Below are 49,807 nucleotides of genomic sequence, written 5' to 3' on the forward strand. Positions count from 1 at the left end.
AACGACTGCAGTGAGCCAGTCGTCATTACTTGGACTTACCTCTGATCAAGCCGCTCAGCCTGATACTACCGATACACCAACAAGTGCCTCTTTACTTTCAAACGTGGGCAGCGCTACCGATTCAGTAACTCAAGCTGATGCAGCGAGTGCGCTTACAAACCAATTAGCAATTACTAATACGGCTGCAAACTCAGTGAGCTCTGCACTGCAAGTAGGTGATGCAATTAATACCAGTAATGAAGTTGTAAGCAGTGTTCAGCAATCTTTAATTGCCAGCGTGCAAGATAGTACGGTTAGCAGTTTACAAAGTACGGTACAGCAAAGTGTTAGCGGGCAGGTGAGTGCAGCGGTCACTGATCAAATTAGTAACGATGTAGCACTTAGCACCGCAAGTGAAGTAGTTACCAACATTACTAACGATTTAGACTTAGGTCTTTAATACGCCCTAAGCGTGTTTGCACAAATGCCGAATAGGGAAACCTATTCGGCCTGTTGGAGAATAAATATGAAAGCAGTTATAACCGCCACATTGTGTGTTTTTAGTGCCCAAGCGGTGCTTGCACAAACCAACCACGTTAAAACACCTGAGCAAAATAAACCCTTTAAAAGTAGCTTTGAGCTAAATGCAGATGCAGAAGTTGGGGTATTAAGCAATTCAGCGCTCTCTGTTCAGGAGCTTGACGATATTTCGTCGCAAAGCGACAGCGGCATAAAAACCGCAGCCGGTGTTAATGCAAAATGGCAATTAACCAAAGGCGCTAAATTAACTTCAAGCTACCGGTTTGAACAGCAAGACTACGATGAATTTGATCAATACGATTTAGACCTTCATCAATATGGTTTAGATGGCAGCTACAGCTTTAATAGCCATGAGGTAGGGGTTCGTTACGATGGCACAAAAGCAAATGTAGATGGCGAACCATTTTTACATTTTAATCAAGCCAGCGCTTACTATGGCCATTTTTTAAACCCGCATACGTATTTACGTATGAGCATAAAAAACAAAGCTAAACGTTTTGCTACTGCAAAAGCACGTAATGCTGATGGCGTAGGTGCCGATGTAGCGCTTTATCATTTTATAAATAATGGGCAAACCATGCTAATGGCAGCGCTAAGTGCCGATAAAGAAAACGCCGACGACAACCAGTACGACTTTAACGGCTACGGCTTTACTACAAAAGTTACGCACAAATTTACGGCCTTTAATGTGGCTAATAAAGTGGGCGCAGGGTGGCGTTATCAAAATAAAGATTACGACGAGCAAACAACGGATGACTTTTTTGAGCAAATACCGTCGCGAGATGAGCACCGAAATGTAGTTAATGCGTTTTATAACGTAGCTGTGTTTGAGCACGTAACACTAATAGCCGAGGCTGAATATGGCGATTACCAATCAAAGCTTAGTAGCAATACCTATACTCAGTCGGTTTTATCGGCGTCAGTTAAAGTGCACTTTTAGGTGGGTAAATGGCGCCATAACCAAAGGTGGTGTCTTTGCCTTGCTCGCCTAAATCGACGGCCAGCGATGTAAGCTCGTTAAGTGCTTTGGTTTTATTATTACCATGCTTTAATAATAAACAACTTAATGCCGCGCTTACATGCGGCGCCGCCATTGACGTACCCGACTCCCTACCAAATTTTCCATTGCCTTGGCTTGTAACAACATTTACACCAAGGGCTGTAAAGTCTATGTAATCGCCTTTATTTGACCATCTATAAATGTGGTTTTTTGAATCGATAGCACTTACCGCTATCACGCTTTTATACGCACCTGGGTATAACGGCTGCGACGCCGGCCCTTGATTACCCGCAGCAGCTACAATTAATACGTTTTGTTTTATTGCTGCAGTAATACTTGCTTCTAAAATTGCGTTATTTGGCCCCGTTAGGCTCATATTTATTACGGGTATTTTATTACTAACTAGCCAGTTAAGTGCTTCTACTATGGCAAATAAAGTAGCCCCTTGTGCATATTCAGATTGCCTATAAAACACCTCGGCACTGTAAAGCTTGGCACTGCCTAAAAGCGGGTTAAGTTTTGCGCCTTTACCTGTAATTAGCCCTGCAATGGCGGTGCCGTGTAAATTTGGCGAGCTTAACCCTTTAGGTAAAAAGCTTTGCGTGGTGATATTGGCGCCTCTAAAAGCACTGTGTTTGGTATTAATAGCGCTGTCGATCATGCCAATTTTTACGCTTTGTGTGCAGTAAGGAGCAACAGGCTTATTTTGTGTTACTTTCACGCTAGGCTCGCCTGTTTGCGCTTGGTAAATGTGGTTTCGGTCAAGTATTGCAGACTCATCTAAGTTAAGCGCTTTTAATAACTCACTTTTAGAATTAACACCTTGGGGTACGTTAAAGCGCACTAAGCTCATGTTAAGTGCGTTGTAATTTTTTACCGATACAATGGTTACATTTTGCTGCTTTAGGGTATTAAGTTGTTGGCTATTTGCCATTAATAACCATTGGCGCTCTATTGCTCTAAAGCCGTTTTCAAGCTCTACTTCAACAAATGCAGTGTTTTGGCTATTTATATTAATGTTAAGCATATTAGGTAAGCTGCTAATAGGCTCACTTATTTGCGCTTTTAGTTCATCAATCGATATTTGTGGAACAGGCACCGGAAGCGGCAGGCGTTGTGCTCGCTCTATAGTTTGCTCAATACGCTGCTCTATTGGGCTTAGCTGCCCAAGCACCTGATCGACTCTTACTATGTTGGCTGAACTCGTTGCGCTAAATATGCAAAGCGAGGCGGCTATTATGTGTTTAACGCGTGTGTTTTTAATATTCATAGTGGGTTACTTCTATTAAATTTATTATGCTGGTTAGTTAACGTTTAACACATAGAAATATTTCATTATTTAAATTATTTTGATTATTTGGGAATAAATGTTTTTTTGAATCGTCTTCTTTATAAAAGGGGTAAAAATCAATGAACGAAATATTAAAAGCCTTATTGCCCATGCTTAGGCGTTTTGCCTATTCGCTAACGGGTAGTAAAGCAGATGCAGACGATGTAGTGCAAATAACAATTGAAAAACTATTAGTAAAAGGCATTCCGGATGACGTTGAGCCTGCTAAGTGGGCATTTAAAATTTGCCGTAATGTGTGGATAGACGAATACCGCTCACGCAAGGTAAGGCAAAATAAGGCTCAGGCCGATATTTTACCAGAGCCAATATCAAGTAATGAGCACCAAACACTCGAAAACAAACAAATGCTTAAAAATGTAAATACAGCACTTGGGCAATTACCCGAAGAGCAACGCGCCATAGTATCGCTGGTGGCACTGCAGGGCATGGCCTATAAAGAAGTAGCACATACGCTAGATATACCTATAGGCAGTGTAATGAGTAAATTATCGCGCGCACGCAGTACACTTTATAACTTAATAAAACCCGACTTTAAAAAGGAGCAAGTATGAACATTAACGACGAAACTCTTAGCGCCTTTTTAGACTCAGAGCTAAGCGAGGACGAAATGGAGCAAGTGCGTAAAGCCCTTGAAACCGATGATGCGCTAGTAATGCGACTTGCAGAATTTAGCGAAGTAGACATGCTAGTAAAGGAGCACGCAATAAGTATTGACGACGCACCACTTAGTGACTCGTTAGCTAAAACGGTTGCAAAGCTTGATACAACAACGACAAAAAACACGTTAAATAGCAATGTAGTAACGTTAAGGCCTTGGCAAAAGGTTAAGCAGTCGGCTAATAAAAGTTTAGCAATAGCTGCAAGCGTTGCCGTGGTATTTGGTATTGCAATGACGAGCTATTTACAACCCAATGAGTCGCAAAATTTAGTAGCCAGCAATACCGCCTCAGCCCTTAACACACAACTAAGTAGTGGTGTGTTTGAGCAAAGTGATGGCTCAGTATTTAGTGCGCAGCTTAGTTTTAAAAATCAGCAAGGTGAGCTTTGTAGGCAGTATGCACTAAGCTCAAATAATACAACGCAAACAAGCATTGCTTGTAAAACGCAAAGCGGTTGGCAAATTAAAGCGCAAACAGCCACGCAGCAAAGTAACAATGGCGCGCAATATCAAACGGCGTCTAATAACAGTGAGTTAGATGCTGTTATAGGTAGCATGATCAGCGGCGCACCACTAGATAGAGCGCAAGAACAGCAAGCAATTAGCGCAAAGTGGCAGTTAAACAAATAATAATGTGTATAAAACGTGGTGAACTATGAAAACATCTATTTTAATTATCAGTATTTTACTTATGGCGGGCTGTGCATCTAAACCGGATTACCGCGCCGCGAATAATGGATCGCAAGGTTATAGCGAGCAAAAAATTAGCGACGATCAATACCGAGTCGAGTTTAAAAGCGTATCAAACAACGTAGCCGATGCCGGTGACTATGCATTATTACGCGCGGCTGAGCTTACACAAGCGCAAGGCTACGACTGGTTTGTTGTAACTAATAAAGAAACCTTTGTTGAGTCTAAATCGCAAGCTCCTGCGTCATCTATTAGTGCATCACAAAGCCAGCAATATGAGCGAAGCTGTGGTTTATTAACTTGCGAAACACGCGCTAGCCCAACAAGCAGCGTAGGCGTACAGTTAAGCAACAATGATAAACGCAAAGAAGTGCACACCCTGATTGATATTAAAATGGGCAAAGGCATTAAACCAAGCGAAAACAGTTTTAGCGCCCAAGACTTAATTGAAAATTTAAGCAAAAAGGCGCAAAAGTAAGCGTTTGGTAAAAGCGCTTGATATAAGCACTTAGCTTGTTTTAGCTAAGTGCTTTTTTCGTGGTAAAAAACCAGTAACCAACATAGTACCCACAATGACAAATAATGCGCCGAGTAACGTATTTGGCCCAATTTGCTCATCTAAAATTAAATGTCCCCAAAATATGCCAAATAATGGAATTAAAAATGTAACCGTGAGTGCTGAGGTTGGGCCAATATCGTCGATTAATTTAAAAAATAAAATATAAGCAAGTGCAGTACACATTACTCCTAATACAAGTACACCTAGCATAACGTTGGTGCTTGGTATTTCTCGTATTGGCATAAATAAGATAAGCGGCAATACCATAAAGCTTGAAGCCCACATTGAGCCATGGGCGTTATCGAATGGGGCCAGTTTAGGCGCGTTTTTAGTGTAATGCGATGCAATGGCATAGCAAAGTGATGCGCTTAATGCCGCTACTATGGCCAAAATTGATTGGCTATTTAATACAAAATGATTTTGCCCAACGAGTATTGCAACGCCTATTAAGCCAAGTAGTAAACCAAGCACCATACTTTTATTGGGCTTTGTTTTCGTCCATAAAATTCCAACTACAACACCCCATATTGGTGTTGTAGAATTTAAAATTGAGAGTGTGGATGCGCTAATAGTTTGAGCTGCGTAAGCAAAAAATAAAAACGGAAGAGCAGAATTAAACGCGCCTATAATAAAAAAGTGTTTTTTATGTTGGATAAACGCTAAGCGGCGTTTTAAATACAAAGCAACAATAAATAAAGTAACTGCAGCAAAGCCTACTCTTAGCTCAATTAATACCGCAGGCCCCAAGCTATTTGCTGCCATTCGCATAAATAAAAAAGAAGCGCCCCAAATAGCGGCCAGAAAAAATAATCGCAGTAAGCTTGCTAAGGTCATGATAGTATTTTAATTATGCTGATTGGTTTTTAGAATAACAGGGTTTATAAAAAGAGTAAGCCATATTCGGAACTGGCATATAAAAATAATAAATTAAGGATAAGAATGAAAACGTTCTCAGTAGTTTCTATGGTATTTATCACTTTTTTGGGTGGATGTAATTCAAGCTCAATCAACCTTTACAGTGATACCACCATGAAAAAGAATGAATACAATGGTATTAAAGCGTATCGAAAAGGACAGTTTGAGGCCGCTTTCAATTATTTAAAAGAGCCTGCTGGGCTAGGCTATAAAAGCGCACAATACACGTTGGCGTTTATGTTTTTGAAAGGCCAATACTTGGAGCAATCTACTAAACTAGGGATGGGCTGGCTAGGCGTTGCAAAAGAAGCGGGGGTTGAAAATTGGTCTGCGCAATACGATGTATTTTACAGTGCAGCGACTACGCAGCAAAAACAACAAATAGACGAAACAGTTGCGTTGTATATAACGCAATTTGGCGTTAAAGCACAAAATATGACCTGTCGTCGTTCAACTTCGCCTAGACGTACATTTGGTGAAGTTAAAATTGATTGCACTAAGCACGAAGGTAGCGTTACCGAGCACGACATACAAATAATAGAATAGAGTTATGGCTTTTCTAGCTTTTTTTCAAAGTCGCTTTTTACAATATCGAGTGCTTTTAAGACCTCTTCTGGAGCAACATCGTGTTGCTCTAGTATCATAATTAAATCTACTGCAAGTTTAATATGTGTAGGGGCTTGATCAAGTGGGCTTGTCATTTAATTCTTTCTTTTTTGATATTTGGCTAATGGCGACATTTATTGCTGTTTGCACACGTTGTTCCATATGTATGCGTTCTGATTGCGGTAAATAAAACGCCATATCTACATCGTAGCGAATATATCGTGGCGGGAGCTGATTTAGTACCGTACAACAAAAGTCAGCCATTACATCTTCATCATATTTTTCATCAAGTTTAAGTTTGATGATTTCTTCAACTACAATCTTTTCGTAATAGTTGTGTATGTCTTCGTGTAATCGCATATTCCCACCGCTTTAAAATAATCCGTTTAACTGAGTCTATACTAAGGCTTACTATAAATCGATAGCGGCTTTAAATAGTTGTTTATGAACATTAATTAGTGAACTCAAATTACGCTGATAACCGCCACCTAAAGCGCACATTAGTGGGGTTTGATGTTGCTTACAGAAGTTGAGAACAAACAAGTCGCGCTCATATACGCCATTGAGCGATATATTAAACAAGCCTAACTCGTCTTTAGTGTAAATATCAGCGCCTGCATTATACAAAATAATATCAGGGTTATGTATGCGCACGCAAAAATCGAGTGCTTGCTTTAATGTAGCAAGGTACTCATCGTCGGCTGTTTTAGCGGGCAATGCAAAATCGTAAGTGGACTCTTGCTTATTACGAGGAAAATTTTGCTCACAATGAATTGAGCAGGTAATAATTTGGTTATGGTTTTGAGTGATTTGTGCTGTGCCATCGCCTTGGTGTACGTCGCAATCAAAAATTAAAACAGTGTCGGCTTGCTCTGTATTTATTAAATGTGCTGCTGCAATAGCTAAATCATTAAAAATACAAAAGCCACTGCCAAAATCACTATGAGAATGATGATAACCACCGCTTAAATTGAAGGTTAGATCGTGACTAAAAGCCGCTTCAGCAGCTTGAATACTCCCGCCAATAGATAAAAGAGTACGCTCTACAAGTTGTTGCGAATAGGGAAATCCCATCTTTTTAATTGCTTTATCGCTTAGTATTCCATTTAAAAAGTCATCTATATAACGTTGGCTATGACATAGCGAAAGTTGAGATTTAGTTGCTTTTATAGGCTCTTGAAAGTGAATAGCCGAAACACCTAGATTTTCTATTTCGCTTTTAAGTAACTTATACTTTTGAATAGGGAATCGATGACGTTCTGGGAGTATAAGGTCTGAATACAATGGATGATAATAAAGCTGCATAGTAAAGTTCGGCTTAACGCAGCTGCTGTTTTTCTACTTGTTGTATTTTGTCCTCGGTGGCAGAAATTGCTTTTCTGCAGCGGCCTAATCGAGCATGTGTGCTTAATATTTCAAGGTTAAGCTTTTGTGCTTTAGCTGGCGAGGCTTTATCCATTTGCATTTTACGCTCTTCAATCATGAGCACTAAACGGCGTTCAAACTCATGGTTTTGTTTTAATTCGTCGTAAAGCTCGTGCGATGATTGCATTATTTTTTGTACCGCTTGCTTATAAACGGTTTGCTTAGGGCGTGGTTTATAATGGCTTTTGTTTTCTTTAACCCAAATAGGCGTTGATTTAATAACGTTGAATACAGCTTGTACCTGAGCTCCTATACGTTCAAGCGCGTAGGTATAAGCATGGCGATGCTCACTTGGCGGTAACCTTGACACTTCATCTTCTATTTCTATTACGTAATCGACTAGGTTCATGCTTTTTGTACTAAAAACTGCGCGGTCAAACAAGCTAGGTTGCGCTTGCATGTAACGATTTTTAGAAAAAAGTTTAGCTTTATCAAATTGCTCAGCTTGTTGTTTTAGCGTTGCAACTTGTTGACGTAGTTTATCTAAAGCCATTGAATGCATATTAAAAGTAAGCCTCGTAAATTAGTTTTAATGCTAAAAGTATAACCATAGTATTAAATACAGGGCGAATAAATTTACTACCAAAACGTATTGCTGAATGTGCTCCAAACCATGCGCCTAGCATAATAAAAAAGCCCATTGTTATGCCAAGTAAAAAGTTTACATGTCCGAGTGCTACAAAGGTGATGAGCGATATAAAATTAGAAACAAAGTTCATTGAACGCGCTAAACCACAATTGAGTAGCAAGTTCATTTTATAAAGCATGCCATTAGAAGCGGTCCAAAATGTCCCCGTACCTGGGCCTGCTAAACCATCAAAAAAGCCTAATGCTAAACCCTGTAGCCATTGTTTTATTTTCATCGCTTTGTTTAGTTTAGGGAGTTCATCGCCTTCGGTAGTACTTAAATTACCAAATAAGCTATAAGCGGCAACTAAAATAATAATAATGGGGAGTAGTTTGTTTAAAAAATCGATACTTAAATGATCAACAATAAGAGTGCCTATCAATGCACCTATTGCAGTAGCAATAATGGAGGCAGCCCAAAACTTTGGACTAAATAAGTTCTTTTTATAGTATGTATAGCTTGCCGTTAACGAGCCAAAACTTGCTGCTAGTTTATTGGTTCCTAGTGTTAAATGCGGAGGTAAGCCAGCTGTTAGTAAAGCGGGCACAGTTAACATGCCACCGCCACCGGCGATAGCGTCTATAAAACCTGCGGCAAGTGCAACAGCACATAAAACAGCCCAAGTTGTTGGATCGAGTGCGAGTTCAAACATTAATAATCTATTTGTCTTTTAAAAGGTGGTAGAGTGTCGAGCATGGCTTTACCGTATCGCTTAGTAACTAAGCGCCTATCGAGAATAGTAATACAGCCTTCATCACTCTCTTTTCGCAGCAGTCTACCACAGCTTTGTACCAATTTCTTTGCGGCGTCTGGTACGGTAATCGTTAAAAACGGGTTACCGCCTTTGCTTTGTACAAATTCTGCTTGCGCTTCTTCTATTGGCGAAGTAGGTACAGCAAACGGAATTTTGGTAATTATTAAGTTCTCTAAATATTTACCAGGTAAATCAAGACCTTCCGAAAGGCTCTGCGTTCCAAATAAAATACTGCCTTTGCCTTCGTCTACATTTTTGGTGTGTAATTTAAGCAACGCTTCTCGCGACATCTCACCTTGTACTAATAAGTTAAAACCTTTTGTTCTAAGAAACTTTGTTACGTGGTCCATTTGCCAGTAAGAAGCGAATAGTACAAGGTTCGCTTTTTTATCATCTAGGTACTCTGGTAATGTTTTAGCTAGGTGATCACTAAAGTCTTTATCGGTTGGTTCTACTTTAGATACCGGAATACGTAAAGTGGCTTGTTTGGGGTAATCAAAAGGAGAAGGTACTTTAATAAATTTAACGCCTTCTTCTTTAGCAAGTCCTGTTTCGTAAGCAAAGTGATCGAACGAGCCGAGTGCACTTAATGTAGCAGAGCACAAAACAGCGCCCGCGCATTCTCGCCACAATTTATCTTTTAAGTAATAACCGACCTCGATAGGGCAGTCGCTTAATAAGTGGTCGTGATGGCTTTTGTATTCAAGGCGTTTTATCCACCGTGCATGAGGAGCACCTTCGCCTTTTTTTGCGTAACTAAACCATAGTTTGTTTAGTTGTTCTAACCGGTTTATGTATTGACCGCTTTCGCCTAGTATTGGGTCGGCAACGTGAGGTTTTATGTCGCCATCACTTACATCTTGGGTAAGGGTGTCGTGCATTTTGTTTAAACAGCGCAGCGCATCTTGCGTGGCTTCGCTTATGTCTTTTGCTTTACTGTGCAATGATTGTGGAATTTCACCGTGTTCAAAGCGATAAGTATCGTCTTTTGAGTATTCAAAATCGGCATTATCAAGAATGTCGCGCACTACTTTTAAATCTTTATTCGCGTCATTAATGCTGTCGCAAAGTTTAAAGTTTTGCCCAATAGCTCTTTGCCCCACTAAAACCTTCGCCATTTTCCCGCTAAACTTGGTGAGCTTATCAAGCCATTCTATCGTGCCTTTAATTGTTGCTGCGGCCGATGAAAAATCGCGTGTTATATGTGCTAAATGATGCGCTTCATCAATAACGTAAATGGTGTTGTCGGGCTCTGGTAAAATTTTACCACCGCCTAAGTCTAAATCGGCAAGTAATAAAGAGTGATTAATTACCAGTACATCCATTTGCATTAATTGATTACGCGCAAGCTGAAACGGGCACGTTTGATGGGCCTTCATTTGGCGTTGGCATGAATGTTTATCGCACGCTATTAAGTTCCACACTCTATCGGGTACGGTATCAGCCCAGCTGTCTCTATCGCCTTGCCATTTTTTATTCACATAGGCGTTATATAGCTCATTCAAACACTTGGTTTCCATTGCGCTCAATGGTGAAGTAAGCGTTGGCATAAAGTCCATTTGTGTTTGGCTATCGCCGTTTACAGCATTATGTAATTTGTGGGCACAAATATAACGATGGCGACCTTTTACTAAATCAAATTTAAAGTCGAGGCCTGAATGCTTTTTAAAAAATGGGAGTTCTTTTGCTATTAATTGTTCTTGCAGTGCAACGGTTGCGGTAGAAATAACTAGCTTCTTTTTTTGCGCTAAGGCAAGCGGTAATGCGCCTAAACAATAGGCAAGAGACTTACCGGTACCGGTGCCTGCTTCAATTACGCAAATGCGCTGCTTTTTATGGTATTCGCCAGCAAGCGTTTTTGCTATTTCGGCTACAAGGTAGTTTTGACTGCTACGAGGGCGATAATCGTTTAGGTTGCTAGCCACATGCTGGTGTACTTGCCTAATTGTTTTTTTTAGTGAGTCAGAAAGCATGGGATGATTTACCTAAAGTATGTATATAATTACAGTGCTATGGATTTTAGAGTTATAAGAGTGTAACTACAAGAAGTGATGAGATTAATTTAGCAAATAAAGTATCTGAGTGTTTATTTAGGTTGAATGTATGGCTTTAAAGCATTTTGAATTAAGTAAAAACTTACATATATATGAATAAGGTTTAGTAATAATGTACTTAACAGCCGGTTTTATTGTTTCTTCTCATGCTTATGATACTGCTAACGGCATCTGCTACGAAGCGTGGTTTTGCAGTGATAAAGGGCCTATAAAAACTATATCAGTTAACGAAAATGCGCTGTTTTTTATCAAAAGTAAAGATGCTGAAATAGCGCATGAAATATTAGCAGCTGAGTCACTTATCTTTAATATTAAAAGTCTTGGGTTAAAAAACTTTCAGCAAGAAGATATGTCGGCCTGCTACTTCAAATCACTTAAACATTTTTATTCTGCTGCTAAAGCTTTAAAGCAACGTGGAGTTGTATTATTTGAAGAAGATATTCGACCAATAGAGCGCTACCTAATGGAGCGCTTTATAAAAGGAGGTGCTTGGATAACGGGTAATGTTTTTTATCAAAATGGTTATACATTAGTAACAGAGGCAAAATTAAAAGCAAATGATGAGTATTCCCCAGCTCTTAATAAACTCTCGTTAGACATTGAATGTAACGAAAGTGGCGTTTTGTTTTCTGTTGGACTTGTGGGCTGTAATTTAGACTGTGTTTTAATGATTGGCGAGCCAGATAGAGAAGCTGAAAACCTAGAGTTCGATATTATTTGGTGTGTAGATGAGGCTGAGCTGTTAAGGGGGGTCGAGCATTTTATTAAGCTTAGCGATCCTGATGTCATAATTGGCTGGAATGTAATTGAGTTCGATTTTTCGGTTATTCATGAAAGAGCGGAAGCACTAGGCATTAAGTTATTACTGGGTAGGGGAGATCAACCTTTATATGTTCGTAAAGGACACTTTACTCGAGTATCGATCCCTGGGCGATGTGTGGTTGATGGAATAGACACTTTAAAAAATGGTACATATAGTTTTGAGAGCTTTTCTTTAGCTAATGTTTCAAATCAAGTGTTGGGTGAGTCCAAATTAATAGACACGGCTAATAGTCTGCAGGAAATTATTAGGCAATTTAATGAAGATAAGCTTTCTTTAGCAAAATATAATCGACAAGATTGTATTTTGGTAAATAAAATTTTTGATAAATTAAAGCTACTCGATTTTTCTATTATAAGAACAAAGCTCACAGGATTAGAGCTTGAAAAAAAGGGCGGCTCTGTCGCTGCTTTTATTAATATGTATTTACCATTACTGCATCGCAGCGGTTATGTTGCCCCTAATATGGGCGATCATGGACTTACATTTGAAAGCCCAGGCGGTTATGTAATGGAGTCTATTCCTGGGCTTTATAAAAATGTCATTGTTTTAGATTTTAAAAGCTTGTACCCCAGTATTATGCAAACTTTCTACATTGATCCACTTGGACTGATAGAAGGTTTAAAAAATCCAAACCAAAGTGTGCAGGGTTTTAATGAAGCCCTATTCTCGCGAGACAAGCATCACTTACCTTTACTTGTTAAAAGCTTAGCGTCCCAAAGGCAGCTCGCCAAAGACAATCAAGATCAAATGCTTTCTCAAGCAATTAAAATAATAATGAATAGCTTATATGGTGTTTTAGGCTCAAAAGGGTGCAGGTTTTACGATCCTAGGTTATCTAGCTCTATTACGTTAAGAGGGCACGAAATAATGCTACAAACTAAAAGGTGGATAGAAGAGCTTGGTTATAGCGTTATTTATGGTGATACCGATTCTACATTTATTAAGTTGGATGATGATTTAACCCACGACGAGTGTAATGAAATTGGCGTGTTTTTAGCTAAAAAGATAACTACAGATTGGATTAACGAGATTAAACAAACGCACAACTTAACAAGTCATTTAGAAATAGAATTTGAATCTCTTTATAGCCCTTTCTTTTTGCCAACCATAAGGGGGAAGCTAGTTGGCTCTAAAAAGCGCTATGTCGGTAAATTAATTAAACCAAACGAATCAAAACTAGTATTTAAAGGATTAGAAACAGTAAGAAGTGATTGGACTAAACTTGCTCAACAATTCCAGTTCGACCTATTTACTAGTCTTTTTGATGGAAATTTAAATATAAATGACCTTGTTAAAGACTATACAACAAAGTTATACCAAGGTGATTTTGATCATTTACTCATTTTTAAAAAGAGATTAGGTCAAAACTTAATCGATTATAAAAAAAATATCCCCCCTCATGTTCAAGCAGTTAAAAAACACCAGAAAAAAAATAGCGAATTTACGGTCAATAGGGGGGAATTTGTTACATTCGTTTACACAACTGCTGGAGTTGAACTGTATCAAGGCTTTCATAGCTATGACTATGCAATTTATGTAGAAAAACAGATTGTACCGTTAATTGAAATGATTGGTCTTATAGTGAACTCAAATGTTGCTTTAGGGTTAGGTTTTCAAGGGGGGCTATTTTGACTGTACCCAAAATGGCAATTATCTTGGGTTTTTAACCTGCATATTTGTAATTAATTCTAATTTAGCTCGTTATTTATTCTTTATATCGTTTTAATCTTCTTTTTTGCAAAATCCCATTAACTTTTATTGGCTTTTTAGTGGTTTTTGTTTATTATTTGTTTTAGTTACTGTTAACTAACTGTAACTATAAAAATAAATAAATAATGATTGCTACGATTAAGTAGTGACACCAGGGAGAATCAAATGTTAAATAATCAAGTAGCTAAAGCGGTGCGTATTGCACTTGCTTTTGGCGCAGCTTCAACAGCTGTTTTTTCAGCAAATTCTTTTGCAGCTGAAGATGAAATAGAGAAAGTAGAGCGTATTCAAGTTACTGGTTCTAGAATTAAAAGAACTGACTTAGAAACATCTAGCCCTGTAACAGTAATGACTGCTGAAGAAATTAAGTTAAGTGGTTTTACTCGTGTTGAAGATGTTTTAAATCAACTTCCACAAATAGAAGCTGCTCAAAGTTCATTTTTAGCTAATGGCGCAACAGGTACTGCAACTGTTGATTTACGTGGCTTAGGCTCAAACAGAACCCTAGTGTTAATTAATGGTCGTAGAATGCAGGCCGGTAGCATAACGTCTCAAGTTGCTGATATTAACCAAATCCCAGCCTCTTTAATTAAACGCGTTGATGTGCTAACAGGTGGCGCAGCTGCAGTATACGGTGCAGATGCCGTAGCTGGTGTTGTTAACTTTGTTATGGATGATGAGTTTGATGGTATTTCACTAAATGTGGGTACATCTGGCTTCCAGCACAACAATGATAATAAATACATGCAAGGCTTGATGGATGATAAAGGCTATGACTACGATACAGGTAATACTGGAATCGATGGTAAAGCTTACAGCATCGACTTTACTGTTGGTGGTGGATTTGATGGCGGAAAAGGTCATGCCGTAGGTTATGTTACTTATAACCGTCAGAACGAATTAGTACAAGGTACTCGCGACTACTCATCGTGTGCTTTGGGTGGTAATGGTCAATCATGTAGTGGTTCTGCTACAACACCAAATCCTCATTTTGATATTTATCCGGTTGTAGATGGTGAAGTTGATTACGATCAGAATCTTTTTGGTTATTTGAATCCAAATGGCCAAGGTTTTATGGAAGATGATGGCTACCGTTATAACTTTGCACCGGTAAACCACTTCTTACGTCCAAATGAGCGCTTTACGTTTGGTACATTTATTGATTACGAAATAAATGAGCACTTTAGACCGTATTTAGAATTCTCATTTATGCACAACAGAACAGCTGGCCAAATTGCTGAATCTGGTACTTTTTATAACGAAGAAATCTTATTCGATTATAACAACCCATTGTTATCTGATCTTCAAAAAGAACAGCTACAAACTTTATTTAGCCAAGACGGCGATGATCAATTTGTTGCTTATATTGGTAAGCGTAACGTTGAAGGTGGTCCACGAGAAGATAACCTTGAGCATACGTCATACAGAATCTTAACCGGTATGGAAGGTGAGATTAACGATAGCTGGTCTTACGATATTAGCTATAACTACTCTGCAACAACATCAAGCTCAGTTTATAAAAATGATTTACTTTCGCCGAAAATTGCTCCACGCGTTGGTGCTGTAGGTACAGAGTGTGATACTGCAGATGGTTGTTTATTATACAACGTATTTGAACTAGATGGTGTTACCGCAGAGCAGGCAGCACAATTAGCTGGTGTTGGAACACAAACAGGCTTAGTAACGCAAATTATTTATAGCGGTTATGTTACTGGTGAATTTGATTGGACATTACCAACAGCATCAACTCCTATCGCTGCAGTGTTCGGTTTTGAGCGTCGTGAGCAAGATTACGAACGTGTTTCAGATACTGTTTATGAAGAAGGTCAACTGCTAGGTCAAGGTGGTCCTTCTCCGAGCTTGTATGGTGCTATTGATGTAAATGAAGTTTATGGTGAATTACAAATTCCTGTACTTGATGAATTAAATGTATCTGCTGCTGCTCGCTGGTCTGATTATTCAACAACAGGTTCAGATACTACATACTCAATTGGTACAGATTACACGATTGCAGATGCATACAAATTAAGAGCAAGTTATGCAAAAGTTGTGCGTGCACCAAATGTTGGTGAGTTATTTTCTGCACAAAGCATTAGCTTGTGGAGTGGTGATGACCCTTGTGCTGGTGATCCAAATGCTGCTGCTGTAGGTGACCGTCCAACTTATTCTGCTAGCCAATGTGCTAATACAGGTGTAAGTGCTTCACAGTACGGCGGTATTGGTGAGTCTCCAGCTGGTCAATATAATCAGTTCGCTGGTGGTAATCAGTTACTTGAGCCAGAAGAAGGCGATACAATCACAATCGGTTTAGTTGCAAATCCATTAGATGGATTTAACTTCTCAATTGATTATTTCAAAATTGAAATTGAAAAAGTAATTGGTGTTGTAGGTGCAGAAAGAATTATTAACAACTGTGCTGAAACAGGCGATGCATTCTTCTGTGACAATGTTACTCGTAGCCCATCTGGCAGCTTATGGTTAGGCCAAGCTGGTTTCGTTACAAACTTGAGCGATAACATTGGTGGTCAAACATGGGAAGGTGTTGACTTTACAGCAGCTTACAAAATGGACCTAGAAGAAGGTGCGTTAAACTTTGATATTAATGGTTACTACAGCATTCAAAAAGAAGTTGAACCTATTTTAGGTGATGCGGAATTAGCTTACGATTGTTCAGGCACTATTAGTACAGACTGTTTTGCATCTCCAAAATGGCGTCACACGGCTAATGTAAATTACCTACGCGATGATTGGCGTGTTGGTGTTAAATGGCGTTATTACGGATCTGTAGATTATGAAGGAACTGCAGATACGTTATTAATTGATGATGGCGGTATTGAAGCATATAACTTTATTGATGTTTCAGGTAGCTACTCATATAACGAGCATTTAACCTTTACTGGCGGTATGAATAATATCTTCGATAAAGAGCCACCGTTAGTTGGTAATACTGTAGCTTCTAATGCAAACACAGTTGCAGGTTTTTATGACACGCTAGGTCGCTTTGTTCATGTAAGCTTTAATCTGAAGTTCTAACTTTAAGTTACAGCTAAATAAAACCCATAGTGAATTTCACTATGGGTTTTTTAATTTAAAGCTATTAACTGTATTAGTGTGATTAATAAGAAATCAATCACCCATCGAATTTGCTCTAAATGAGATACTCGCCAGTTATTAAATGTACTAGATCAGACTCGATCTGACAGTTACCCGTTTATTAATCGGTGACTGTCAGTTTAGATTTGAGCTAAACTTTTCTCAGCCTAAATCGATTTTCCGTCTAATAATTTTTCTAATGTTGTTCTACACAGCACATTTTCCCCTGATGAGTTCAGTCATTATTTTAGTAAACCATCCATTCGTCTAGATCCTTCTGTAATTCATCCAGTGAACTATATAGTTTTTTACGGAATGTCACCTGATAAAACTCTTGCAATATCGTTTTATGGAAGCGTTCGCAGATACCGTTCGTCTGCGGTGATATGGCTTTAGTTTTCGTATGGTCGATATCGTTGATAGCTAAATAGAGCTGATAATCATTTTAAATTTACTATTTCTATCTGGTTGTAGTTCACTGAGTGAAGACTCTCTAAGCAGTAATGAAAATATGGCATGCGAAAAAATAGCGGTGACAGGTAGTAATATTAAAAAGCGTACATGCATGTCAAAAGAGTTGGCAGAAGAAAGACGCAAAAAAAACCAAGAGGCAATGAGAGAAATTAACAAAAGAGGGAATATTTACCAAGATAGGAACTAATTTTACTACTAAGTTTAATTGCAATACTTTAACTTATGTTTGAAATCTTAATGTGTTTGTACTAATAATAATACAGATAGGTTATCTATGTTAAGTAAACTATTTGCTATTAAACTTACCCCTCCTCCAAGCTACACTATTTCATTGATTTTCGACTATCTGCCAAACCTTGTTAACGTGGTAACTTTGTATTTAGTTGGTGCTTTCTCGTATTTCAATAACGTATGTTTTACAAAATTATTATATATTATTTTTCTATTTGCTCGATTAAGTGGTTGATTTTGATGGTAATAAGTTTTTTAAGTGATTTGTAATTTATAGCTTATTTATTCTGAGTAATTATAAATTTTAGTTGTTCTATTTATAGCGATAATTATTTTAGAGGCTCCCGCCAAAAGTATCTGTAAATATGAATATAGAGGATATCCCGCATTACACTTAAGAGGGGGCAACTCTTCTTAAGTACATTAAATATTACCAGTTAAGGCCGTATCAAATACATGCAGCTTATCTGATAATTTTGCATATTTTAACTTTGATTTTACGGTCGATGTGATACTCAAGTGAATATTATCAAATTAGTAAATAAAGAGATGGTTTCAATATTATTAGAACAAGTATTAAGGAATAATATTGGCCAGTTAATAACCAAATGTTCAAGCACTACCTTCACAATTGAGTTGATAATTTCCTGTCATTAAACAAACACTCATCAGTCGATGCTCTTTTCGAGTATAAAAATGATAATGAACATTTTTACGACATATCAAAGAAAGTTTATTTATGATTTGCAGCTGGCTAGATCAATAAATCAGGTTAAACGCGATGTAGGCGAAATTACAAAATAATATAACCAAACTTGTAATCTGACAAGTGTACCTAATAGTTCTAAATTGAATTTTCAAACAAATTAAATGCGGGCAGTAGTAGGTATTTACATAAAATCCACACAGGAAGCTTGGTTATAATCTACCTACCCTGAAAAGATCAGGATAAAATTTAAGTGACTACTTCAAAAGGTTTTTTCACATATCTAAGCATAAAATTAACAACTCAGATTGCAAAATAAGGAAGGAGTAAGTAATTATGTATGTTTATACATTAATTGGGTCAATTCCTATAATAAATTTTACAAGCATACTATAAGTCATATACTCGAAAAGACTAAAGTAATCGCATATACATCTTATTGTTAAGGTATAGAAGTGAGGCTATCTAGTTGATAGTAAAGTTATTTTTATTCAACCTTAAATAAAAGAGACACTTTTTTAAACCTGCAGCTTTAGATAAGTCTACTAAATATGAATGTTTTTATATATTTTAGCGATGCTTTGTTACAAATCTTTACAAACATTCAAGTTATTGTTATTAAAGTATTTTATTTTAAGGTGATATAAGCTTTAAATATACACATATTACTTTTTCAATAAAATCAGCTGCTTACTGTTGATTTTAATGTAATGGTGAAAGATACATTTGTTATTTTTGCTGGTTTAAAGTTAATAATGTGTTGACCTCTTTGTTTCTCTAGTACTATCATCCGTCACACAATAAAGTCCTACTGTACCTTCATATAGGCATTTTTAGTCTTATTAAGTGGCTTTATTGCGCATTAATTTTAAAAATTAAGCATAAATAATAAAATAGTATTCTAGGGAGAATCAAATGTTAAACAATAAAATTTCAAAGGCAGTTCGCTTAGCGATTGCTTTTGGTACAGCATCAACGGCTGTTTTCGCTGCAAATTCAATTGCGGCAGAAGAAGGCGTTGAAAAAGTAGAACGTATAGAGGTTACAGGCTCGCGTATTAAGCGTTTTTCAGAGGTTTCACCTACTCCTGTAACTACAATTACTGGCGAAGAGCTATCTAATGCCGGCATCACAAACATCTCAGACTTGTTACAAAAGCTGCCTTCATCTGGCGTAGGCTCTGCACCTACAACAACTACTAACACTATTTTTGGTGCGGGTATAAATACTACAGATCTTCGTCAGCTTGGAGAAGGTCGTACTTTAGTACTTGTAAACGGTCGTCGATACGTAGGTGCTTCTGTAGATAATCCTGCGGTAGATTTAAACGGCATTCCGACTGAAATGATTGAACGTATGGATATTGTTCATGGCGGCGCGTCAGCAGTTTACGGTTCAGATGCAATTGCGGGTGTAGTTAATATTATTTTGAAAAAGTCTCAAGATACTATGGACTTCAACTACAAAAAATCTATTACAGAACAAAGTGGTGGTGAAGAAGAGTCTTTTTCATTCACGTTTGGTGGTGAAAGCGATAAAATAAGTTTTATTACGAGCTTATCTTACTCAGAAACAGAACAGCTTGAAGCTCAAGACCGTGACTTTCTTCGTAACCCAGTTTCTGGGATGTTAAACCCTGATAACGTTTCTGACACGGATGGAATTCCACAGAATATTTTAGCTACAGGTGAGTTTGCCGGTTTGCAAACACTAGGCTATTACGATCGCGCAGGTGATGCTTTCTTACCTGATGGCCATGTTGTATTTGGTGATAATGGTGAGTTTAGTCCCGTTATAGTTGGTGGTGTAACAAGACCTGCGCCGAATAATCAACTTAGATATTTTGGTGACGGCTTCTCTAATGGTTACAAATTTATTGAACATCAAGATCTTGCAACACCACTTAATCGTTTCAATGTTTTTACAAACATAGTAAATAATTATGCTGATGATCATTCAATGAATTTTGAAGTTTCTTTCTCAAAAGCTAGTGCTTATGCAGAAAGTAGCCCAATTTTCCTTGCTGAATCGATTCGTTCAGATAATGCATTTTTAGACCCAGCTGCTAAAGCACAATTAGATGAAGCTGGTAGAGATTCAGTTACAATTTATAAGCTTGCTTCGGGTTTTGGTAATCGTACCTATGAAGATGATCGTACAACACTTAATACAACTCTTTCTTTCCAAGGGTTACTACTAGAAGAGTTCGATTACGAAGTATATTTTAGTTACGGTCGTAATAAAAACGACACTACATGGAACGGTGAATTCCTTACTGAGAACTTTAACAAGGCTATTGACGCGGTAGAAATTGACGGAGCAATTCGTTGTGCTGACCGTGATTCAGATGGTTCTTTAGTTGGTGCGTTAGATGGTTGTCAGGCATTAAGCCTGTTCGGTCTTAATGGTGCATCTCAAGAAGCTTTAGATTACGTTACTACCTCAGCATCAATTTCTAAAGTTAAACAGCAGCAAGTTATTGGTGGTGTTATTTCAGGTTATGCTTTTGATATGCCTGCCGGTGGTGTTTCTTTTGCTTTAAGTGCTGAGCATCGTAAAGAAACTGGTTCTAATGAACCTGGTGCAGCAATGCAGAATAATCTAGTGTTTGGTAACTTTGTAAAAGCATGGGATGGTGAATTTACAGTTGATGAAATTGGTGTTGAAATGTCAGTTCCATTATTAGTGGATGCACCATTTGTTGATTCATTAAGCCTTGAGTTAGCCGCTCGTTACATGGATTACTCTTCAGTGGGCGATAATGTAGCTTGGAAGGTAGGCTTTAACTATGCAATGAACGATGAACTTCGTTTCCGTGGTACAAAGTCTAAGTCGGTTCGTGCTCCATCATTATCTCAACTTTATTCTGCTGGTACTCAGTCATTCGCGTCTTATGGCGATCCATGTGACCAAACTAATATATCTACAGCGAGTGATAGCAAAAAAGCAAACTTAATTGCTAACTGTCAAGCTGCAGGTATTCCAAACCCAGGTACTACAGTTGGAGATTGGAGACCATCTGATGATTGGCGTAGTGTTACTCCACCAAGTGTGAATTCAGGTAATGCAAACCTTCAAGAAGAAACGTCTGACGATACATTATTTGGTGTAATTTATACCCCAACTGAAAATATCACGTTAATTGCAGATTATTGGAGTTTTGACGTTGAAGATGCAATTAACTCTTTAGGTGCACAGCGTGTTATTGATGATTGTTACGAAGCGTCTAGTTTAGATAATAGTGCTTGTGACTTAGTTGACCGTGATCCTACGACTCTTGATATTTCTGAGGTTCGTAATGGACCATATAACTTAGCATCTTACTCTCTTAAAGGTGTTGATTTAGAAGGTACATACAAGTATGAAACGAGCTACGGTTCATTTAACTTCCGTTTACTAGCAAGTTACCTTGAGCATAGAGAGTTTAATACAGATGTTTCTAGCGAAGGCTATGAACCAACACCTACAGTTGGTGAAGTAAGATACCCTCGTTGGCAGGGTAACCTAACGGTAGGCTATACTTACGATGATTTATACGTAGGTATGATTGGTAAATACCGTCATTCAACAGTATTAGACAGAGAGTGGACTGCTGAAAATAACAACTATAATGATGTTCCTTCTTATACAGAATGGTCAATAAATGGTCGTTATACTGTTAGCGAAATGCTTGAAGTAAGATTAGGTGTTTCAAACTTATTTGATATTACACCTCCTAGAAATCCTGGCACATACGATGAAGGTGAGTATTACGACGTATACGGCAGACGTTTCAACTTAGGACTAAACTTACGTTTCTAATATCTTTAGTAAATAAGTTTATAAACGAAAGTGTTTAATATTAAAGCCTACTGAAATTTCAGTAGGCTTTTTTTATATTTTACTTGCCCTAATATGTGTTTATACCAACCGGCTTATATATGGGGTTTATTTAACGATAAGTAAATTTCGCTATAACTAGGCAAAAATTTTTTATATCTAGTTGATATTACGTTTCTTTAGACTGGAAATTGTTGGATTTACTTAGCGGTTCTTCAGAAGTTTAAAAACATAATGGATATCAACAAAAGATTATCTTTCATTACTTAAGCTGAAAATGTGGTGGTTGGATATATTATTTGGTAGTACAGCCCTCAACCTTGATCATATCTGATATGCCAATTACTGTATTGATAGAGTGATTACGTGCTTCAAAGCTACGTTAACAACGTCTTCGTATCCTTTAAAAGCCTATTCTAAATTTATTATATTCTAATCTAATGAATAGGGTGGTGCTTTAATATCTTTGAGTATTAAAGCTATCAGCAGCATCACATTACATTACGCATAACAGCTGCAACTCTTTCATTTCTTCGTTTAAGTATTAAGCTTGCGTCACTTGCCTAGCGTCTTTATCTATACAAGGAGTTATTAGCACTCCTAGCTCGCTGACTTACTGATATAGACTAAGCATTTATACATATTTAATAGTAATTACTACAAAAAGTGACTCAGATATCTTAGTTAGCCTGCTTTCTGTGCACGATTTTGGAAATCAATGAAAATATAGCTTTATGGATTTTTTCTTTTTTAGAAAGGCCAAGTAGTACTTTTTCAGATAGTTGAATAGCTATAGTTGTCTCAATCATTTTTGTTAATTTTATGTAGGTAATTTATTTTTTGCATGCTTTTACACCTACATAATTCGCCACAATAAGGAAGTAAGTAACTTGTTTGAGGCGAGACTTAGATATGATTTCTTCAGTAAATAGCACTTATTCTAAATCAAGTTTTTGCAATAATGCAATAATGCAATAATGCAAAAAGAGCATTGTGTTTGTTTTTTGTTACTTTAAGGTTTTGTAAATAAAGGGTTTTATTTGGTTAGCCAAGTGTTGACCTTTTGCATAACTTGGGACTACTATTCAAATCGAAACAGGTACTGTGATTAATTACAGACCGTTTTGAAAACAAAATAATTAAAATAGTATTCTAGGGAGAATCAAATGTTAAATAATAAAGTTTCAAAGGCAGTTCGCTTAGCGATTGCTTTTAGTGCGGTATCCACCGCTGCTTTTTCTGCAAGCTCTATGGCAGCAGAAAAAGAAAAAGTTGAGCGTATAGAAGTAACTGGGTCTCGCATTAAGCAAGTTGATATGGAAACATCATCACCAGTAACTGTTATTACCGCTGCAGATCTACAATTATCAGGTGAAGCATCAGTTGCTGATGTTTTAAATAATACTTCTGTAAATAGCTTTGGTTCATGGCGTGGTATGTCTGGCTACGGTAACGGCGCAGCAGCAACAAGTAATATTAACATGCGTGGCCTTGGGGCTGAGTACACATTAGTGCTACTTGACGGTCGCCGTATGCCTGGTACAAGTTCGTCTTCAGGCGCTGCCGCAGATACTTCTCGTATTCCAATGGCAATAGTAGAAAGAATTGAGATTCTTCGTGAAGGTGCTTCTGCTGTATATGGCTCAGATGCTGTTGCAGGTGTTATTAACATTATTACAAAAAAAGACTTTAACGGTTTAAGTTTTTCATATGATACTGAGCTACCTAGTGCCGAAGGTGGTGATACAAATCGTTTTAACGTAAGTACAGGTTACTCTGGTGAGAAAGGTAATATTACATTAACTTATGAATATTATGATGCTGAATCAGTATACGATAGAGATATTTGGAAATTAAATGATGAGACTTATGCTGATTATTCGTCATTTAGCTCAGTTCCAAATGGTAATGGTGCTAGTGGTTGGGTTACAAGCCCTACTATGTGTGCAGAATCAAATAACACGGTTGATGGTGGCACTCGCTGTTTATATAACTATGGTGCAGTAACTAAGTTATTTGGTGATACTACTCAGAACTCAATGCTTTCAAATTTCAATTATGAATTCACTGATAACTTAAAGTTCCGTGGCCGCGCAAGTGCATCACTTTCTGAAACTGATTCTCGCTATGCAGGTACACCTGTATCTACAAACCAACCAACTATGTTGGCTGATAATCCTTTAAACCCTGTAGGCGAAGATTTAACTCTATACATGCGCTCAGCTAACATTGGTGAGCGAGATACTCGTACTGAAATTAATAGTATTGATTTCTTAGGTGGTTTAGTCGGCTTTGTAGATGTTGCAAATGGTATTGACTGGGAATTTAATGTACAACACAGCCGTTCTACAACTAACTCATTCAATACAAACCTGATAAATGATGATGTTGTTCAGAAATTAATTGATAGCGGCGAATATGATATCTTTAATACATCAGGAATGAGCTTTGCTAACTGGGATAGCAGCATGAAAGACTTGTATGGGCAAGCTGCTCACACAGGTGTGTATCAAGCTCGTTTTACAAGTACTCAATTTGATACGGTAGCATCTACATTATTGTTTGATAATGGTGATGTTTCGATTGCTGGCGTAGTTGGTGCTGAATTTGAGCAAGTAGAATTTGAACAAATGAGTGACCCTCAATCGGCTTCAGGTCGTGTGTCAGGTGGCTCAGGTGGTGACGATGTTAATGCAGAACGTGATAGAACATCTGTATATTCAGAGCTTCAAGTAAACCTACCATACAATGTTGATATTAAAGCAGCTGTTCGATACGACAAGTACGAGCAAGAAGGTGACGTTGGTTCACAATTTGTATCAGGAACATTCGATAATGTTGCCCCTCAAATTGGTGTTGCATGGCGTCCTTCTGATGCGCTATTAGTGCGAGCTAGCTGGGGTGAATCGTTCCGTGCACCTAACATGGGCGAAATGTTCTCTAGTCAGGCACTAAGCTTCGAAAAAGCTTACGATACAATTTGGTGTGATACGCAAGGCAATGCAGGTTCTGATGCTATTTACTGTAACCCAAATGCTTCACAGCAACATAAAACTTGGTTTGGTGGCAATCCAGATCTTGAGCCAGAAGAAGGTGAATCATTTACAACAGGTTTTGTTTGGAATGTAACAGATGACTTATCTGTAGAGCTTTCTTACTATAATATTAAGTTAGAAAACAGAATTGCAGCAGTAAGTGTTGAACGTCTATTAAAAGACGAGCAAGACAATGGTTCTAACCCTGCAGTAGTTCGCGATCCAAATACAGGTCGTATTGATGTAATGTACAGCTTTGACCAAAATATGGCGAGTTTAGAAACATCAGGTTTTGATTTTAAAACAGCTTACATGTTTGAATCTAGCATTGGTAACTTCGCTCTTAAAGGTGAGTTAAGTTATGTAAGTGACTTTGAAGAAGTAACAGAAGAGGGTGCTGACGCATTCGATTACGCTGGTTTACAAGAGTACCCAGAGCTTCGTGGTAATGTTACTTTTGATTGGACTAATGATGCATTTGGTGCAGCATGGACTACATACTACATAGGCGACCAAGACTCAGGTAATGAAGAGTATGGTGTAACATATTTAGCTGATATTCCAAGCTATATTAAACACAATATCCAAGTATCATATAACCATGAGTGGAATGGTAAGTTTGTACTAGGTGTGAACAATGTGTTTGATAAAGAAGCACCACAGCTAAACGATGGCACTAGAGGTTATCGCGATGCTTCAACATCATTATATGATGTTTTAGGCCGAGCTGTATTTTTAAAAGTTGAACAAAACTTCTAAAAATCGTTTATAGATTATGTTTCGTCTTCAATACGTTGACGATTATAAAAAAAGGTCAGTTGCTTATGCTTCTGACCTTTTTACATTTGGTTTGCAATTTTATCTTTAAAATTTTAATTATGGTTTGTATGTACTTACTGGCCCACTTTATTTTTAAGTTTGTTACCTTGTGATTTTCCGATTATATTCACCTGACACGAAAAATAGATAATGTGGTTTTTAATTGAGTCGAAGTAATGATATTTGCAAATTACATATAAGTTTTTAGCTGCTTTATTGTACTGAAAGCTGGCATTTATTATTCAACGGATTAGTAGTGTTTTTTATCGACTATATATTTTATAAAATGAAGTTCCCTTATACATCGACAATTTATATTAAATTACTCCTAATTTAATAAGGTAGGACTAATAGCGTATATTTAACAGAGGGATTATTTAGTTTATATCTTGTAATAGTCATTCCTGAAAAATACCCTTATACTAAAAAAGAATAATTAAATAAATCCAATCACACAATTTAGCGAGATATAAATGAAAGAAGTCCGATCTTTTATTAAAACAGCATCATTAACGGATCTTGAAAAAGCCCAACAGCTTATCAATGATGCAATTTCAAAATATACCCAGCAGCAAAAAGCGAAACAGGAAGTTTTGGATCTTTTAAAAGAAAAAGGACTTACGCTAGAAGATTTACAAGATGGAGCATCAGACAAACGTACTAAAGTTAAGCCTAAGTACCGCATGGAACTTAATGGTGAGACTATTGAATGGACAGGCCGTGGCCGTCGTCCTAAAGCGTTTGAAGGTGTTGAGCTTGAGAAATTTTTAGCCTAAAGCTAAATATAAGAGAAGCTTCGGCTTCTCTTTTTTGTTTCCCCCTCAATAAAATATAATTAAAGTTTAAAACTCCCAGCTATTATTTGCTAAAATCTCTTCACTCAAACCTATTTGTTTTCCCATGAGCTATAAACTAAGACCTTACCAGCAAGAAGCCGTAGAACGAACCGTTTTACACTTTAGAAAGAGTAATGATCCTGCCGTTATTGTACTACCAACCGGCGCAGGTAAAAGCCTTGTTATTGCTGAACTTGCGCGTATAGCTAAGCAAAAAATATTAGTGCTTGCTCATGTAAAAGAGCTGGTAGAGCAAAATTCGCAAAAATATAAAAGTTTTGGTTTAGAGGCGAGTATATTTTCAGCAGGTTTAAAAGAAAAGTCATTAAACCATCAAGTAACCTTTGCCAGTGTGCAATCACTTTCTCGTAATTTAAATAAATTAAATGAGCATTATTCGTTACTTATTATTGATGAATGCCACAGGGTAAATGGGGATAAAAAAAGCCAGTACGGAAAAGTAATAAGTAGTTTAAAAGAATATAACCCTCAGTTAAAAGTATTGGGTTTAACAGCAACACCTTATCGGCTAGGAACGGGGTGGATATACCATCATCATTATCATGGCTTTGTTAAAGGGACTAATGAAAGCCCGTTTAAAAGTTGTATTTTTGAATTGCCGCTCAGGTATATGATCAAACATAATTATTTAACGCCGCCAAACGAAGTTGATGCAGCGATTAGCCATTATGATTTTTCGTCTCTAGATAGTAATGCATTTGGGCAATATACGACTGATGATATGAATGCGCTTTTAAAAAACAGTGAGCGCGCAACGAAAGCTATATTACAGCAAGTAATTCAATACAGTGAAGAGCGTGAAGGTGTTATGGTTTTTGCCGCCACGGTAATGCATGCTCAGGAAATATTAAGCTACCTACCAGCTCATCAAAGTGCACTTATAACAGGTGATACGCCAAACACTGAGCGCGATAAAATTATTAAGCAATTTAAAGCTAAGCAATTAAAGTATCTAGTTAATATATCGGTACTAACAACCGGCTTTGATGCGCCACATGTCGACTTTATAGCTATTTTAAGACCTACAGAATCAGTTAGTTTATATCAACAAATTGTGGGGCGAGGCTTGAGGCTATCTGAATCAAAAACGGATTGCTTAGTAATAGATTATGCCGGCAATGGTTTTAATTTATTTCACCCAGAAGTAGGCGATAAAAAAGGCGATAGTGATAATGAACCTGTGCAGATACTTTGTCCTGGCTGTGGTTTTGCGAATATATTTTGGGGTAAAACTGATTCCGCAGGAAAAGTAATAGAGCACTTTGGCAGGCGCTGTAAAGGGCTGTTAGAAGATGATGATGGGCATAAAGAGCAGTGCGATTATCGTTTTAGGTTTAAAGAGTGTGAGCAGTGCGGTGCCCAAAATGATATTGCTGCACGTAAATGCCATGATTGCGGCGCGGTAATGGCCGACCCTGATGATAAGTTACGTAATGCATTAAACTTAAAAGACGCACTTGTGCTTCGATGTAGTGGGTTGTCGGTAACTCAAATTAAAGATGAACTTATTAAAATAACGTATTTTGATGAAGATGGTGCAAGTTGCGATGAAGTATATAACCTCGCAAATAAAGGCGGGCAATTTATATTTAATAAGCAATTTGGTCTACGAGTAGGACTTGGACAAACACCTATTAATTTTAAAACTGCAGAGCAAGTAGTAAAAGCACAATTTGAATTAGTACCACCGGATTTTGTTATTGCACGAAAAAGCAAAAAGTATGGTTGGAAAGTGGCTGATAAACTATTTGACTATAAAGGGGGTTTTAGAAAGGCAAATCAGTTAAGCCGCTAAGCTTAACTGATAGAGTACATTGAACTAAAAGGCGATTAAGCCTCGTCACCGTCCATTAATCCCCAGCCATCACCGTATCCATTAAAGCTATTAGCAATACTTTCAATGTATTGCTCTGCTTGTCCTAGAAGGGTGTGCTCTGGCACCATTTGTACTTGAGTGATTACTTCCCAAACGCCAGTGTCTTTACATTTTTCAAGCTCAGCATTTTGAACTAATGCATCAGAAACTATTTCTTTAGCAAATTTTTCAGCATCGGCTTCTTGTTCAAATAAAATAAAAAAATCGACTTGGTGCATTTTATTTAAATCAATGCCAGCAGCGGCTATTTCGGCTAAAAGTTGGCCGTTATCATCATCAGGGAATTGCATTAAAAACTCATTTAAAATTAATTTTTTATTCGTAGGCACTATTGTAACTAAAATATTGTCTTAACGCGTACTAATTTTAATTATGCTGATATTTATTCAAAGTTAAATTTACGCGTTAGATTGTTATTAAGTTAATGTGTTGCTCATTATGGCTATGCTAATATGCGGGTAATTAACCAGTTTTTTGTAAGATATTAAAAGTAAGGATATTTACTTGTTTATTAAGTTTTTACGTTGCATGTGTGTTGTGAGCGCTTTAATTGCGACAAATAGCTATGCGGCAGAAAAAGTCATAGAAGATTACGAAATTGAAGGGTTAAGTGGCGATTTAGAAAATAACGTAGCCCTTTATCTCAAGCAATTAATTGGTGAAAAGCCAACCCGTACACTTCGTCGTTATGCTCAAAAACAAGTACAAAATAGCATCAAAGCACTTGGCTATTATAGCCCGACCGTCGAGGTTATTTATGATAAAAACGACAGCGAGCTAATAGTTAAAGTTGAACGGGGTCCTGCAACTCGCATAGAAGCAATTAATATTACGCTAAACGGTGATGGTCAAAGCGATACCCAATTACAGGCATTGATTAAAAGCACCAACTTAAAACAAGGTGATGTTTTAAATCATGGTAAATATGACTCTGCTCATAAAAAAATAGAATCTATGTTGCTAGAGCTTGGTTATTTTGATGCTAAGTGGCCAGCGCGCAAATTAGAAGTGTCGCTTAAAAAAAATAGTGCTGTTATTACTTTTATAATTGATACCGGAGTCAGGTATCAGTTTGGCGATATACAAATTGCCAGTAGTACACCCGCTGAAAAATACATACGCTCTATAGCGCCTTTCTCTCAGGGCCAACCTTATAAATCAACACATATTGCTGACTATAACTTGGATTTATCAAGTACCCCTTATTTTGCCAGTGTGCGTGTTTATGCTGACATAGCAGCGCGCAAAAATAGCCAAGTACCGATTAAAGTTGAAGTATTACCCAAGCCAGCTAACAGCTATGAAATTGGCGGTGGTTTTAGTACTGACTTAGGACCCAAGGTGCGTTTTAAATGGAGTAAACCGTGGATCACAGAAGACGGCCACTACCTCGAAACTAATTTAAATGTGGCGCAAAAGCAGCAAGATATTTCCATGGCTTATACAATTCCGGTTGATGATCCTAATGATGATTTATGGCGATTCTCTGTCGGTTATAAATTAGAAGATGAGCTCACAAACGACACTTACAGTGAAATATTAACAGGGCAGGTTCAGCGCCAATGGTTGACTGAAAATAAGTGGGTGCGTACTGCATTTTTACGCCGCGACCAAGAAACCTACCGTATTGGTGATGAAGACGAAGAAAGTACCGAAATGTTAATGCCTGGCATTAGCTACGCGCGCAAAAAATCAAAAGGCGGCACGACTCCCTATTGGGGAGAGCAGTGGCTTATATCTGCTGAGTTTGGCTTAGATGATGTGCTTTCAAGTACTAATCTGATTAGGGTGCAAATGCAACATGCTTGGCTACGCACTTATTTTGACCGCCACTTGGTGTTTTTAAAAGCGAATGTGGGAGCAATGCTTGTTGATGATATTAACAACGTGCCATTTTCACTTCGGTTTTACGCAGGTGGCGATCAAAGCGTTCGTGGTTTTGCGTACCAATCAATTTCGCCCGAGAACGATGATGGCGAGCTAATAGGTGGTAAGTATTTACTATCGGGCACGATGGAATATAACTACCAGTTTGCTAAAAATTGGCGAGCAGCTTTATTTGTTGATGGTGGTACTGCGACTAATGATTTTTCTGATGATTTTGAAGTAGGTGCTGGTTTTGGTTTTCGCTATTTAACACCCGTTGGCCCCGTGCGTATAGACCACGCTTGGGGATTAACAAAAGAAAGTAAAAGCACACGTTTAAGTATTACCATAGGGCCAGAAATTTAATGTCAGTATTAAAAAAGATAACAGCCGCCGTAAGTGCTATTTTTGTCACGTTAGTTGTTGCACTATTTTGTTTGTTATTTACCGCACCCGGTAATCAATTTATTGCTTATAGTGCAAATAAAGCGGTAGATGGACTGCATATTGAAATTAAAGATGGCCGTTTTATTTATAATGATGCCTTTAATGTACGCTTTGCTAGCAACGGATTGGACTTTAATGCACAACAATTGAAAATTGATTTGTTTTGGTGGCAGTGCGATGGAATTTGTATAGATAACTTAAGTGCTAAATCTATAAATTTAACATTACCAAAAACTGCAGATTCACAAGAAGAAGCCGCGGCAGAGCCGCTTGAAAAAATCAGCTTACCTTTTAATATTGCTGTAAAAAACATTGCGATCAATAAATTTACTCTAGAGCATCCAAGTGCAAACGTAAGCGTTAATAACTTTAAACTCTCAGCAAAAGCAGAGGGTTCAAAGCTGACGGTTAAAAGCCTGAATATTCCCACCATACTTGTTGCTTTAAAAGAGCAAGAACAAGATGCGAAAACACAAACGGCGCAAAATACTCAAGCGCCTTTAACGCACCTACCCGTATTACCTAATATAGAATTTACTTCACCACTTGATTTAGTTGTTGAAGACTTTGAAATAGCTAAAATTACGATTGAGCAAAACGAAGCCCAACATGTTATTGAAAACATCTCGCTGCAATTAAGTGTGGAAGATGCGGTTATTAATTTAGAGTCATTCTCAGCAAAGTATGAACAGTGGCAGCTTAATACGCATCTTAACGCTGAGCTTGCAGGGAATTTGCCCGTGAAAGGGGATGTTGTTTTACAAAGTGACGAGCACCAAGCCAATTTGCAGTTGAATGGCGACTTATCAAATCTAAACTTAAATTTAGAAACACAGGGGCAATATCCGCTTAGTTTAACGGCAACGGCAAATTTAAAGCAAAAAAACTATCCATTTGAGTTAAATGGAAAAATTAAGCAGTGGCTTATTGATGCACAAAGTAATGAACTTAAAGTACGAAATGTTAGCCTTAACGCACAAGGTAATGCTGACGACTATCAGCTTAGCCTACAGGCGAATAGTCAACTAGGCGCGTACCCAGCTGTTGACTTAAATACCCAATTAAAAGGCAGTCTCACCAAAGCAACTTTACAAGCGCTAAGCATTAAAGCGAACGAAAGCAGTGCAACTATAGAAGCCAATGTTGATTGGCAAAAAGGCATACAGGCTAACTTTAATGGCACGCTTGCTAACTTAAAAGCGCAGTACTTAACTGATGCCGCTACCAGTGATATTTCAGGGCAGTTTAAAGGCTCGTTTAATGCAGCTGACGATAAGTGGCAGCTACAAATGAATAATACAAAGTTAAGCGGATTACTTAACGACGTGCCACTAGAATTTGCCTCAAACTTTAAGCTCGACAACACGTTAAAAGCTAATATTGATAGCTTTTATTTAAGTAGCGGCACCAATAAATTAGCACTAAGCGGTCAAGTTGATGACACTTGGCAGGTTGATGGCAAAGTAACGCTAAAAAGTGATGAAAAAGCTAATATTCCATTTACTGCCGACGGCAACGCAAATTTAAAAGTGAGAGGGGAAAGGTTAACGCCCTCTGTTGATTTAGCACTAATACTAGATCGCTTTATTTTTGATGAAATAAACATTAACAAATTATCAGTAAAAGGGCAGTTAGATACCGCAGCCGATTGGCAAACTGATGTTTCGGTAAGTGTTGGTTCGGCGCTTGTGGCCGAACAGCAAATTAATAGCGTTAAAATTGATATTAGCGGCGACAAAACAGATCACCAACTTACGGCATCTGTAGATGCCGAGCAAGGCAGTGTAGAACTTGAAGTTAATGGCAAAATTAATAATACCACTTGGAATGGCGAGCTTAGTAATGTAACGCTTAGCGATAAAAAGCTTAGTTTTAGTAATACTAAAAATATTGCCATTATGGTTAATACGCAAAGTGGCGACTTTGATGTAAGTGCACATTGTTGGGCATCTGATCAAAGTGAATTATGCATAGACACCTTAGCGCAGTCAAAAAATCTCGGTCAGTTAAATGCTAAACTAAGCAACTTAGCACTTGAGGAGCTTAAGCACTTTTTACCTAATAGCATTCGTACTCGCGGTAATATAGCTGGCGATGTAGCACTTAATTGGCAAAGCGGTGCGCTTAAAACATTACGCGCAAATATCGATTCTAGCGACTTAGAAGCAGTGCTTACCTCGGAAGAAGATCGTTTTAAATTACCAATCGAAACTTTAACTATTAGTGCGTTTTCGGACTCTCAAATTGGCAAGCTTGAAGCTAATCTAGAATCAAGTGTATTAGGCAAAATTAATACACAAATTAATATCGACGATATACAAAATTCGCAAGCGCTTAATGGCACCATTAATATCGATAAAATACTCCTTTCAGACTTACAACCTTTTCTTGAAACCCTCGAGCAGTTAAAAGGTGATATTAGCGGAAAAGTCGCGTTAGCAGGTACGTTAAAAGATCCATTATTAAATGGCGAGCTTAATGTGAGCGATATTAGTTTAGAGGGCGAGCAATTGCCTATAGCGCTGCAAAAATCAAATATAAACGTATTGTTTGATAAAACAACAGCCACAATAAAAGGCAACTTAAACGACAACCAGGGCGGTAAAATAAATCTCACCGGTGACGTTGATTGGCAAGGTGCGCAACCTGCTGTAAATGTGGCGGTAGTTGGCGAGCAGTTTTATGTACGTGCGCAGCAAGGGGTTACTTTTAAAGTATCGCCGGATTTAAAAATAGGCTTGGCAAATAATGCACTCAAGCTTGCTGGTGAGGTAGTTGTGCCTTACGGTCGTATAATGATTGAAGAGCTTCCTGAGGGCGCAGTGCAAGTTAGCGATGATGAAATTATTGTTGATCAAAAAACCGAGGCCACCGAAACAGTTCCGTTTGATTACGACATAGATTTAAAAGTGATTGTTAAAAACGATGTAAAAGTAGAATCGTTTGGCTTGGAATCAAAAGTTGCGGGTGATTTAGCGATAAAAATGAGTCAAGGTGCGCCAATTATAGCCACAGGTGAGCTTAACTTAATTGAAGGTACTTACTTAGCCTTTGGGCAAGATTTAATAATCAGCACCGGGCAAGTAGGTTTTAGCGGTTCAATTGAACAACCATTTTTAAATATTAAAGCAATACGTAACCCCGATACGACTGCAAATGGTGTCATTGCAGGGGTTACGCTCACGGGTAATGTTGAACAACCAACGCTTAAAATATTTTCTGAGCCTGCGATGGATCAAGCTCAAGCACTCGCATATTTACTTAATGGTCAACCTTTAGGCGATGGAGAAAGTTCGTCAAGCGATGCTATGCTCACACAGTTATTACTCTCTCAAGGGGTTAGCCGCAGCGAAGGGGTTGTTTCTAAGGTAGGTGAAACCTTTGGGCTGTCAGATGTAAGTTTAAGCTCATCAGGTAGTGGTGATAGCACCAAAGTAGAAATATCAGGTTACGTAGCACCCAGTTTGCAAGTTAAATATAGCGTGGGTGTATTTGATTCGCTCAGTGAAGTGGCTGTGCGTTATCAGTTACTTTCACAGTTATACATAGAAATAACGAGCGGGCTATACCAAAATGTTGATGTGCTATATAAGTTTGATTGGGAATAACCAAAACTATAATAATTATAAGGATATAAGCGATGAAAAAAATTATATTGCCGGCTCTGCTTAGTGTTTTGTTGAGCGGTTGTGCTCAACAACTAGGTAATGGTGTTGCTAATCAAGAGCTACCTTTATTGAGCGCGAGTGAGGTAATTGCTAGTGCAAAAGATAATGACTGGCGAGTAGTGAACGCTCAAAATATTTTAAAGATAACGCTGCCAACGGGCGATGCGTATGTTGAGCTTAATGAACGGCTTGCCCCAAAGCACGTTCAAAACATTAAAAAGTTAGCGCGAGAAGGGTTTTATAAAAATACTAGCGTTTATCGGTTTGTTGAAGGTTTTGTTGCTCAGGGCGGGGACAGCTCGGGTAAAAAGTTAATTAAAACGGCAGATAAAACAGTCCCTGCTGAGTTTTATTTAACAACAAACAAACCACTTTTAATTACTGAGCTAAATGGCGACGGATATGCACTAGTTACTGGCTTTTTAAACGGCTTTGCAGTAGCTCAAAACTCAGCACATACGCAAACATGGCAAGTGCATTGTAGTGGTGTGTTTGCAATGGCGCGCGATAACGATATAAATAGTGCGAGTACGGAGTTTTTTGTAACGATAGGGCAAGGCCCGCGCTACCTTGATAAAAACATTACGGTGTTTGGTCGAGTGCTCGAAGGTATAGAGCATTTTAATCGTTTAGCGCGTACACCAACTGAAGGTAAAGTATTTAACCCAATTACCAATATACAAGTACTTGGCGATGTACAAAGCGATAAAAGTATATTTAAAGTGATGAAAACAAACTCATCTGTGTTTAAAAACTTAATCAGTGCTCGTAAAAACCGTATTGAACCATGGTTTGTTAAAGCACATAGCTACATTGATGTGTGTGGTATGCCTATACCCACTAAGCGTGAAGTTATACCAATCCGCAATAATACTTAATCATTTTGCGGGGCTAAACGTGTCGCTACCTGCGTTAAAAGATTCTCATTTAGAACAACTAAATAGCGAATTTTTTGCCTAGCTATCAACACGTTTTCCCAGCCTCAAAATAGCTCACTTAATTAAGCGAATTGGTATTAATTAAATATACAAATAGAAAAGGAGCCTAGGCTACTTTTTCAATATTTATATTCCAGTGCAAAAAATCTATTGACGATTAATTTTAACTGCAAATGGCGTGTCGTTATAATGCGTAGAGCGATACGGGTTTATATCAAGCCCACCGCGACGAGTATAACGCGCGTAAACCTCTAACTCTTTAATATTAAGTTGTGTTGTTAAATCGCTATAAATACGCTCAACACACTGCTCATGAAATTCGTTATGCGTTCTGAACGAAATTAAATAACGCAGTAACGATTCGCGACATATTTGCTCGCCTGTGTATCGTATGATCACACTTGCCCAGTCAGGCTGGGAGGTAATTAAACAGTTTGATTTAAGTAAATGGCTATAGAGCGTTTCTGTTACTACGTTATCACTTTTTGCTTTAAGTGAATTAGCATCAATATCGTAATTATTAATCTCAATATCTAAGTCATCAATACATTCACCTGGCAGCGCTGTACACGGTAAGCAATTGTAATCATCAGGATTATATAAAGTCACTTTGACAGGGCTGTTAACCGCGTTTGATAAGTCATCAATTAAGTGCTGTTTTACTACATCAATGCTTTCAAATCGGGTTTGGTTAAAGCTATTTAAATAAAGTTTAAACGACTTTGACTCAATAATATGGCTGCTTTGGCATTCAAAGGTAAATAAGGCTACGGCAACTTGCGGTTTACCTTTATTGTTTAGCCATGAAAGCTCGTAACCTGTCCAAATGTCTTGGCCTTTAAATGGAAGCTCTGCTTCGTCAATATTTAAAGCATCACGATTTAGTTTGCGCGCAATAGGGAAAAGCAAGCTTGGCGTGTACACATCTACATACTCAGTAGATTGGCCTAATACGCTACCTTTAAGGTCTGGAGAATTGCTGTAATCTGTCATGTTTGCTCTTAAATAGTTACAATAGGGACATTATATCTAATTTAAATGAGTTTCACAGTATGTCTGTTGCATTGCTTATAGAACAACTTCATCAAACATTTAGCGAAAATACCCTGAAAAACACTACAAAGTACCCACTTATTGCGCATGACGAGCAATGGCCAAGCCCATGTGAAGTTGGTGAGGTTGACGAGCAAGGAAACATTCAATGGCAGGGCGCGCGTCAGCAACCTGCAGGTTCGCTTAATGATTTAGCCAGTGCACTTGAGCTTGATTTCCCAAAAGAGCTTAGCGAGCTATATGGGCATATGTACGGTGGAAGCATTTCAGCAGTTATTGATGGGCATCAGGTTGAATTACTACAAGCATGGAACGAAGAAGATTTTAATTTGTTACAGCAAAATATAACGGGTCACGTTTTAATGAAACGCAAGCTCAAGCAGCCAGAAACGGTATTTATTGGTTTAACAGATCAAGATGATTTACTAGTGAGTGTTTTGGTGCACACTGGTGAAGTATGTTTAGAGCACGTAGGCAAAAAAACACACCATGTACTTGTACCTAACATTAATGCTTTTTTAAAGGCATTAGAGGTTTAAAAGGTGTTTAATAAATCAGCTTAGCGTCATCACTAAGCTGATTTTTAGAGCCATTACTAGGGCGTGTTGACCTTTCGTGGTTGATTTTGCAGCTGTGTGTTTGGTTTTTAGGCAAGGCAGAGCCTATGTAGTGTGGTTACTCCCCATAAATAGGCGATAACGAAGCATAAATGCCAAACATGCGCTGCCCTTTGGGTTCTTTCTAGGGACGATTTACTCTTTGTTGCTCGGTTTTTACTTAGCCCACTAGGTTACAAACCTCGCGCCGCGATTAAATCGTCCCTAGATTGAACAAATTTCAACCCACAAAGGTCAACACGCCCTAATGGTTACTGAAAATCCCACGATATATTAGACACTAAGCCACACGGCTCACACCTAAAATCGAATAACCCAAACCACGATTCAGGTAATTTCCAATCGCCATTGCAGCTAGGGCATTTTCGTTCAAGTTCAGACGCTTTATCTACGCCGCCTACACGGTATAAATAATAATAGGTTGGCTTTTTAGTTAAAAAACTAATTCGCTTTGTTATGTCTTTTCCGCGTCTGTATAAGTCGCTTTGGATACTCGATATTTCTTCAAGTGCCGGAAACTCACAACGGGTTGCGCCATTAATTTGAATTTGATCGCAGGCTTGCCAATCTTCTTGCCATTTTATAAGTGTTTTATAGTCACCATTAGCAATTGCCGGAATACGAAATAGCGGCACAGGCAAAAAGTCATCACCACAATAGAGCGGGCTACACGTATGCACATAGGTTGTGTATAAAATATAACTTGATGGTTCTTTGCAGCAATCAGCGCCGTTGGAGTGAATATCTTGTCCAATCACTTTTACTTTTGGCGCAAGTAGCCCTGCACTATGTAACTTTTCGATACTGTGCTTAACAAACGGGCTGTTATTTAGCGGGTGCATTGCATCTTCAGTAGGGCACATCACTCGGGTAATAAAAAAGCCGTCTTTTAAAACGGTTGGAAATTCTTCACCCATTATTTGACCATTAAAACGCAGTGCATTTACTAAGCGATTTATTGCTTGTTCGGCTTGTTCTAAGGTGGTGTCTTGGTAGCAATCAAAAGTTAAATCAACAACGAACATTTATAGTCTCAAATTATTTTTGTTCTAGCAGTGCAAGAAGTTTATCGAGTTTTTGCTCAATTCTATCTAATTGACTTGTTTTAAGCTCAGTATTATCTGACTGCTGTGGGTTTCTCATGAAGTTATTAATTGAATCAGGATTGTTTTTATATTGGCTTACTGCTGCAATAATCATCGGCATAGGAACCGGTTGCGCCAAACGGCTTTTAGTTAGTGCTACAGTAGGGGTTTTGCCTTCATCAAGAAGGGCTTTAATTGCATCAAATACAACTGAATTCATTAGATATATAACTCTTTAATAAAATAAATACGCAGCATATAAATGCTGCGCAGATGCTATGTTAGCAATAAATAAGGGAGGGTACATTAAATAAAATTACTTACTTTGACGAATGCGTACATCTAACTCGTCAATTACTTCACTCCAATCACCGTCTTGTGCAAGCGATTCAGCTAAAAAGTGCTGTTGTGCCTCATCCCAAAAAGAAGCTTCTTGGAGTAGTGTTGTGTCTTCTAATTCATGTGAGGCAATAAATGCATCTATTTGTTCATCAGAATTAGGTAATCCAAGCTGTGCAAATAGTGTATTGATGTCGTGTTTAGTCGTATCCATGATATTGCTCCTTTAAACGAATGAAAACTTATTCTAAGGATTAACTCTACTCCTAGCTAGTTAAACTCTCGCTGAATTTACGGTTAATAATTTTAGGTATATAGTTAGGTATAAAGTTTAACAGTCTACAGCTAAAATAATAAAGGAAATACAATGAGTGTAACCACGCCAGCTGATACGTTCAGCGTACAGTATTTAGCCGCAGAAGATATTAGCACTGCAGCAAGCCTAATTTATCAGGCTTATCATGACGATCCTGTATTACAAAACATGCTTAGCTACAATGACGAAAATAAATCAGTATACGAAAAAAAATTACGATCATTAATTCGCGAAGAGCTCAGTAGTTTTTGGCAAGAAAAGCAGCCATTAATTGGTTTATACCGCAACGATAAATTAAAAGCAGTAGCGTGTGTATTTGAATCTAATAGCCAATTACAAGCGCAGCGTTATTGGCACTGGCGTTTAAAATTAATGCTGAGTGCGGGCTACTTACAAACAAATCAATTAATAGATAAAGAACAAACAATTAGAGATGCCCTTAAAGAGAAAGGCAATTACTACTTCTTAGCTTTTATTGCCGTAGATCCACATTTTCATGGGCAAGGGTTTGGTCGTTACTTACTACGAGGGCTTGATGATTTAGTTAAATGTAACGCTGAGTCAACGGGGATGGCTGTATTTGTAACGCGTAAAGAGCACACTGAATTTTTTAAAACCGAAAAGTTTGAAGCATTTAAACACCTTACTTTTAACCAAGTAGAGGGCGAGTTACTGTTTAAATCAATAATTGAGCCAACTATTTAAAATTATGATGTAAGCCAATGCGCCCAAACGGACATAAGGCCGTGAGACATATCTCACATTATCGTGAGCATTGTCAGTTAAAGGCTATTAATAAGTAGCCTTTTCCCATTCAAGCTATTGTTATTTAAAGTTTATTTTTATTTTTCATTTTTGTGACGTTTATTTATTTAATGTTAAGTCCTATTTCTCCCCCCTGATTGCTTTAAACTTCTCTTCGTCAAGACGACATAGCTCAATGATTGAGTTACTGCCAAGGATACGGAATAGGCAACATAGCGGACGCTAGCAGGAAGCATAAAGGACGAGCTAAAACGGATACAAGGAAGAATAAGGAAGTGCATGAAGCACTTAGTAGCTAGGAGTTACTTTAGGATAATCACGGATGACGCTACAGGAAGTAGCAGGAGCGTTAGTTTACGCAGGACGGCCAAGATGGCAAGTGGACATTGCAGGATGCAAAAGTGGCAGGAGCTACTTTAAAGGATTACCAGGGATGATGCTACGGGATGTAGCTAAACGATAGATTTCGTGGGTTTGCCAAGATGGCTATGGATATTGCAGGATACAAAAAGTGGCAGGAGCTACTTAAAAGGATTACCAGGGATGATGCTACAGTATGTAGCCAAACGATAGATTTCGTGGGTTTGCCAAGGTGGCTATGGATATTGCAGGATGCAATGTGAGGGTAAACAAGGTTGTTTACTCGTTCAGGGGATGATAATACGGATTTAAGATAATGGATATCTAGCAGGATGCAGTCCAATTGGGGCGTAACTTTAGTTACGCCTTAGTTTTTTGTGTTGAATTAAATTTATTAATTTAAGACAAATACTCCTAAAGTATATTAAGTTTTATATTTTATGCGGTGGAACAACCACACTTTTCAAAAACTCATTTTCCATAATTAACACACCTTGATAAGCATTTTCACCATCGCTTGAAAACTCAAATATAAATTCACTTTTGATGCCTGGCTTGCCGCTCTTTAAAAAACCAAAGCGGCGTTTTGTGCATGCAACACTCATCAACTGCACCTGCAATTGCTCACTTTGACGTTTAGCATGAACGTTCGCCGCTTCAGCAACCTTTCGGTTAAGCCAAAATAAGTAAATTACACTACCAATAAGTATGAACGTCCATAAACTTGCCATTTAAGAGAATAACCTTCCAATTGCACGCGCGAGGGTTTCGCTACGATTTTCTTTACGTAATAAGCCTAATAAATGCGGGCGAATAGTCGGTATTGCAACTAAGTCAGCAAAAATACTAGGAAACAACTCATCAATTTTTTGATGATGTGCGCAATTATCCATAAATACATGTAAGCGTTCAGGGTTTTCTAATTGCTTAAAACACCGCCCAGCTATTGTTAGTAACACGTCAGAGTCGTGTCTTACCTGTGAGCTTAGTACAGTATCAACTAATTGAGCGCATAACCCTTGAGCTTGACCTTTTGAAACCGATCTTAGTGCTGCGGTTATAGCTAATGTATCGTTACTACTAATTGCGGCCTGCGTGTAATCAACAAGTAACTCACTCATTGATGTTGGTATTTCAACGTGTTCAAGCATGGCACTGAGTGGTTGCAGTACTTCAATAGGTAAATGCGCCCATGCTTTTTGCAAATTACTTAAGTTTGTATCGCTGTCTAAGCGTAGTGCAAAATCGGCAATACCCTGCAGTGCAACACCTTGCCAATTATCAAAACCAATTTTACCGCTAAAGTATAACTGTGCATGCTCGTAATACTGCGACGCAGGCTGTTTTAATAGTACTTTTACTTGGGCGTTAAATGCCGCTAATTTATTTGCGTTTGGTGTAAAAACATAAGGGTTATTATCAAGTTTTCCATCGGCTTGCTCACCTGTAATTTCAGTGCCTAGCGCTTGAATAACCATATCAGCAAAGTGATCGCGGCTAGCACTTACAAGCATACTTTGCTCATCAAGTGAAAACTTTAAAAACCATACATAAGGTTCTTTACTGGCTTTAGTATCCCAAAATTGGATAGCGAGCCAAGCATGACCAGCAAGAGGATAAGGGTAAGGCACTTGAGCTTGTTCAATAGCTAAAAATTGTTTTTTATCAAGCTTAGTAATGTGCCTGCCAATATCAAAAGCACGCCACTGAGTACCCGCACCATCTAAAAGCTGACCTAATGTAGCTATTTGATCACTCATTGTTTTCTCAACTGTTTTTACTGCAAAATTACATTAATTATACGTCATAGCCGCCTATGAGGGAACAGGGTATAATTGCATTACATATATAAAAGAGGGTGGTTATGTACCAGCAAACCCAAACTTATTTAGTGCAGCTAACGGCACTTTTACAAATACACGCGCTTTGGCAAAGTGAGCCAATAGACGCTGATGCACTGCTTTCAAATACTCCTTTTTGTCACGATACAATGGCGTTTGAGCAGTGGTTACAATTTGTATTTATTGATAAAATACAGCAATTAATAACGCACAAGCAACCACTGCCACGTAACTTTGCTATTGCCCCTATGGCGCAAATGACACTTGTGAATAAAGCAGGGAGCGATGAAATAATTGAATTACTAACAGCCCTTGATACCTTTTTAGGAGAACCAAATGAGTGAGCGTCCAGCGCCTATTGAATATGGCGAGCTGACTATTTTGTATCAAGATGAAAACTATGTGGCTATAAATAAGCCTTCAGGTTTATTAGTGCATCGCTCGTTTTTAGATAAACACGAAACCCAGTTTGCTATGCAAATGTTGCGCGACCAGCTAGGGCAACATGTATTTCCAGTACATAGGCTCGATAGACCTACGTCCGGCGTATTACTGTTTGCATTGAGCTCTGAAGCTGCTCGCGATATGAACCAGCTATTTATTGAGGGCACCATTGCTAAGCGCTATTTGGCCTTAGTGCGCGGTTTTGCACCAGAGTCGGTATTTTTAGATAAACCGCTTAAAGAAGAACTTGATAAAATAGCCGATAAGTTTGCAGATCAAGATAAAGCACCGCAAGAAGCGCAAACCCAGTTTAATTGCTTGCACCAAGCTGCATTGCCTATTCCTATAGGTAAGTATCCAACAGTGCGTTACTCGTTAGTTGAGTGTTTTCCAAAAACCGGGCGCAAGCATCAAATTCGCAGACACTTAAAGCACTTATCACTGCCTATCATTGGTGATGTAAATCACGGTGATAACCAGCATAATCAATTTTTTAGGGAGCATTTTGAGCTAAGACGCCTAATGTTATTTGCAACAGAGCTTAGTTTTGTGCACCCTTATAGTAATGAATCAATAACAATTAAAGCGCCACTAGGTGAAGACATGCTTGAAATATGTAAGCAGCTAGGTTGGCCAGAGCAAGAAAAGGATTATTAATGGCACATATTAGTATTTTTGTAGGCAGCGTTAATGGCGGTGCAGAGCGTTTAAGCGATGAAGTTGCAACCACAATAGAGCAAGCAGGTCATACTGCAATAGTAATTACTGAAGCATCACTTGATGATATAAAAAATGCATCGCATATTTTAATTGTTACCTCCACAACAGGGCAAGGTGATGTACCGAGTAATTTGGCAGGATTGTACTTTGCAATGAATAGCACTTTCCCAATGCTTACCGATAAACCGTTTGGTGTAATTGCAATGGGTGACAGATGTTACGGCGATACATTTTGTGGCGCAGGTCGTAGCTTTGACGAGCTACTTCGCGATTTACAAGCAAAGCCTGTGGGCAATCGCCTAGAAATAGATGCATGTGAAGATTTTGAACCGTGGCCAGTAACCGAGCCTTGGTTAAAAGCATGGCTGGAGAAACTACCTGCTTAATACTTTAATTTTAAAGTATTAAAAAAGGAGCGCATGCGCTCCTTTTTACTTTTGTAATTTTAATATAGTTTTATAAATTAACTACTTCTGACATCTACCTTAAGTTTTAGCTTTTGGCCAGGTTGTAAGTATTTTTGACCGGCTAAATTATTCCACTTAATAATTTCGTTAACGCTTAGATTAAACTTAGACGCAATACGTGCAAGTGAGTCACCACGGCGTACTTTGTATGTAATAGTACGGTTAGTGCTTGCCGTTGCTTGTGGTTTATTAGCTGACTTATACACAGTTAGTTTTTGATTTAGGCGCAGTACAGAGTTTTTCTTTAGCTTATTCCATTTAGCCAGCTCATCCATAGTTACGTCATATTCGCGGCTAATGTCCCATAACGTGTCGCCACTTTTAACTGTGTGCGAAAGCTTTGTGCGAGTTGCTTTATTAGCAGCTAAACGCATCTGCTTTGGTAAATGCTCGCTATTTATAGCGCCATCAGTAAGCGGGACTAATAATTCTTGGCCTACTTTAATCGTATTTGATTTGAGTTTATTAAGCGATCGGATTGCACTTGAGCTTGTTGTAAACTTTTTGGCAATTACCGATAAGCTGTCGCCTCGAGCCACAATATAACGCTGCCAGCGTAATCTATTTTTAACATCAGTGTTTGCTAGTTTTTGGCTAAATTCCTCTGCTTTATCAACAGGTAATAATAAAGAATGAGGGCCATTAGGATCAGTTGCCCAGCGGTTAAAACCGGGGTTTAATCTGTATAGCTCAGTAAGCGTCATATCGGCCATATCAGCAGCAAGTGCTAAATCTATTTGCGAGCCAACATCAACCACTTCAACCACTTGTGCATTAATTACTGGTTGCCATGTAACGTTAAAATCATCTGAGCGTTTTAATAAATCGGCAAGTGCTAATAACTTTGGTACATAGGCAGTTGTTTCGCTTGGTAAATCAAGAGACCAAAAATCGGTAGGTAAATGCTTTTTACGATTCTTTTTAATCGCGCGCATTAAACGCCCTTCACCTGAGTTGTAAGCAGCAATTGCATTTAGCCAATCGCCTTCAAGTGTTTTATGTAAATACGATAAGTAGTCAAGTGCTGCGCGAGTCGACTGCACTATGTCGCGACGACCGTCGTACCACCAGTTTTGTTTTAAATCGAATCGCTCACCGGTTGCAGGCATAAACTGCCAAATGCCCGATGCGCTGCGATTAGAATAACCAAACGGGTCAAATGCACTTTCTACAATAGGCAGTAGTGCAATTTCGATTGGCATTTCGCGCTTTTCTACTTCTTCAACTATAAAGTGTAAGTAAGGTTCTGCACGTTTAGAAATACGATCTAAATAGGCTTGGTGGCGAGCGTAATAATTACGTTCAGTAACAACAGGGCGGTTTTGCGGTATTTCGATAGAAAGTTGGTAGCGAATTCGCTCCCACACATCATCAAACACGGGAGCTTCTTGCTCATCAGGGTCAACTTGCTGATATTGTGCGTTTACCATCAATGCATTGTTAATGTCGTTAGGACTTGCGCCTTCGAGTTGTTGGTTTGCTTGCGTGGCGACTTGAGAGTCTGAGTCTAGAGTTGTCACAGTTTGACAACCACTTAGCGCTAACGCCAAGGCTACTAATAGGGGAGATTTATTCATAAATACCAATACATCGGGTAAAAAACTCGGCGAATACTACCTGTTATGAGTTAACATTGCCACTTAATGACTTTTTAAAACGCAGAAATAGAATCATCACTATATCTTAAGTTAATGATTCTAATAAAATAAATATTAAAGTATTAGTTTGTGCATTAAAAATTGTCTTTGAACTGTCTCAGACTAGCAAAGTTTCCCCAAGGTTCATTGTTTTTTGTAACCGAGATGAATTTTTCTGGCACTAACTCTGTAATGGTTGGCAAATCGCTACGCATAAATGGATTTATTTTTAGCTCCTGTCCAATAGAAGTGGGTAGGGAGATTTGGTTATTACTACGTAATTCATCTACTTTTTTACTGTACGCGAGTAGTTCTGGGTTACGTGGTTCAACCGCTTTGGCAAAGGCAAGATTAGCTTGCGTGTATTCGTGCGTGCAATACACACTGCAGCTTGCAGGCAGCTCTCTTAGTTTATTAAACGATTCCCACATTTGCTTTGGCGTGCCTTCAAATAAGCGCCCACATCCACCGCTAAACAATGTATCGCCTGTAAAAGCAAGTTCATCATTTGTATAGCAAATATGATCAAGCGTGTGCCCAGGAGTTGCCAAAATATTAAAGTTAATATTAAGCACACTGATGCTTTGACCATCAGTGAGTGCGTGAGTGATGCCTTTAAATGGACTATTTGCGGGGCCATAAACCGGTATATTCGGATAGGCGTCAACTAATGCAGCTACGCCATCAGTGTGGTCGTAGTGATGATGCGTAATTAAAATACCACCAAGCGTTAGTTTGTGCTCAGCTAGATACGCTAATACGCTCTGTGCTTGGCCTGGATCGACTACCCATGCTTGGTTACTATTATCGGTAGTTAAACACCAAATGTAATTATCAGAAAAGGCTTTAATTGCTTTGACTTGCACCATGGTAAATTGCTCTATAAAGTGACACTTACCGCATAGTATAACGAGCTCAAAAAATGAAACCAGCCCTTAGTTTTCAAGAAGGACCCAAACCACTGTCGTGGCAACAGTTTCCTCATGGGGATTATTTGCGCAAAGATATTGAACGCAAAATGGAGCAATGGCTGCCGCGTATGTTTGGCTATCATATGCTTAAGCTAGGTAATTTAAGTGGCGAATTAAATACAAGTATAAGTACGATTAAACACCAGGTGTGTGTTGCAGAGCCTGGGCCTTACACTGGGGTAGTTGCTGACATAGATGAACTGCCATTTTACGAGCACAGTATTGATGCATGCATACTAAGTCACTGCTTAGAGTATCATTCAGACCCACATCACATTTTACGAGAAGCACATCGCACACTTATTCCGGGCGGCTATATAGTAATTACGGGATTTAACCCGTTTAGTTTGTGCGGACTTGCACAAATGCTGCCTTTTAGTGGTCAGAAATTACCATGGACGGGGCGCTTTTTTACACCCGCACGGGTTAAAGATTGGCTAAACTTACTTGGTTTTGAAATTGTAAGTGACGAACGTTTTATTTATTCATCACTGGCAAGAGGTAATAGGCTATCAAGGTTTGAGTTTTGGCGGACTTTTGCAAAACAGTATTTAAAACCGATGGGCAGTGTTTATATGCTGGTGGCACGAAAAAGAGTTGCGCCACTTACGCCAATAAAACCTAAGTGGCATGCAAGGCCGCAGTTTGCGCCAGTAAAAGGGGCAGGGCTTAGACAAACGTCAAAGCAGCATTACAAAACGTGCGACCAAGAAAATAATACCAATTGCATTAAATAAGTGATCTATTATAGCGCTAAGAAAATAGCACATTAACAAGGCGAAAATTGTGACATATTGTTGTTCTATATGAATAATTTTTAACGCAGTTAGTGAGTTATTTAATGCGATAGAATGAACATGTTTTTAATAAAATTGGTATAACAACTAGCTTAGAATAAATTTAAGGCTGGTAGCCTACATCTTCTAGTAAATCTTTACTGCCAGCGGCATCGCGGGCTAAATCGTCAACTATTTCGTTGTATTTATTGCCGCTATGCCCTTTAACCCACTTCCAAGTTACATTGTGCTCGCTACAGGCTTTATCTAGGCGTTTCCATAAATCGACGTTTTTAACTGGCTTTTTAGCTGATGTTAACCAGCCACGTTTTTTCCAGTTAGTGATCCACGATTCAATGCCTTGCTTAACATATTGGCTATCGGTTGTTAGGTTTACATCGCATTCTCGAGTGAGTGATTCTAGGGCTACAATAGCCGCGAGCATTTCCATTCGGTTATTTGTTGTGAGTTTATAACCTTGGCTCATTTCTTTTTCATGGCCGTTATAAATCATAAAAATACCATAACCGCCGGGGCCTGGATTACCTAAACATGAGCCGTCGGTGTAAATCTCTACGGTTTTTTGCACTGTTTTACCTTGATCTTATGTACAATAAAGTGATTATAGAAAGATACCAGAATCAGGCTAAATTCGATATGGCACGTAGACAAATAGTTTTAGATACAGAAACCACCGGCATCGACCCTAAACAAGGGCACCGTATTATAGAAATTGGTTGTGTGGAGTTAGTAAATCGCCGTTTAACAGGCAATAATTTTCACGTTTATATAAACCCACAACGCCCAAGTGAAGAAGAAGCAATCGACGTTCACGGTATCACTAACGAATTTTTACGTGATAAACCGTTATTTCATCAAATTGCCCAAGAGTTTTTCGACTATATTGAAGGGGCTGAGTTAGTTATTCATAACGCACCGTTCGATGTTGGTCATATGGATAATGAATTTGCACTACTTAATCAGGGCTATCCTAAAACAGAGACTTTTTGTCAAGTTCTCGACACGCTTAAAATGGCGCGTGACTTGCATCCAGGTCAAAAGAACAATCTTGATGCATTATGTCGTCGTTACGATGTAGATAACGCAAAGCGAACACTTCACGGCGCGCTACTGGATTCTGAAATTTTAGCCGATGTGTACCTTGCCATGACGGGTGGTCAAACAAAGCTGAATTTGAATCAAAACAAAGATGACGGCAGCGAGCAACAGAAAGGCGGTATAAATCGTTTAAATAGCGATAGAGCCCCATTAGTTGTATTGCGAGCAAGCGACGCTGAGCAAAGCGCACACGAAGCACGATTAGATCTTGTAAACAAAGAAGGCGGCCAATGTATATGGCGCGCTGAATAAGGCGATTTAATGAAAACGATGTATTTTGTAACAGCGTTATGTGCCGCTAGTTTATTTACTGGCAATGCATATGGCGTAAAACAAGTAGAAGTGCTCAAGCGCGATGGGCATCAAAATGAGATCCCTTTACTTGATAATCGTTTTCGCATAGATAGCAAAATAGATGAAATAACACTGCTGTTTTTTAGAAAATCAGGTGCACCTGCTGTTATTTTAGTGCGGCCCGATGGCAGTAAGTACTTTGCTACTGACTCAGTTAAAAACCCTAACTTAGATTGGTTTGACGAACTCAGCTACGATTTAGTTACCATAAAAAAACCTATGGCAGGTCCTTGGCAAGTAATAGGCAGTATTTTGCCCGATAGCAGAATAGTTGTATTAGGCGAAATATCTCTTGAGGCAGAGCCTCTTCCTTCAATGTTGTTTAGGGGGGAGACAATAAAAATCACCGGGAAAATACTAAACGACGGTGAGCCAATTAACACAAACCTATTTAGGGATGTTGTGAGCCTTAATGTTGACTTTGTAAGTACCAACAATGAAAACTTTGCTAACTTTGGTGCAGGCATTCAAGAAGTAGCGGAATTTAAAGACGATGGACGTGGATTTGATGAGCGCCCTAAAGATGGTGTGTTTACCGGCGAGTTTACTTTAGATTTTCCTGCGGGTGAATGGACACCAGAGCTTTACGTGGCAACACCTCTGCTGCAGCGTCGCATTGTGCAAAATACAATAGAAGTGCACGAGCCACCTTTTGTAACCGAAGTCGCGTTAGCAGAGCAAGACACAGACGAGCATCTGTTAACTATAAATATAGACCCAAGTATCGTTAAGCCAGAGACAGTCATCATCCAGGGAAAAATATACTATCCCAATAACGAAGAGCAAATGTTTACCATAGATGCTGCAGCTAAAGACTCACGTCAGCTTAGTGTTAAAAATTATGATTGGGGTAGATATAGTGTTGAACTGTCTGTTTTTGGCACTAATATTAATGGCCGTGAATTTATGGCAACGCTACCAACGTATAAATTTGAGATAGAACGACCCATAGAAGCGGTGCCCGAAATTGATCCGGCAACAATTATTACGCCAGATAAAATGATTGAGAGTGATCCTGCTGAAGAAAAAATGGCCACATCGACAATTATTAGTTTAATTGTAGGCTGCAATACACTCATTTTATTAGTCGGTTGGTTGTTAATTCGTATATTTGTTCAGAAAAAACCGATTAAATTTAAAGTGAAGCTGCCTTTTTTAAAGAAAAAGAAAACAAGTGAAGGTGATGTTGCCGACACAGAAAAAAATCAAGTCGGTAAAAATGGCTCAAAAAATGACAGATCAGGTGAAATTTTAAACCTTTCGATGACAGATGACTAAAAAACCTATAAAAAAACAAAAAAGCCCTTGACGAAATAGGGGTTGGTTCGTATTATTCACGCCGCTGTCAGGGAGACCTAAACAGCAACGGAAATATGGAGTGGTAGTTCAGTTGGTTAGAATACCGGCCTGTCACGCCGGGGG

Annotated in this window: 40 protein-coding genes and 1 pseudogene; 22 read left to right on the top strand and 19 right to left on the bottom strand. The window is 38.4% G+C overall.

Translation table 11 applies throughout. From position 1 onward, the window contains the following. The first annotated feature begins 505 nt into the window (after window positions 1-505). Window positions 506-1,459 carry a surface lipoprotein assembly modifier gene (locus L659_RS0112605; RefSeq protein ID WP_024590766.1) on the top strand — a complete coding sequence of 318 codons (954 nt, stop codon included), beginning with the start codon at window positions 506-508 and terminating at the stop codon, window positions 1,457-1,459. On the opposite strand, the gene L659_RS0112610 is transcribed toward L659_RS0112605, so the two are convergent. Further along, the gene (locus L659_RS0112610) at window positions 1,443-2,789 is read right to left on the bottom strand and encodes a S8 family serine peptidase (protein ID WP_024590767.1); all 1,347 of its coding nucleotides are present in this window, start codon (window positions 2,787-2,789) and stop codon (window positions 1,443-1,445) included. The genes L659_RS0112605 and L659_RS0112610 overlap by 17 nt on opposite strands. Window positions 2,790-2,929: 140 nt before the next feature. On the opposite strand from L659_RS0112610, the gene L659_RS0112615 reads away from it, so the two are divergent. From L659_RS0112615 to L659_RS0112625, 3 genes are read left to right on the top strand one after another with little or no spacing between them, the layout of a single operon-like run. Next, on the top strand, window positions 2,930-3,421 hold the full coding sequence (locus tag L659_RS0112615; protein WP_024590768.1) for an RNA polymerase sigma factor: 492 nt from the start codon (window positions 2,930-2,932) through the stop codon (window positions 3,419-3,421). Further along, window positions 3,418-4,158 (top strand): hypothetical protein, encoded by a 741-nt coding sequence (locus L659_RS0112620; protein WP_024590769.1) that lies wholly within the window; start codon window positions 3,418-3,420, stop codon window positions 4,156-4,158. Before L659_RS0112615 ends, L659_RS0112620 begins: the two co-directional genes overlap by 4 nt. A gap of 25 nt (window positions 4,159-4,183) precedes the next feature. Then, window positions 4,184-4,696, top strand: a complete 513-nt coding sequence (locus L659_RS0112625) for a CC0125/CC1285 family lipoprotein (RefSeq protein ID WP_024590770.1) — start codon at window positions 4,184-4,186, stop codon at window positions 4,694-4,696. A 30-nt stretch (window positions 4,697-4,726) separates the two neighbouring features. On the opposite strand, the gene L659_RS0112630 is transcribed toward L659_RS0112625, so the two are convergent. Continuing rightward, window positions 4,727-5,611 (bottom strand): DMT family transporter, encoded by an 885-nt coding sequence (locus L659_RS0112630; protein ID WP_024590771.1) that lies wholly within the window; start codon window positions 5,609-5,611, stop codon window positions 4,727-4,729. A gap of 105 nt (window positions 5,612-5,716) precedes the next feature. Here L659_RS0112630 and L659_RS0112635 point away from each other — a divergent pair, with 105 nt between their 5' ends. Beyond that, window positions 5,717-6,238 carry a sel1 repeat family protein gene (locus tag L659_RS0112635; protein WP_007584047.1) on the top strand — a complete coding sequence of 174 codons (522 nt, stop codon included), beginning with the start codon at window positions 5,717-5,719 and terminating at the stop codon, window positions 6,236-6,238. A 2-nt stretch (window positions 6,239-6,240) separates the two neighbouring features. On the opposite strand, the gene L659_RS1000000123460 is transcribed toward L659_RS0112635, so the two are convergent. From L659_RS1000000123460 to dinG, 6 genes are read right to left on the bottom strand one after another with little or no spacing between them, the layout of a single operon-like run. After that, a complete protein-coding gene (locus L659_RS1000000123460; RefSeq protein WP_007584045.1) occupies window positions 6,241-6,393 on the bottom strand; it encodes a DUF2496 domain-containing protein in 153 nt (50 codons plus the stop codon). Next, window positions 6,377-6,658, bottom strand: coding sequence for a late competence development ComFB family protein (locus tag L659_RS0112645; RefSeq protein WP_024590772.1), 282 nt, complete (start codon window positions 6,656-6,658; stop codon window positions 6,377-6,379). Before L659_RS0112645 ends, L659_RS1000000123460 begins: the two co-directional genes overlap by 17 nt. A 51-nt stretch (window positions 6,659-6,709) precedes the next feature. Continuing rightward, a complete protein-coding gene (locus L659_RS0112650; protein WP_024590773.1) occupies window positions 6,710-7,603 on the bottom strand; it encodes a histone deacetylase family protein in 894 nt (297 codons plus the stop codon). 13 nt (window positions 7,604-7,616) lie between these two features. Next, on the bottom strand, window positions 7,617-8,225 hold the full coding sequence (locus tag L659_RS0112655) for a primosomal replication protein (protein WP_007584039.1): 609 nt from the start codon (window positions 8,223-8,225) through the stop codon (window positions 7,617-7,619). Between the two features lies 1 nt (window position 8,226). Then, window positions 8,227-9,003, bottom strand: coding sequence for a TSUP family transporter (locus tag L659_RS0112660; protein WP_024590774.1), 777 nt, complete (start codon window positions 9,001-9,003; stop codon window positions 8,227-8,229). Continuing rightward, window positions 9,003-11,078 carry an ATP-dependent DNA helicase DinG gene (gene dinG / locus L659_RS0112665; protein WP_024590775.1) on the bottom strand — a complete coding sequence of 692 codons (2,076 nt, stop codon included), beginning with the start codon at window positions 11,076-11,078 and terminating at the stop codon, window positions 9,003-9,005. The genes L659_RS0112660 and dinG overlap by 1 nt, the downstream gene beginning before the upstream one ends. Before the next feature lie 193 nt (window positions 11,079-11,271). On the opposite strand from dinG, the gene L659_RS0112670 reads away from it, so the two are divergent. Together L659_RS0112670 and L659_RS0112675 are read left to right on the top strand one after the other, a co-directional pair. Further along, window positions 11,272-13,614, top strand: a complete 2,343-nt coding sequence (locus L659_RS0112670; RefSeq protein WP_024590776.1) for a DNA polymerase II — start codon at window positions 11,272-11,274, stop codon at window positions 13,612-13,614. 243 nt (window positions 13,615-13,857) lie between these two features. Beyond that, window positions 13,858-16,725 carry a TonB-dependent receptor domain-containing protein gene (locus L659_RS0112675; RefSeq protein WP_024590777.1) on the top strand — a complete coding sequence of 956 codons (2,868 nt, stop codon included), beginning with the start codon at window positions 13,858-13,860 and terminating at the stop codon, window positions 16,723-16,725. Between the two features lie 227 nt (window positions 16,726-16,952). On the opposite strand, the pseudogene L659_RS1000000123465 reads toward L659_RS0112675, so the two are convergent. Then, window positions 16,953-17,230, bottom strand: a pseudogene (locus L659_RS1000000123465) (integrase core domain-containing protein); the annotation flags it as partial. A gap of 1,881 nt (window positions 17,231-19,111) precedes the next feature. Here L659_RS1000000123465 and L659_RS0112685 point away from each other — a divergent pair. The 4 genes from L659_RS0112685 to L659_RS0112700 all read left to right on the top strand — a co-directional run bounded on the left by L659_RS0112685 (window position 19,112) and on the right by L659_RS0112700 (window position 28,521). After that, window positions 19,112-21,997: a TonB-dependent receptor plug domain-containing protein gene (locus tag L659_RS0112685; RefSeq protein ID WP_024590778.1), complete on the top strand. Its 2,886-nt coding sequence runs from the start codon at window positions 19,112-19,114 to the stop codon at window positions 21,995-21,997. Between the two features lie 1,184 nt (window positions 21,998-23,181). Further along, entirely contained in the window at window positions 23,182-25,809 is a 2,628-nt protein-coding gene (locus L659_RS0112690; RefSeq protein ID WP_024590779.1) for a TonB-dependent receptor, read from the top strand. Window positions 25,810-26,342: 533 nt separating this feature from the next. Continuing rightward, window positions 26,343-26,645, top strand: coding sequence for an H-NS histone family protein (locus L659_RS0112695; RefSeq protein ID WP_007586043.1), 303 nt, complete (start codon window positions 26,343-26,345; stop codon window positions 26,643-26,645). A gap of 124 nt (window positions 26,646-26,769) precedes the next feature. Continuing rightward, the gene (locus L659_RS0112700) at window positions 26,770-28,521 is read left to right on the top strand and encodes a DEAD/DEAH box helicase (protein WP_024590780.1); all 1,752 of its coding nucleotides are present in this window, start codon (window positions 26,770-26,772) and stop codon (window positions 28,519-28,521) included. Between the two features lie 35 nt (window positions 28,522-28,556). Here L659_RS0112700 and L659_RS0112705 read toward each other — a convergent pair whose 3' ends face one another. Further along, on the bottom strand, window positions 28,557-28,892 hold the full coding sequence (locus L659_RS0112705; RefSeq protein ID WP_007378192.1) for a ribonuclease E inhibitor RraB: 336 nt from the start codon (window positions 28,890-28,892) through the stop codon (window positions 28,557-28,559). Between the two features lie 214 nt (window positions 28,893-29,106). Between L659_RS0112705 and L659_RS0112710 the strand changes: the two genes are divergently transcribed. From L659_RS0112710 to L659_RS0112720, 3 genes are read left to right on the top strand one after another with little or no spacing between them, the layout of a single operon-like run. Continuing rightward, window positions 29,107-30,834: an autotransporter assembly complex protein TamA gene (locus L659_RS0112710; protein WP_024590781.1), complete on the top strand. Its 1,728-nt coding sequence runs from the start codon at window positions 29,107-29,109 to the stop codon at window positions 30,832-30,834. Continuing rightward, the gene (gene tamB, locus L659_RS0112715) at window positions 30,834-34,523 is read left to right on the top strand and encodes an autotransporter assembly complex protein TamB (RefSeq protein WP_024590782.1); all 3,690 of its coding nucleotides are present in this window, start codon (window positions 30,834-30,836) and stop codon (window positions 34,521-34,523) included. Before L659_RS0112710 ends, tamB begins: the two co-directional genes overlap by 1 nt. Window positions 34,524-34,555: 32 nt before the next feature. Beyond that, complete coding sequence (locus L659_RS0112720) at window positions 34,556-35,461, top strand: peptidylprolyl isomerase (protein ID WP_024590783.1); 906 nt, start codon at window positions 34,556-34,558, stop codon at window positions 35,459-35,461. Window positions 35,462-35,668: 207 nt separating this feature from the next. Here L659_RS0112720 and queF read toward each other — a convergent pair whose 3' ends face one another. Beyond that, the gene (gene queF / locus L659_RS0112725) at window positions 35,669-36,514 is read right to left on the bottom strand and encodes an NADPH-dependent 7-cyano-7-deazaguanine reductase QueF (protein WP_024590784.1); all 846 of its coding nucleotides are present in this window, start codon (window positions 36,512-36,514) and stop codon (window positions 35,669-35,671) included. 59 nt (window positions 36,515-36,573) lie between these two features. On the opposite strand from queF, the gene syd reads away from it, so the two are divergent. Then, a complete protein-coding gene (gene syd / locus L659_RS0112730) occupies window positions 36,574-37,113 on the top strand; it encodes a SecY-interacting protein (RefSeq protein WP_024590785.1) in 540 nt (179 codons plus the stop codon). 329 nt (window positions 37,114-37,442) lie between these two features. Here syd and L659_RS0112735 read toward each other — a convergent pair whose 3' ends face one another. The 3 genes from L659_RS0112735 to L659_RS0112745 form a co-directional block, all read right to left on the bottom strand. After that, a complete protein-coding gene (locus L659_RS0112735; RefSeq protein WP_002958242.1) occupies window positions 37,443-38,216 on the bottom strand; it encodes a Zn-ribbon-containing protein in 774 nt (257 codons plus the stop codon). 13 nt (window positions 38,217-38,229) lie between these two features. Beyond that, entirely contained in the window at window positions 38,230-38,496 is a 267-nt protein-coding gene (locus L659_RS0112740) for a hypothetical protein (RefSeq protein ID WP_007378199.1), read from the bottom strand. 96 nt (window positions 38,497-38,592) lie between these two features. Beyond that, window positions 38,593-38,829, bottom strand: coding sequence for a DUF2789 domain-containing protein (locus tag L659_RS0112745; RefSeq protein ID WP_002958240.1), 237 nt, complete (start codon window positions 38,827-38,829; stop codon window positions 38,593-38,595). Between the two features lie 153 nt (window positions 38,830-38,982). Here L659_RS0112745 and L659_RS0112750 point away from each other — a divergent pair, with 153 nt between their 5' ends. After that, entirely contained in the window at window positions 38,983-39,636 is a 654-nt protein-coding gene (locus tag L659_RS0112750) for a GNAT family N-acetyltransferase (RefSeq protein WP_008169301.1), read from the top strand. A gap of 851 nt (window positions 39,637-40,487) precedes the next feature. Here the strand turns inward: L659_RS0112750 and L659_RS0112765 are convergent. Together L659_RS0112765 and L659_RS0112770 are read right to left on the bottom strand one after the other, a co-directional pair. Next, on the bottom strand, window positions 40,488-40,787 hold the full coding sequence (locus tag L659_RS0112765; RefSeq protein ID WP_007378202.1) for a DUF3301 domain-containing protein: 300 nt from the start codon (window positions 40,785-40,787) through the stop codon (window positions 40,488-40,490). Beyond that, window positions 40,788-41,816 carry a DUF3549 family protein gene (locus L659_RS0112770; protein ID WP_024590786.1) on the bottom strand — a complete coding sequence of 343 codons (1,029 nt, stop codon included), beginning with the start codon at window positions 41,814-41,816 and terminating at the stop codon, window positions 40,788-40,790. It lies immediately after the preceding gene. A 104-nt stretch (window positions 41,817-41,920) separates the two neighbouring features. Between L659_RS0112770 and L659_RS0112775 the strand changes: the two genes are divergently transcribed. From L659_RS0112775 to L659_RS0112785, 3 genes are read left to right on the top strand one after another with little or no spacing between them, the layout of a single operon-like run. Then, window positions 41,921-42,241 (top strand): YqcC family protein, encoded by a 321-nt coding sequence (locus L659_RS0112775; RefSeq protein WP_024590787.1) that lies wholly within the window; start codon window positions 41,921-41,923, stop codon window positions 42,239-42,241. After that, the gene (truC, locus tag L659_RS0112780) at window positions 42,234-42,998 is read left to right on the top strand and encodes a tRNA pseudouridine(65) synthase TruC (protein ID WP_002963028.1); all 765 of its coding nucleotides are present in this window, start codon (window positions 42,234-42,236) and stop codon (window positions 42,996-42,998) included. Before L659_RS0112775 ends, truC begins: the two co-directional genes overlap by 8 nt. Next, window positions 42,998-43,447, top strand: coding sequence for a flavodoxin (locus L659_RS0112785; protein WP_024590788.1), 450 nt, complete (start codon window positions 42,998-43,000; stop codon window positions 43,445-43,447). The genes truC and L659_RS0112785 overlap by 1 nt, the downstream gene beginning before the upstream one ends. Window positions 43,448-43,524: 77 nt before the next feature. On the opposite strand, the gene L659_RS0112790 is transcribed toward L659_RS0112785, so the two are convergent. Continuing rightward, the gene (locus L659_RS0112790; RefSeq protein WP_007586008.1) at window positions 43,525-45,105 is read right to left on the bottom strand and encodes a LysM peptidoglycan-binding domain-containing protein; all 1,581 of its coding nucleotides are present in this window, start codon (window positions 45,103-45,105) and stop codon (window positions 43,525-43,527) included. A gap of 155 nt (window positions 45,106-45,260) precedes the next feature. Continuing rightward, window positions 45,261-46,034: a hydroxyacylglutathione hydrolase gene (gene gloB, locus L659_RS0112795; protein WP_024590789.1), complete on the bottom strand. Its 774-nt coding sequence runs from the start codon at window positions 46,032-46,034 to the stop codon at window positions 45,261-45,263. A 53-nt stretch (window positions 46,035-46,087) separates the two neighbouring features. Between gloB and L659_RS0112800 the strand changes: the two genes are divergently transcribed. Next, complete coding sequence (locus tag L659_RS0112800) at window positions 46,088-46,873, top strand: class I SAM-dependent methyltransferase (RefSeq protein ID WP_024590790.1); 786 nt, start codon at window positions 46,088-46,090, stop codon at window positions 46,871-46,873. 163 nt (window positions 46,874-47,036) lie between these two features. On the opposite strand, the gene rnhA is transcribed toward L659_RS0112800, so the two are convergent. Further along, window positions 47,037-47,501: a ribonuclease HI gene (gene rnhA, locus L659_RS0112805; RefSeq protein WP_002963021.1), complete on the bottom strand. Its 465-nt coding sequence runs from the start codon at window positions 47,499-47,501 to the stop codon at window positions 47,037-47,039. Window positions 47,502-47,569: 68 nt separating this feature from the next. Between rnhA and dnaQ the strand changes: the two genes are divergently transcribed. Both dnaQ and L659_RS0112815 read left to right on the top strand, forming a co-directional pair. Next, a complete protein-coding gene (gene dnaQ / locus L659_RS0112810) occupies window positions 47,570-48,283 on the top strand; it encodes a DNA polymerase III subunit epsilon (protein ID WP_024590791.1) in 714 nt (237 codons plus the stop codon). Window positions 48,284-48,292: 9 nt separating this feature from the next. Further along, complete coding sequence (locus tag L659_RS0112815; RefSeq protein WP_024590792.1) at window positions 48,293-49,663, top strand: TIGR03503 family protein; 1,371 nt, start codon at window positions 48,293-48,295, stop codon at window positions 49,661-49,663. The last annotated feature ends 144 nt before the right edge of the window (window positions 49,664-49,807 follow it).

The organism is Pseudoalteromonas sp. S8-8 (assembly GCF_000497875.1).
Taxonomy (GTDB): Bacteria; Pseudomonadota; Gammaproteobacteria; order Enterobacterales; family Alteromonadaceae; genus Pseudoalteromonas; species Pseudoalteromonas arctica.

Bases quoted from the DNA above. Each gene is read 5' to 3' on its own strand.
- queF (WP_024590784.1), bottom strand. From the start codon at position 36,514: ATGACAGATTACAGCAATTCTCCAGACCTTAAAGGTAGCGTATTAGGC.
- L659_RS0112610 (WP_024590767.1), bottom strand. From the start codon at position 2,789: ATGAATATTAAAAACACACGCGTTAAACACATAATAGCCGCCTCGCTT.
- L659_RS0112620 (WP_024590769.1), top strand. From the start codon at position 3,418: ATGAACATTAACGACGAAACTCTTAGCGCCTTTTTAGACTCAGAGCTA.
- L659_RS0112770 (WP_024590786.1), bottom strand. From the start codon at position 41,816: ATGAGTGATCAAATAGCTACATTAGGTCAGCTTTTAGATGGTGCGGGT.
- L659_RS0112740 (WP_007378199.1), bottom strand. From the start codon at position 38,496: ATGAATTCAGTTGTATTTGATGCAATTAAAGCCCTTCTTGATGAAGGC.
- tamB (WP_024590782.1), top strand. From the start codon at position 30,834: ATGTCAGTATTAAAAAAGATAACAGCCGCCGTAAGTGCTATTTTTGTC.
- L659_RS0112670 (WP_024590776.1), top strand. From the start codon at position 11,272: ATGTACTTAACAGCCGGTTTTATTGTTTCTTCTCATGCTTATGATACT.
- L659_RS0112695 (WP_007586043.1), top strand. From the start codon at position 26,343: ATGAAAGAAGTCCGATCTTTTATTAAAACAGCATCATTAACGGATCTT.
- L659_RS0112675 (WP_024590777.1), top strand. From the start codon at position 13,858: ATGTTAAATAATCAAGTAGCTAAAGCGGTGCGTATTGCACTTGCTTTT.
- L659_RS0112800 (WP_024590790.1), top strand. From the start codon at position 46,088: ATGAAACCAGCCCTTAGTTTTCAAGAAGGACCCAAACCACTGTCGTGG.
- L659_RS0112605 (WP_024590766.1), top strand. From the start codon at position 506: ATGAAAGCAGTTATAACCGCCACATTGTGTGTTTTTAGTGCCCAAGCG.
- L659_RS0112745 (WP_002958240.1), bottom strand. From the start codon at position 38,829: ATGGATACGACTAAACACGACATCAATACACTATTTGCACAGCTTGGA.
- L659_RS0112660 (WP_024590774.1), bottom strand. From the start codon at position 9,003: ATGTTTGAACTCGCACTCGATCCAACAACTTGGGCTGTTTTATGTGCT.
- L659_RS0112625 (WP_024590770.1), top strand. From the start codon at position 4,184: ATGAAAACATCTATTTTAATTATCAGTATTTTACTTATGGCGGGCTGT.
- dinG (WP_024590775.1), bottom strand. From the start codon at position 11,078: ATGCTTTCTGACTCACTAAAAAAAACAATTAGGCAAGTACACCAGCAT.
- L659_RS0112735 (WP_002958242.1), bottom strand. From the start codon at position 38,216: ATGTTCGTTGTTGATTTAACTTTTGATTGCTACCAAGACACCACCTTA.
- L659_RS0112720 (WP_024590783.1), top strand. From the start codon at position 34,556: ATGAAAAAAATTATATTGCCGGCTCTGCTTAGTGTTTTGTTGAGCGGT.
- L659_RS0112615 (WP_024590768.1), top strand. From the start codon at position 2,930: ATGAACGAAATATTAAAAGCCTTATTGCCCATGCTTAGGCGTTTTGCC.
- truC (WP_002963028.1), top strand. From the start codon at position 42,234: ATGAGTGAGCGTCCAGCGCCTATTGAATATGGCGAGCTGACTATTTTG.
- L659_RS0112655 (WP_007584039.1), bottom strand. From the start codon at position 8,225: ATGCATTCAATGGCTTTAGATAAACTACGTCAACAAGTTGCAACGCTA.
- L659_RS0112705 (WP_007378192.1), bottom strand. From the start codon at position 28,892: ATGCAATTCCCTGATGATGATAACGGCCAACTTTTAGCCGAAATAGCC.
- L659_RS0112765 (WP_007378202.1), bottom strand. From the start codon at position 40,787: ATGGCAAGTTTATGGACGTTCATACTTATTGGTAGTGTAATTTACTTA.
- L659_RS0112635 (WP_007584047.1), top strand. From the start codon at position 5,717: ATGAAAACGTTCTCAGTAGTTTCTATGGTATTTATCACTTTTTTGGGT.
- gloB (WP_024590789.1), bottom strand. From the start codon at position 46,034: ATGGTGCAAGTCAAAGCAATTAAAGCCTTTTCTGATAATTACATTTGG.
- L659_RS0112790 (WP_007586008.1), bottom strand. From the start codon at position 45,105: ATGAATAAATCTCCCCTATTAGTAGCCTTGGCGTTAGCGCTAAGTGGT.
- L659_RS0112700 (WP_024590780.1), top strand. From the start codon at position 26,770: ATGAGCTATAAACTAAGACCTTACCAGCAAGAAGCCGTAGAACGAACC.
- L659_RS0112750 (WP_008169301.1), top strand. From the start codon at position 38,983: ATGAGTGTAACCACGCCAGCTGATACGTTCAGCGTACAGTATTTAGCC.
- L659_RS0112630 (WP_024590771.1), bottom strand. From the start codon at position 5,611: ATGACCTTAGCAAGCTTACTGCGATTATTTTTTCTGGCCGCTATTTGG.
- L659_RS0112815 (WP_024590792.1), top strand. From the start codon at position 48,293: ATGAAAACGATGTATTTTGTAACAGCGTTATGTGCCGCTAGTTTATTT.
- L659_RS0112685 (WP_024590778.1), top strand. From the start codon at position 19,112: ATGTTAAACAATAAAATTTCAAAGGCAGTTCGCTTAGCGATTGCTTTT.
- L659_RS0112690 (WP_024590779.1), top strand. From the start codon at position 23,182: ATGTTAAATAATAAAGTTTCAAAGGCAGTTCGCTTAGCGATTGCTTTT.
- L659_RS0112645 (WP_024590772.1), bottom strand. From the start codon at position 6,658: ATGCGATTACACGAAGACATACACAACTATTACGAAAAGATTGTAGTT.
- L659_RS0112775 (WP_024590787.1), top strand. From the start codon at position 41,921: ATGTACCAGCAAACCCAAACTTATTTAGTGCAGCTAACGGCACTTTTA.
- dnaQ (WP_024590791.1), top strand. From the start codon at position 47,570: ATGGCACGTAGACAAATAGTTTTAGATACAGAAACCACCGGCATCGAC.
- L659_RS0112650 (WP_024590773.1), bottom strand. From the start codon at position 7,603: ATGCAGCTTTATTATCATCCATTGTATTCAGACCTTATACTCCCAGAA.
- L659_RS1000000123460 (WP_007584045.1), bottom strand. From the start codon at position 6,393: ATGACAAGCCCACTTGATCAAGCCCCTACACATATTAAACTTGCAGTA.
- syd (WP_024590785.1), top strand. From the start codon at position 36,574: ATGTCTGTTGCATTGCTTATAGAACAACTTCATCAAACATTTAGCGAA.
- L659_RS0112785 (WP_024590788.1), top strand. From the start codon at position 42,998: ATGGCACATATTAGTATTTTTGTAGGCAGCGTTAATGGCGGTGCAGAG.